At 51.4% G+C, this 57,671-nt stretch carries 51 protein-coding genes (2 of these 51 cut by a window edge); 22 read left to right on the top strand and 29 right to left on the bottom strand.

Features of this window, described 5'->3' with window-relative positions; translation table 11 throughout:
* The 5 genes from serS to G5B42_RS06725 all read right to left on the bottom strand — a co-directional run.
* Positions 1-88, bottom strand: partial view of a serine--tRNA ligase gene (serS, locus tag G5B42_RS06745; protein ID WP_181339687.1) — the start only. The gene continues 1,184 nt to the left of window position 1, outside the view; only the first 88 of its 1,272 coding nucleotides appear in the window; its start codon is at positions 86-88; its stop codon lies off the left edge, out of view.
* A gap of 318 nt (positions 89-406) precedes the next feature.
* Entirely contained in the window at positions 407-3,925 is a 3,519-nt protein-coding gene (gene nifJ, locus G5B42_RS06740; protein WP_181339686.1) for a pyruvate:ferredoxin (flavodoxin) oxidoreductase, read from the bottom strand.
* A 361-nt stretch (positions 3,926-4,286) separates the two neighbouring features.
* Positions 4,287-6,569: a hypothetical protein gene (locus G5B42_RS06735; protein WP_181339685.1), complete on the bottom strand. Its 2,283-nt coding sequence runs from the start codon at positions 6,567-6,569 to the stop codon at positions 4,287-4,289.
* A gap of 21 nt (positions 6,570-6,590) precedes the next feature.
* Complete coding sequence (gene pepV, locus G5B42_RS06730; RefSeq protein WP_181339684.1) at positions 6,591-7,991, bottom strand: dipeptidase PepV; 1,401 nt, start codon at positions 7,989-7,991, stop codon at positions 6,591-6,593.
* Between the two features lie 95 nt (positions 7,992-8,086).
* Positions 8,087-9,091, bottom strand: a complete 1,005-nt coding sequence (locus G5B42_RS06725; RefSeq protein ID WP_181339683.1) for a hypothetical protein — start codon at positions 9,089-9,091, stop codon at positions 8,087-8,089.
* 200 nt (positions 9,092-9,291) lie between these two features.
* On the opposite strand from G5B42_RS06725, the gene G5B42_RS06720 reads away from it, so the two are divergent.
* Genes G5B42_RS06720 through gcvPB form a run of 4 tightly spaced genes read left to right on the top strand, consistent with a single transcriptional unit; the run spans position 9,292 to position 14,288 of the window.
* Entirely contained in the window at positions 9,292-10,347 is a 1,056-nt protein-coding gene (locus G5B42_RS06720; protein WP_181339682.1) for a CapA family protein, read from the top strand.
* 38 nt (positions 10,348-10,385) lie between these two features.
* Complete coding sequence (gene gcvT / locus G5B42_RS06715; protein ID WP_181339681.1) at positions 10,386-11,483, top strand: glycine cleavage system aminomethyltransferase GcvT; 1,098 nt, start codon at positions 10,386-10,388, stop codon at positions 11,481-11,483.
* 4 nt (positions 11,484-11,487) lie between these two features.
* Positions 11,488-12,840, top strand: a complete 1,353-nt coding sequence (gene gcvPA, locus G5B42_RS06710; protein WP_181339680.1) for an aminomethyl-transferring glycine dehydrogenase subunit GcvPA — start codon at positions 11,488-11,490, stop codon at positions 12,838-12,840.
* A complete protein-coding gene (gene gcvPB, locus G5B42_RS06705; protein ID WP_181339679.1) occupies positions 12,837-14,288 on the top strand; it encodes an aminomethyl-transferring glycine dehydrogenase subunit GcvPB in 1,452 nt (483 codons plus the stop codon). The genes gcvPA and gcvPB overlap by 4 nt, the downstream gene beginning before the upstream one ends.
* Positions 14,289-14,300: 12 nt before the next feature.
* Here gcvPB and G5B42_RS06700 read toward each other — a convergent pair whose 3' ends face one another.
* The 17 genes from G5B42_RS06700 to rpmH form a co-directional block, all read right to left on the bottom strand.
* Positions 14,301-14,732 (bottom strand): endonuclease domain-containing protein, encoded by a 432-nt coding sequence (locus G5B42_RS06700; protein ID WP_181339678.1) that lies wholly within the window; start codon positions 14,730-14,732, stop codon positions 14,301-14,303.
* A 163-nt stretch (positions 14,733-14,895) separates the two neighbouring features.
* Positions 14,896-15,228 (bottom strand): bactofilin family protein, encoded by a 333-nt coding sequence (locus tag G5B42_RS06695; protein ID WP_181339677.1) that lies wholly within the window; start codon positions 15,226-15,228, stop codon positions 14,896-14,898.
* Between the two features lie 17 nt (positions 15,229-15,245).
* Positions 15,246-16,142 carry a M23 family metallopeptidase gene (locus G5B42_RS06690; protein WP_181339676.1) on the bottom strand — a complete coding sequence of 299 codons (897 nt, stop codon included), beginning with the start codon at positions 16,140-16,142 and terminating at the stop codon, positions 15,246-15,248.
* Positions 16,143-16,317: 175 nt separating this feature from the next.
* Complete coding sequence (locus tag G5B42_RS06685) at positions 16,318-16,764, bottom strand: bactofilin family protein (RefSeq protein WP_181339675.1); 447 nt, start codon at positions 16,762-16,764, stop codon at positions 16,318-16,320.
* A 21-nt stretch (positions 16,765-16,785) separates the two neighbouring features.
* Positions 16,786-17,766, bottom strand: a complete 981-nt coding sequence (locus G5B42_RS06680) for a M23 family metallopeptidase (protein ID WP_231133299.1) — start codon at positions 17,764-17,766, stop codon at positions 16,786-16,788.
* A 14-nt stretch (positions 17,767-17,780) separates the two neighbouring features.
* Positions 17,781-18,182: a hypothetical protein gene (locus tag G5B42_RS06675; RefSeq protein ID WP_181339674.1), complete on the bottom strand. Its 402-nt coding sequence runs from the start codon at positions 18,180-18,182 to the stop codon at positions 17,781-17,783.
* Between the two features lie 239 nt (positions 18,183-18,421).
* Entirely contained in the window at positions 18,422-18,931 is a 510-nt protein-coding gene (locus G5B42_RS06670) for a DUF4446 family protein (protein WP_181339673.1), read from the bottom strand.
* A gap of 458 nt (positions 18,932-19,389) precedes the next feature.
* Positions 19,390-20,268, bottom strand: a complete 879-nt coding sequence (locus G5B42_RS06665) for a ParB/RepB/Spo0J family partition protein (protein WP_181339672.1) — start codon at positions 20,266-20,268, stop codon at positions 19,390-19,392.
* On the bottom strand, positions 20,261-21,022 hold the full coding sequence (locus tag G5B42_RS06660; RefSeq protein ID WP_181339671.1) for a ParA family protein: 762 nt from the start codon (positions 21,020-21,022) through the stop codon (positions 20,261-20,263). The genes G5B42_RS06665 and G5B42_RS06660 overlap by 8 nt, the downstream gene beginning before the upstream one ends.
* A 159-nt stretch (positions 21,023-21,181) precedes the next feature.
* The gene (gene rsmG / locus G5B42_RS06655) at positions 21,182-21,898 is read right to left on the bottom strand and encodes a 16S rRNA (guanine(527)-N(7))-methyltransferase RsmG (protein WP_181339670.1); all 717 of its coding nucleotides are present in this window, start codon (positions 21,896-21,898) and stop codon (positions 21,182-21,184) included.
* On the bottom strand, positions 21,874-23,754 hold the full coding sequence (gene mnmG / locus G5B42_RS06650) for a tRNA uridine-5-carboxymethylaminomethyl(34) synthesis enzyme MnmG (protein WP_181339669.1): 1,881 nt from the start codon (positions 23,752-23,754) through the stop codon (positions 21,874-21,876). The genes rsmG and mnmG overlap by 25 nt, the downstream gene beginning before the upstream one ends.
* Positions 23,755-23,765: 11 nt before the next feature.
* Complete coding sequence (gene mnmE, locus G5B42_RS06645) at positions 23,766-25,148, bottom strand: tRNA uridine-5-carboxymethylaminomethyl(34) synthesis GTPase MnmE (protein WP_181339668.1); 1,383 nt, start codon at positions 25,146-25,148, stop codon at positions 23,766-23,768.
* A gap of 103 nt (positions 25,149-25,251) precedes the next feature.
* On the bottom strand, positions 25,252-25,881 hold the full coding sequence (gene jag / locus G5B42_RS06640) for an RNA-binding cell elongation regulator Jag/EloR (RefSeq protein WP_181339667.1): 630 nt from the start codon (positions 25,879-25,881) through the stop codon (positions 25,252-25,254).
* A gap of 37 nt (positions 25,882-25,918) precedes the next feature.
* Positions 25,919-26,545 carry a YidC/Oxa1 family membrane protein insertase gene (locus tag G5B42_RS06635; protein ID WP_231133298.1) on the bottom strand — a complete coding sequence of 209 codons (627 nt, stop codon included), beginning with the start codon at positions 26,543-26,545 and terminating at the stop codon, positions 25,919-25,921.
* Between the two features lie 193 nt (positions 26,546-26,738).
* A complete protein-coding gene (yidD, locus tag G5B42_RS06630; RefSeq protein WP_181339665.1) occupies positions 26,739-27,002 on the bottom strand; it encodes a membrane protein insertion efficiency factor YidD in 264 nt (87 codons plus the stop codon).
* A complete protein-coding gene (gene rnpA / locus G5B42_RS06625) occupies positions 27,002-27,352 on the bottom strand; it encodes a ribonuclease P protein component (protein ID WP_181339664.1) in 351 nt (116 codons plus the stop codon). Before rnpA ends, yidD begins: the two co-directional genes overlap by 1 nt.
* A gap of 1 nt (position 27,353) precedes the next feature.
* The gene (gene rpmH, locus G5B42_RS06620) at positions 27,354-27,488 is read right to left on the bottom strand and encodes a 50S ribosomal protein L34 (protein WP_181339663.1); all 135 of its coding nucleotides are present in this window, start codon (positions 27,486-27,488) and stop codon (positions 27,354-27,356) included.
* Between the two features lie 454 nt (positions 27,489-27,942).
* On the opposite strand from rpmH, the gene dnaA reads away from it, so the two are divergent.
* The 13 genes from dnaA (at position 27,943) to G5B42_RS06555 (ending at position 44,374) form a co-directional block, all read left to right on the top strand.
* Positions 27,943-29,274: a chromosomal replication initiator protein DnaA gene (gene dnaA, locus G5B42_RS06615; RefSeq protein WP_181339697.1), complete on the top strand. Its 1,332-nt coding sequence runs from the start codon at positions 27,943-27,945 to the stop codon at positions 29,272-29,274.
* Between the two features lie 295 nt (positions 29,275-29,569).
* Positions 29,570-30,706, top strand: coding sequence for a DNA polymerase III subunit beta (gene dnaN / locus G5B42_RS06610; RefSeq protein ID WP_181339662.1), 1,137 nt, complete (start codon positions 29,570-29,572; stop codon positions 30,704-30,706).
* Positions 30,707-30,727: 21 nt separating this feature from the next.
* Positions 30,728-30,970: an RNA-binding S4 domain-containing protein gene (locus tag G5B42_RS06605; protein ID WP_181339661.1), complete on the top strand. Its 243-nt coding sequence runs from the start codon at positions 30,728-30,730 to the stop codon at positions 30,968-30,970.
* Positions 30,951-32,060 carry a DNA replication/repair protein RecF gene (gene recF / locus G5B42_RS06600; protein WP_181339660.1) on the top strand — a complete coding sequence of 370 codons (1,110 nt, stop codon included), beginning with the start codon at positions 30,951-30,953 and terminating at the stop codon, positions 32,058-32,060. The genes G5B42_RS06605 and recF overlap by 20 nt, the downstream gene beginning before the upstream one ends.
* Positions 32,061-32,085: 25 nt before the next feature.
* Positions 32,086-32,505: a DUF721 domain-containing protein gene (locus G5B42_RS06595; protein WP_181339659.1), complete on the top strand. Its 420-nt coding sequence runs from the start codon at positions 32,086-32,088 to the stop codon at positions 32,503-32,505.
* A 37-nt stretch (positions 32,506-32,542) separates the two neighbouring features.
* Complete coding sequence (gene remB, locus G5B42_RS06590; protein WP_181339658.1) at positions 32,543-32,788, top strand: extracellular matrix regulator RemB; 246 nt, start codon at positions 32,543-32,545, stop codon at positions 32,786-32,788.
* Positions 32,789-32,924: 136 nt separating this feature from the next.
* Positions 32,925-34,838 carry a DNA topoisomerase (ATP-hydrolyzing) subunit B gene (gyrB, locus tag G5B42_RS06585; RefSeq protein ID WP_181339657.1) on the top strand — a complete coding sequence of 638 codons (1,914 nt, stop codon included), beginning with the start codon at positions 32,925-32,927 and terminating at the stop codon, positions 34,836-34,838.
* A 62-nt stretch (positions 34,839-34,900) separates the two neighbouring features.
* Positions 34,901-37,351 (top strand): DNA gyrase subunit A, encoded by a 2,451-nt coding sequence (gyrA, locus tag G5B42_RS06580; RefSeq protein WP_181339656.1) that lies wholly within the window; start codon positions 34,901-34,903, stop codon positions 37,349-37,351.
* A gap of 12 nt (positions 37,352-37,363) precedes the next feature.
* Positions 37,364-39,151, top strand: a complete 1,788-nt coding sequence (locus G5B42_RS06575) for a hypothetical protein (RefSeq protein WP_181339655.1) — start codon at positions 37,364-37,366, stop codon at positions 39,149-39,151.
* Between the two features lie 59 nt (positions 39,152-39,210).
* Positions 39,211-40,362: a S1C family serine protease gene (locus G5B42_RS06570; RefSeq protein ID WP_231133296.1), complete on the top strand. Its 1,152-nt coding sequence runs from the start codon at positions 39,211-39,213 to the stop codon at positions 40,360-40,362.
* Positions 40,363-40,365: 3 nt separating this feature from the next.
* Positions 40,366-40,830 (top strand): 23S rRNA (pseudouridine(1915)-N(3))-methyltransferase RlmH, encoded by a 465-nt coding sequence (locus G5B42_RS06565; protein ID WP_181339654.1) that lies wholly within the window; start codon positions 40,366-40,368, stop codon positions 40,828-40,830.
* A gap of 216 nt (positions 40,831-41,046) precedes the next feature.
* Positions 41,047-43,785 (top strand): carbohydrate binding domain-containing protein, encoded by a 2,739-nt coding sequence (locus G5B42_RS06560; RefSeq protein ID WP_181339653.1) that lies wholly within the window; start codon positions 41,047-41,049, stop codon positions 43,783-43,785.
* Positions 43,786-43,900: 115 nt separating this feature from the next.
* On the top strand, positions 43,901-44,374 hold the full coding sequence (locus tag G5B42_RS06555; RefSeq protein ID WP_181339652.1) for a glycoside hydrolase family 73 protein: 474 nt from the start codon (positions 43,901-43,903) through the stop codon (positions 44,372-44,374).
* On the opposite strand, the gene G5B42_RS06550 is transcribed toward G5B42_RS06555, so the two are convergent.
* Positions 44,371-45,237, bottom strand: a complete 867-nt coding sequence (locus G5B42_RS06550) for a DegV family protein (protein WP_181339651.1) — start codon at positions 45,235-45,237, stop codon at positions 44,371-44,373. The genes G5B42_RS06555 and G5B42_RS06550 overlap by 4 nt on opposite strands.
* Positions 45,238-45,567: 330 nt before the next feature.
* On the opposite strand from G5B42_RS06550, the gene G5B42_RS06545 reads away from it, so the two are divergent.
* The 3 genes from G5B42_RS06545 to G5B42_RS06535 all read left to right on the top strand — a co-directional run bounded on the left by G5B42_RS06545 (position 45,568) and on the right by G5B42_RS06535 (position 48,069).
* Positions 45,568-46,614 carry a methionine ABC transporter ATP-binding protein gene (locus G5B42_RS06545; RefSeq protein ID WP_181339694.1) on the top strand — a complete coding sequence of 349 codons (1,047 nt, stop codon included), beginning with the start codon at positions 45,568-45,570 and terminating at the stop codon, positions 46,612-46,614.
* Between the two features lie 22 nt (positions 46,615-46,636).
* Positions 46,637-47,236 (top strand): methionine ABC transporter permease, encoded by a 600-nt coding sequence (locus G5B42_RS06540; RefSeq protein WP_181339695.1) that lies wholly within the window; start codon positions 46,637-46,639, stop codon positions 47,234-47,236.
* An 86-nt stretch (positions 47,237-47,322) separates the two neighbouring features.
* Positions 47,323-48,069, top strand: a complete 747-nt coding sequence (locus tag G5B42_RS06535) for a MetQ/NlpA family ABC transporter substrate-binding protein (RefSeq protein ID WP_231133311.1) — start codon at positions 47,323-47,325, stop codon at positions 48,067-48,069.
* Positions 48,070-48,150: 81 nt separating this feature from the next.
* Here the strand turns inward: G5B42_RS06535 and G5B42_RS06530 are convergent, their stop codons facing one another.
* On the bottom strand, positions 48,151-48,870 hold the full coding sequence (locus G5B42_RS06530) for an HAD family hydrolase (RefSeq protein WP_331274063.1): 720 nt from the start codon (positions 48,868-48,870) through the stop codon (positions 48,151-48,153).
* 187 nt (positions 48,871-49,057) lie between these two features.
* Between G5B42_RS06530 and G5B42_RS06525 the strand changes: the two genes are divergently transcribed.
* Together G5B42_RS06525 and G5B42_RS06520 are read left to right on the top strand one after the other, a co-directional pair.
* Entirely contained in the window at positions 49,058-50,164 is a 1,107-nt protein-coding gene (locus G5B42_RS06525) for a DUF819 family protein (protein WP_181339649.1), read from the top strand.
* A 15-nt stretch (positions 50,165-50,179) separates the two neighbouring features.
* Positions 50,180-51,298, top strand: a complete 1,119-nt coding sequence (locus tag G5B42_RS06520) for an N-acetyltransferase (RefSeq protein ID WP_181339648.1) — start codon at positions 50,180-50,182, stop codon at positions 51,296-51,298.
* 154 nt (positions 51,299-51,452) lie between these two features.
* Here G5B42_RS06520 and uvrA read toward each other — a convergent pair whose 3' ends face one another.
* The 5 genes from uvrA to G5B42_RS06495 all read right to left on the bottom strand — a co-directional run.
* Entirely contained in the window at positions 51,453-54,299 is a 2,847-nt protein-coding gene (uvrA, locus tag G5B42_RS06515; RefSeq protein ID WP_181339647.1) for an excinuclease ABC subunit UvrA, read from the bottom strand.
* Between the two features lie 6 nt (positions 54,300-54,305).
* A complete protein-coding gene (gene uvrB / locus G5B42_RS06510) occupies positions 54,306-56,279 on the bottom strand; it encodes an excinuclease ABC subunit UvrB (RefSeq protein ID WP_181339646.1) in 1,974 nt (657 codons plus the stop codon).
* A gap of 141 nt (positions 56,280-56,420) precedes the next feature.
* Positions 56,421-57,368, bottom strand: a complete 948-nt coding sequence (locus G5B42_RS06505; protein ID WP_181339645.1) for a divergent polysaccharide deacetylase family protein — start codon at positions 57,366-57,368, stop codon at positions 56,421-56,423.
* A gap of 39 nt (positions 57,369-57,407) precedes the next feature.
* Positions 57,408-57,548, bottom strand: coding sequence for a hypothetical protein (locus G5B42_RS06500; RefSeq protein WP_181339644.1), 141 nt, complete (start codon positions 57,546-57,548; stop codon positions 57,408-57,410).
* A protein-coding gene (locus G5B42_RS06495) for a S41 family peptidase (protein WP_181339643.1) crosses the window boundary here: on the bottom strand, positions 57,505-57,671 show its end. 985 nt of this gene lie beyond the right edge of the window; the window shows 167 of its 1,152 coding nt (coding positions 986-1,152); its start codon lies beyond the right edge, outside the window — the gene reads right to left on this strand; the stop codon is at positions 57,505-57,507. The genes G5B42_RS06500 and G5B42_RS06495 overlap by 44 nt, the downstream gene beginning before the upstream one ends.

Raw genomic sequence — 57,671 nt, 5'->3', positions numbered from 1 at the left:
GTTCATCGACCAGTGCGGCGGCACCCCGTTTGTTCAAGCCCGCTCTTACTTGGTCGGGGTTATTGCGGATTAACTTCAGATCAAGCATCTTGCGTGTTCTCCCTTCCCCTATTGCGATTTAAGCTTTTCCCGTTGCCTCCAGGTCGTAAAAACTGAAAAACCGGGTAATCAACGGCCGTAAAAGTGTTAAAATATTAAACCTTCATGATGAAGCACCGGACAACGCAAAAAGCCTATCTTTTCAATATATATAATATATCCTTTTTCGCCATGGCAAACAATACCTTTGCCTAAACTTGTCGCTTTTGTTTCTTTTCTTCTAACCCCGGCCGTCCCATTCCATACGAAAAGAAACTCACCCGTTCAGGGTGAGTTTCTTTTTAACCATACATAAAGGTTATTTGTTTTAGTTTTGAGCCATCCGTTTGTACATCTCGTAACGGAGTTTTGCCTCTTTTTCCGCTTGGGTGAAAAGGTCTTCCGCTTTGTCCGGGTACAGCTTTTGCAGAGATGCATAACGGACTTGACCCATGAGGAAATCACGGAAGCTGGCGGTCGGTTCTTTCGAATCAAGGATGAAGGGGTTCTTCCCTTCCAAAGCCAGTTCCGGATTGTACCGGTATAATGGCCAGTAACCCGCTTCAACCGCCATTTGCCCTTCCCGCTGGCTCTTACTCATGTTAATCCCATGGTTAATGCAAGGGGCGTAGGCAATGATCAAGGAGGGGCCTTGATACCGTTCCGCTTCCACGATGGCCTTCAGGGTTTGGTTCTTGTTGGCACCCATCGAAATCGAGGCCACATAGACATAACCGTAGGACATGGCCATCAGGCCCAGATCCTTCTTCTTCACCTGCTTCCCGGCCGCCGCAAATTTCGCAATCGCACCGGTCATGGTCGCTTTCGACGACTGACCACCAGTATTGGAGTATACTTCAGTGTCAAGGACCAGGATATTAACATCTTCACCGGAGGCTAAGACGTGATCCAATCCACCGTAACCAATGTCATAGGCCCAACCGTCACCACCAATGATCCAAATAGATTTCTTGGTGTAGAGGTCCTTCATCCCGGCAATCGCCGTCAGTACCTCTTTCATCTCGCCACCCGCTTGGGCGACGGCGGAATCGATCAAGGCCTTAATCTTGTCGCCGGCTTTCCGGGAAGCCTCCGCATTGTCCTTCCCTTCCAGCCACTCGGTAAACGCCGTCTTCAGCTCACCCTCCAAGCCTAAAGCTAAGGCTTGGTTCATCAGATCGGCCAGTTTTTCCCGGCGTTGCCGTACGGCCAAGCTCATCCCATAGCCATACTCGGCGTTATCCTCGAACAGTGAGTTCGCCCAGGCCGGTCCATGCCCTTTTTCATTGACGGTATAAGGACAAGTCGGTGCGCTCCCACCATAGATCGAAGAACACCCGGTAGCATTGGCAATCAACATCCGGTCCCCAAAGAGTTGGGTTACCAGTTTAACATAGGGCGTCTCGCCGCAACCGGCACAAGCGCCGGAGAACTCAAAGAGTGGTTGCAGGAACTGGCTTCCTTTCACCGTCTCGCGGTTAATCTCCACCTCCGGCTTGGGCAGAGACTCGGCAAACTTATAGTTGGCCACTTCAACATCGACAACCTCTTCCAAGGGCACCATCTTAATGGGCGTCCCTTTCGCCGGACAAATATCCACGCAGTTACCGCAGCCGGTGCAATCCAAGGGCGATACCTGCATCCGGAACTGGTAACCGTCCAGTTCTTTGCCGATTGCTTTCTTCGTCGCAAAGGTTGCCGGAGCGTTCGCCAGGTCTTCCTCTTTCGCTAGATAAGGACGGATACAGGCGTGCGGACAGACAAAGGCGCACTGGTTGCATTGGATACAATCATCCGGGTTCCATTGCGGGATGGTAACGGCAATACCGCGTTTCTCATACTTGGTGGTCCCCACCGGCACCGTACCGTCGGCCGCAAAAGCACTGACCGGAAGCTTGTCGCCCTCAAGGCGGAGAATGGGCCGGATAACGTTCTGGACATATTCGGGAACTTCTTCTTCAACAATTTGGGCCCCGGTGGTATCAGTTGCCCAGGATTCGGGATATTTGATCTCTTCCAAAGCCTCAAGGGCCCGGTCGACCGCCTGAATGTTCATGTTAACGACCTTATCGCCTTTCCGGCCGTAAGTTTTCTTAATGGCTGCTTTAATATAGGCCACCGCGTCTTCGACCGGAATAACCTTGGCGATCTTGAAGAAAGCGGCTTGCATGACCATGTTAATCCGCCCGCCGAGACCGACTTCCCTGGCGATCTTGACCGCGTCGATATTATAGAATTTCAGCTTCTTCTTGGCAATGGTCTGCTTCATCGCCGCCGGAAGTTTTTCGTTCATCTCTTCCGCAGTCCACGGCGAGTTCAGCAAGAAGCTGCCGCCTTCTTTAATCCCGTCCAAGATATCGTACCTGGTCACATAGGAAGGATTATGGCAGGCGATAAAGTCGGCCTGGTCGATCAAGTACGGGGACTTAATCGGCGATTTTCCAAACCTTAAGTGGGAAATGGTGATCCCGCCGGATTTTTTGGAGTCATACACAAAATATCCTTGGGCGTACATATCGGTGTTGTCACCGATAATCTTAATCGAGTTCTTATTGGCACCAACCGTTCCGTCGGAGCCCAAGCCGAAGAATTTACAACGGTGCAAACCTTCCGGTGACGTATCGATATATTCTTTAACCTCCAATGATGTATGGGTTACATCATCGGTAATCCCGACGGTAAAGAAGTTCTTCGGTTCAGCCGCCGCCAAATTGTCGAAGACCGCTTTCACCATCGAGGGTGTAAATTCTTTCGAACCTAAACCGTACCGGCCACCAACGATCACCGGGGTCATCCGTTTTTCCATGAAAGCGGCACAGACATCAAGGTATAAAGGTTCGCCTTTTGCGCCAGGCTCTTTCGTCCGGTCAAGTACGGCGATCCGCTGGACCGTCTTCGGCAGGACCGCAAAGAAATGCTCCGCCGAGAAGGGACGGTAGAGCCGGACTTTGATTAAACCGACCTTCTCGCCTTTCTTCACCAGATAATCAACGGTTTCTTCAACGGTCTCCGCCCCCGAACCCATGCAAACAATAACCCGTTCGGCATCGGGAGCCCCGACATAGTCAAAGGGTTTATAATAACGGCCGGTTAGTTTTCCTACTCTCTCCATAACCTCCGCCACAATATTCGGCGTAGCTAGATAGTAGGGATTGGCCGCTTCGCGGTTTTGGAAGTAAATATCCGGGTTTTGGGCCGTTCCTCTTTGCACCGGATGTTCCGGATTCAAAGCGCGTTTCCGGAAAGCTTCAACTTTATCCCAGTTAACCAAGGGTCTAATCTCATCGTAAGAAATCTCTTCGATCTTTTGGACTTCATGGGACGTCCGGAAACCGTCAAAGAAGTGTACAAAAGGAACTTGGGCTTCCAAAGTCGCAAGGTGCGCGACCAGCGCCATGTCCATTGCTTCCTGTACCGAATTGGAAGCAAGGAAAGCAAAACCGGTTTGCCTTGCCGCATTAATGTCACTGTGGTCGCCAAAGATCGAAAGGGCATGGGCTGCTAACGCCCGGGCCGAAACATGAAACACCGCCGGGAGTAACTCGCCGGAGATCTTGTACATGTTCGGAATCATCAGGAGTAGTCCCTGCGAAGCGGTGAAGGTACTGGTGAACGCGCCCGCCGCTAAGGAACCATGAACAGCACCCGCGGCACCCCCCTCGGATTGCATTTCGACCACCCGCACCCTCTGGCCAAACAGATTCTTACGTCCAGCGGCGCTCCACTCGTCGATCGCCTCCGCCATCGGCGAAGAGGGGGTAATAGGATAGATCGCAGCAACATCGCTAAATGCATATGCGATATGCGCCGCAGCGGTATTACCGTCAATTGTAACTTTTTTACCCACTGCCAAGCCTCCTTAAAATTTGTAATGTAAATTGCTGTTACATAGAGACAGATATTGAGGTGTGTAACGTGAAAGAGGACCAGAAAATTCCGGTCCCAAGTTAAGATCCCTTCCCTGGAATCAACTTGTCACACTAAAAGAATAACTTATTTTATAGGTGGGGGAAAGATGTTTAACGAAACGTTAACACTTAATTTTCCCGTCTTTAGCTGGTTATCCTTCCAATATTAATCTCTATCTAGCCGTTTTCGGCCACGAAAAAACCCTTTCTTGCCTGCCATTCCGGTAAACTTTCGTAAAAGTAAGCGCAACCTCAAAACAAAACACAAAAACTAATTGTAACAATCCATCTCGCAAACGACTACTTTTTATTACTCCGGAGGCGTGCTCCGTTGAAAAAAGTAAAAACGTTCCGGTAATACAGGGCCACATCTTTCGGTTCCTGCACCGCCAATTGATCCGCTAAAACCCGGATTTGTCGCTCATTGACAAGATAGTATTTCTCCTCCCCTGTTTCCCGGTAGAGCAGATCCAAGGCACTGGTGAAAAGGAGCCCTCCGGCGTTTTGGATCAACCCCAACTCCTCATCCCAGAAATGATCAAGGCTATAATCAACCGCCGCCCGGATCCCGGCCAGAACTTTCGGGTCGCCGGTAACCCGGTAGTAAGCGACCAAACTGTCGGTAACCAACCCCGTTTTATAAATAAAGTCCGCCGGCAAAGCCCCTTCCTGCTGTTGTTGCCAGTTTAAAACCAGATTAACCAGTTCCGCGGCGCTATCCAGGTAACGTTGTTGACCCGTCGCCTGGTAGGCCGTAAGCAACGCCGCGATCCCCGCACTGACGGTCCGGAGATCGGTAAATGTAACCCCGGGTTGCAGCGTTATGCGGTCGGCCATCCGCAGAGCCAGTTCATATCCGAACTGGTTATCCAGAAGATAATAGCCCAGGATCAACCCGGCATTGGCATAGTGGCGAAAATCTTCGACCGCGCCCACCTCTCCGGAACGGGGATCTTTCAGGTGTTCCAACCCCGGAAATGGACGGGGTTTGGCCGTTGGATTGACCAAATCCACGTCCTGTAAATGGGTCAAAGCCGCTTCCCCCAAGGCAAGGAAGGCCGGTTCCTCCGTTTGGAGGTAGGCACAAAGGAGTTGGTACGGTAGATCGTAGGCGTTATTGTTCCAATACTGACCCGCTTGCGCCCACGGGACGGCAAAGGCCACCGGTAGATCGCCATAGTTAAAGAAGCCCCAGTATTCCGGGTTAATTTCTTGTCCTTCGCTCAACGGCCCGAACAAGTTTAACAACTCCGCCCAGTTTTTTTCCTTAAGGAGTAAAGCCGTGGACTGGTGATCCGGTCCGAGCTCGGCAATCATCGCTTTATCGATTAACGGTTGGGCCAGGACCCCGGTCTGGTTCAACCAAGCGGCGGCCACGGTCGCCACCGGTGGCTTATTGGTAATGGCCGCAAGCTCCGGCAAGCGTTCGCGGTCGCGTGCTCCATAGAAAGACAAGGTCAAGTGGTGGGTTTTGGCGACCCCCGCCTCCCAAACCTGCCCTGCCGCAGCCAGCAGTTGGATCTTCATCTCCCCGGTGCCGCTCACCTGGAGCCCGTTTGGGTACTGCTGCCGGAAGGCTTTCACACCAATGGCCACTCCATTTTCCGCCCCGGTTAAGGCAATCCATCCGGCCGGCGCCTCCCCAAGGTTTGCCGGAAAGACACCGCCCCACCGGTTCCGGGTCGCCGACGCAACCTGAACCTCAGCCCAGTTATTACCGCGCAAGGCCGCCGTTTTGGGGGATTTTCCGTCAAGCCCTGCACTCGCCTCCAGCCGCTCTCCTTTTAAATTAAAGGTGGACCCGACCCAAGCCTCCTCCACGGTCACCGGTTGCCCGGTGGTGTTGATTAATCTTACCGCCAACCGGAGATAGGAGGTCTCGGCATAAACCACCAACCGGCAGTCGTATGTAAACACGCCGTCCTGCTCGGGAAGCGACAACGGCCCGGTTATCCGAAAAACCGCCCGCAGCGGCCCTTCTTCTTCCAGGGTAATCCGGGCCTCCGGAAGGTTGCTTATTGTATAGTCACCGGTGGTTGTCCTTAAACCCAATTGCCACGGGACACTCATCAACGGAGCATCCGGAAAGGATCCCTTCCCATTTGTGTCAAACCAGGCCTTTGCCACCAAAGGCTGGGCTGTACTCAGTTCCAGTTTCAAATAGTTGTTTTCCACCAAGTAGCCGGTGGTGGTTTTTTCCACCCGGACGGCGGACCGGGGTTGTACTCTTTTTTCTTCACCCGGCACCACCCGGTAAACAAGGGAATCATGGCGATTAATGGTCCCGAGAAACGTAATCCGCCACCACCTGGGAACCGTGGTTGCCGTTGGAGACGACAACAAAATTGCCTGACTGGGAACCTCCCGCCCCCATTGGTCTAAAACCCGTGGCGGGTTCAGAAAATTCTTATCGGCGGCCGGCACCGGTACCCCTACCGTGAGCGGGGTGTTTTTCCAATCGAGGCCCGCCCGTTCTTTGATGACCACCGGTATTTCCGCCGCTCCTTTATTGGCCTGTACCAACAGGCTACCGCCTAAACAGAGGAGGGCGATGAAGAAAAGCATCGTTCCCCGTTTACCCATTGCCCGATTCTCCTTATTTCCTCATTCTTCCTTCGCTAACGCGTAAAGGGCTTTTGCGTAGATCCGTGTGCATTTCATGAGGTCAGCTACGGCAATATATTCGTCTTTTTGGTGGGCCGTCTCCGGTTGCCCCGGAAAGCCGGGCCCGAAGGCCACCCCGTTGCCCAGCGCCACCGCATAGGTGCGCCCGCCGGTGGCCACCGGTTTTGACCAGTCGCCCGTCTCTTCCCGGTAGACCTGGAGTAACACCTGCACCAGGTGGTGATCAACGGGGAGATAATGGGGCGGCATGGTACTATACTCCGCAATCTTCAGTCCATAAGGGCGTAAGTGGTCAGCAATTTTCTCTTTCAAGGTTTCATGGTCGGCACTTTGGGGTGAACGGATGTCAACTTCCATCCGGATCTTTCCGGCCTCCGTACGCACCACGCCCAGATTAATCGTTAACGCGCCCGATACCTCATCCTGACAATTAATCCCCAAACCGCGGCCATCGGTCTGCCGCCCGATGCGTTCCCGGATAAATCGCACCGCCGCCCAGGCGGATCCTTCTCCTTCCAGCGGGGCCAAAGCTTGCGCCAGTTTCGTAACGGCATTATCCCCCAGTTCCGGGGTGCTGCCGTGGGCCGGGACTCCCTGCGCCCTGACCTTCAGGTGGTTTTGTTCCGGGAGGGCAAGCACTTCGATCCCGTCGATGCCTTGGGCTAAAAGCGCCGCTTTACCTTTTTCCAATCCTTCCTGGTCCGGAAAGGCCAAAACCGCCTCGGCCTCCTCGGGAACCACATTACGTCTGGTCCCGCCGGTAAAGGTCTTCAGAATAACCCCGGTACCGTCGGACGCGACTTCACTCTCGAACTTCAAGGCCATTTGGCCTTTTTCACTGTTAATCAAGGGGAAATAGGCATCCGGGGTGAACCCGTAATCCGGCTTTCTTTCGTGTTTAAAGTAATGTTCCATACAGCGCCAACCGCTCTCTTCATCACAACCGAAGATAATCCGGATCTTTTTCCCCAACTTGACGCCGCTCTCTTTTAAGGCCTTGAGTGCATACATGACGGCAACCGCCGGACCTTTGTCGTCAATCGCCCCGCGGCCGTAGATCTTTCCGTCGGCAACCGTTCCGGAAAAAGGGGAATAGCGCCAGCCTTCTCCGGCCGGGACCACATCCAAATGGACTAAAACGCCAACGGTCTTTTCGCCCGTACCGTACTCCAGATGCCCGGCGTAACCTGACAGGTTCTTTGCGGTAAACCCTTGTCTTTCCCCCCAGGCCAGCACATACTCCAGGGCACGCGCGATCTCCCGGCCAAAGGGGGCGTCCGCCCCGGCCGGTTCCGCTTTCACACTGGGAATTGCGATCAACTCTTGTAACGTTGAGATTATTTCCGGTTGTGCTTTTTCAATATGGTTTAAAAAATCCACGATCATTACCTCCTAATTTTACTCCTCGCCTTTCTTCTTTTTCCGCTTCGGATCCTTTACCTTTCCTAAATATATGTAAGATTATTATACCACCTTTAGCGCGCCGTTCCGGCCGTAATGTTTTCGAGATACCACCGTAAAAACCGGTAACCATTCTCGCGAATAAAACTTTCTTCCGTCGCCCACCCTTTATGCGCGACACTATATTGCCAAAACCATTTTTTGGCCTCTGTCTCCAGCGCGGCCACCATTGGTTCTTCCAGCGCGGTCAAAAAGATGACCGGCCGCCAAAACCCGTCTTTTCCCGGCGAATGGGGCATAATCCGTCCCATCATGAAACTGTCGGGTGGCGCAATAATCCCACCCAGGGCCACCGGAACCTCATCCCCTCGGAATAAATCATTAAACCGCACCTGACCGTCCTTCTCCGCGAAGGTCACCTGAAAGATCCCGAACCGGCTGGCGGCCAGACACTCAAGGAAAGTTCGTTCTTCTCCTCCCAAATCACGGTTTCTCTCCAAGTAAAGGGTGATAATACTTTTCCCTTCCGGTAAGACCCGGTCACAAGTGGTAAAGAGCAACAGCTCAAGTAACAAATCAAATGATAGCGCCGCCTTCTCCCAAAGAATGAACTCTTCGAAAACCGTGGCCACATAATTCATCCATTCTTCAGAGTGTTGGGTGAAGACAATCAATTCATGAAAGGCTTTGGCGGCCTTTTCCGAAGGGAAAAAACGATGCAACTTCACCAGATTGTCCCCCTGGCGCGCTGTCCCCGCCAAGGTGCGGAGGATCTCTACTCCCCGGTTATGGATACTGGTGGGGGAAACACCAAAAGCCGCCGCCAACCGCGGCCCCGTTAATGATTCATACCCACCCTGCAACCCCAGCGTGTAAAGGACCGCCGCCGCCCACAGGCGCGTATTGGCAAAGGACGGCTGGGTCCTGGATTCAATCCGTTTAAGATAGCGTAACCAGATTGCTTTGGCCTGTTGATATTTATCTTCTGAAAAATCGTGCTCCCGTAACCAAGAAAGGATTAACTTTAAAACCCTTCCCTGTGGAGCCGTCAATTGTTCTTCCTGGTTGGCCTCCTTCACCTGTTTCCCTCCGATCCATCCACGGTCTCTAGTCTATTTCCCCCTTTTGGGACTCTACTCCTGCCGAAAACAAAATTTCGCCACCCGCTTTTTCTTCCAGCGAACAATGGAAAAGGGATAATCTGCTGTCATCTTAGTAGGCTTAATGATATAATAATGGAAGATATTATTTATTATTATTGTCAAAGGGAGGTCCAGCGGTGCGCGCCAACTTAACCTTTGTTTGTCGTCCTTACGCGGTCCTTTTTACCCTTTTGTTATGTTTAATCCTGGTCGTCTCGGTCTTCGGACAAAACCCCGAAACAGAGGTGGTTCTTACTTTAGCCGGCGATCTTTATCTGGGGGGCCCGCTGGAAAAAATCCTTTTCTCCGATCCCGTTTATCCATTTCGTTATTTGCAAACCTTCTGTCAGGAAAGTGATCTTTTCTTTGCCAATCTGGAAACACCCATTTCCACCCGGGGTGAAGTTTACGTGGAAAAAACCTTCACCTTCCGCTGTGCGCCCCCGGTGGTAAAAACCCTTAAAGCGGGTAACCTAAACGTGGTTTCCCTGGCCAACAACCACATTATGGATTATGGCCCGGAAGCGCTGGCCGAAACCATTGCCCTCTTGGAACAACATAATATTGCCCATACCGGCGCCGGCCCCAACCTGGCCGCTGCCCGCACCCCCGCCATCCTTGAAAAAAACGGGATCAGAATAGCCTTTCTTGCTTATAACAATACTTTGCCTTTAGAGTTTAACGCCACCGCCACCCGGGCGGGAACCGCCCCCGGTGATTCCCGCTATCTTACCGTGGACGTCAAAAAAGCCCGTGAACTCGCCGATATTGTGGTTGTCTCTTTCCACTGGAGCGCCGAACTGCTAAAAGAACGTAAAGCTTATCAAGCCGATTTGGCCAAAGTTGCCATTAACGCCGGCGCCCACCTGGTGGTAGGGCATCATCCCCACGTCATTCAAGGGGTCGAAGTTTACAAACACGGTTTGATTGCCTATAGTCTTGGTAATTTTATCTTTGCCTCCTACAGCAGAAAGGTGCAGGACGGTTTAATTCTCCAAGTCCGTTTGACGCCTTCCGGCATAAAAGAGGCCGCTTTTTATCCGATTAACATCAATAATTATCAGGTCCATTTTCAACCGCAGCCTTATACCGGGGCCGACGCGGAACGCGTTTTGCAGGAATTACAGGCTCTCTCCGCTCCGTTTAATACGACCTTTCAGATCCTATCAGACCGTGCCGTGCTGCACTTTTAACTCGATATCTCCAAAATTAAATAAAGGAGCGATTTACTTTGGCACCAAGCCCAGAAAAGAAAACCCCGCTTTACGAAAGCTGTTTACAAGCGGGTGCCCGCTTTACCGAGTTTGCGGGCTGGCAGATGCCTCTGCAGTTCGCCGGGATCCTGCAAGAAGTCCACGCCGTCCGCAACCACGCCGGGTTGTTTGACGTCTCCCATATGGGCGAATTATTGGTTGCCGGTCCGGAAGCCCTGTCTTTTTTAGACCGGATGCTAACCAATAATGTGGCTACGGTCGACAGCGGTCAAGTCATCTATACCTTTCTTTGCAACCCGGAAGGCGGGACCATCGACGACCTTTTAGTCTACCGCATCGGACAACAAGAGTTTTTGCTGGTGGTCAACGCCATTAATACCGAAACGGTCTTTTCCTTCCTGCAATCCCAGGCCACCGGTTATGAAATAGAACTCCGGGACTACTCCCCACTCTTTGCGCTCCTGGCCCTCCAAGGCCCCGCCGCAGCCGCTATCCTCACCCGGCTTTTTCCGGATGTCCTTCCTTTAAAAACTTACCGGTTCAAGAAGCTTTTGTGGCAAAACGAAGAACTGATCATCTCCCGCACCGGCTATACCGGTGAGGATGGCTTTGAGATATTTATCCCGCCGACCCTGGCCGCGACCCTTTGGGCGGATCTCCTCCGTGCCGGTGAGAAGGACGGTTTAGTCCCGGCCGGTCTAGGCGCCCGGGATTTGCTCAGACTGGAGGCGGGTTTACCGCTTTACGGCCATGAACTTTCCACCACAATCTCCCCGGTCCAAGCCGGGTTGGAACGGTTTATCGCCTGGGAGAAGCCGGATTTTTGTGGCCGTTCACCTTTGCTGCGGGAAAAGAACGATCCCAACACTCCGCGGCGGATTGGCCTCATCGCCGACCGCTCTGCCATCCCCCGTCCGGGGATGACTGTCTACTGGGATCAACAGCCGATCGGGCAGATTACTTCCGGGTCCTATTCGCCAACCCTGGAGAAAGCGCTGGGGATGGCTTTGGTGCATCCGGTTCCACCGCCCGGTACCCCGTTGTCACTGGCGATGCGTGGTACTTTCCGTCCCGCCGAATGCGTTCAACTACCGTTTTATAAGAGAAAGAGGTGAAAAGATGGGCCATCCATATTTACCCCTGACCGACCAGGAACGGCGTCAAATGGCCAAAGTCATTGGCATTCAAGACGAGTCCGAACTCTTCGCCACCATTCCGGTGACAATACGCGCCAAAGCTGCCTTTGACCTTTCCGCCCGGAATGAGTGGGAGGTTAAGCGGCTCTTTACCCGGTGGGCGGCAGAAAACACCCCCGTCTCGCAGCTCATTTCCTTTCTGGGGGCCGGGGCCTATGAACACGCAATCCCGTCGGCACTACCCTTTTTGGTCAACCGTTCCGAGTTTCTGACCGCCTATACCCCTTACCAGCCGGAGTTCAGCCAGGGACTGCTCCAGGCCTTTTTTGAATACCAATCCTTAGTTGCCGATCTGACCGGAATGGACGTGGCCAATGCTTCAATGTACGATGGACCCACCGCCCTGGCCGAGGCCGTCCTCCTGGCTCATAACGTCAGCAACCGGAAGGAGTTTATCGTGCTTTCCGGACTGAACCCCGAAGCCCAACAGGTTCTCCGGACTTACACCGCCCATTTACCGGTGAAAATGCATTTTATGGCACCGCAAGAACAGGAACCAGAAGTCAAATCACAACTCGCCACCTTGCTTTCCGACCAAACCGCCGCGGTCGTCCTCCAGTATCCGGATTTTTTTGGCCGCCTGCGGCTGACCAGAGATTTGCTCTCCTTAATTAAAGAAAGTGGCGCTTTGTCCATCGTTTATCTTAACGACCCAATCTGCCTCGGCCTGTTGGAACCACCCGGGACGATGGGTGCGGATCTCGTGGTCGGTGAAGCCCAGTCTTTCGGGTTACCCCTCTCCTTTGGCGGACCTTACCTTGGTTTTTTCGCCGCCAAAAAGGATTTTCTCCGGAACATGCCCGGCCGGTTGGTCGGAAAGACCACCGATCTAGACGGAAAAGAAGGGTTTGTCTTAACGCTACAAACCAGAGAACAACATATCCGGCGTGAAAAAGCCACTTCCAACATCTGCACCAATCAGGCCCTCTGTGCCATCACCGCCACCATCTACCTGTCCCTACTGGGCCCAACCGGCTTAAAAGAAGTCGCGCTGTCCACGGTACGGAACAGTCATTACCTCTATTCCCAACTAACCAGGATTCCGGCGGTGCAAGGACTATCGCTCGAACCCTTTTTCCATGAATTTGTGATTGGCCTGCCTACCACCGATGAATCCTTTATCCCAAAAATGAAGGAGAAAGGCTTTCTCCCCGGCTATAGGTTGCCTTCCGGTCAACCGTTTTCAACCAACGCCTATCTCTTATATACTTCCGAATTACGAACCAAAGCCGAGATGGACCGGTTCTGTGAAGAAATTGAGAGGTGTGTACAATGAAAAAGAAAGCCGGACCCGTTTTATTAAACCAGGCTTCCGTCCCGGGAAGACGAGGCTATCTACCCCCCGTTTCGGATCTGACGACACCGGAAGAAGAACTGATCCCGTCTGCTTTTCGCCGCACGGCGCCACTGAACTTACCGGAACTGAGTGAAATGGATGTGACCCGCCATTTTACCCAGTTGTCCCAGCGGAGCTTCGGTGTGGACCAAGGCTTTTATCCACTGGGCTCCTGCACAATGAAATACAACCCCAAACTCCTGGAAGATTTGGCCTCCCTTCCCGGTTTTCGGGACCTCCATCCTTTGCAGGATGAATCCAACGTGCAAGGGGCCCTCCGGTTGATCTACGAAGCAGAAAGAATCTTCGCGACCATCACCGGGATGGACGCCTTTACGTTGCAACCAGCCGCCGGTGCCCACGGCGAACTAACCGGTCTCTTGATTATGAAAGCAGCCCTTCGGGATCGGGGTGAATTGGAACGGGAGATCATTCTTATTCCCGACTCCGCCCACGGCACCAACCCCGCCAGTGCGGCGTTGGCCGGCTTTAGAGTCCAAAAGATCCCGTCTTCGGCGGCCGGAATTATTGAACCTGAGGACCTTAAACCTTATCTGTCACCGCAGGTTGCCGGGTTGATGTTAACAAACCCCAATACCTTGGGCCTTTTTGAAGAAAAGATTCTAACCATCACCCAGATGATCCACGACATCGGCGGCCAGGTCTATTACGACGGTGCCAACCTCAATGCCATTATGGGCTGGGCCCGTCCCGGTGATATGGGCTTTGACCTTGTCCATCTTAATCTCCATAAGACCTTTGCCACCCCTCATGGCGGCGGCGGTCCCGGTTCCGGGCCACTGGGTGTTAAAGCCCACTTGGCACCGTATTTGCCTGTTCCCCGGGTCGTTTCGACGCCGGCCGGTTTTAAGTGGAGTTACGATGCACCCCGTACCATTGGTAAAGTGAAGGGTTTTTGGGGTCATTTTGCGGTAATCATCAAAGCCCTCGCCTATATTTACAGCCTCGGCTTTGACGGGTTGAAGCAAGCCTCATCCGATGCAGTCTTAGCGGCCAATTATCTGCAAACCTTATTAAAGGAAGACTATAATCTTCCTTACGACCGGCACTGTATGCACGAGTTCGTCCTCAGCGGGTTGAAGGAAAACCCGGCCGGAGTCCGGACCATGGATCTGGCGAAAAGCCTTCTCGATTACGGGATCCATCCGCCGACCGTCTACTTTCCCTTGATCGTGGCCGAAGCCTTAATGATTGAACCAACAGAATCCGTCACCCTGGACTTACTGGATTCATTTGTGGCGGTCATGAAAGAACTGGCGGAGCAAGCCAAGACCACGCCGGAGAAACTAAAAGAAGCGCCCTATACGACACCCGTACGGCGCTTAAACGAAGCAGAAGCAGCCCGCCATCCGGTCCTAAAGTGGTAAAAGCAGCCTACTCTATTCTTCAGTCTTTTCTTCTTCTTGGTTCAGCCTTTTTTTATAGGCAGCCAACTGACTTTGCCAAGGGGCTTGCTCCTCATCCGGGCAAGCCCCTTTTTTTAGCTGGAGATCATGACCGTCAATAAACACTTTGATCTGCCGCAGGCACTCTTTAATGTCCTGGTAGACCTGGGAGTTTGTAAAACGCAATACATGATAACCGGCGGCTTGTAACCGCTGGTCTTTTTGGAGATCCCTTGCTTGCTGTCCCGCACTTAAATGATAAAAACCATCAATCTCGATGACCAGATAATACTCGGGTAGGAAGATGTCCACTTCCATCCCTTCCAGCCACTGGTTTTCCAGAAAGCTGATCTTCTCATCCCGTAGTTTTTCCGCGAGTATTCTCTGTGCTCCTGTTTTGGAAGGTTGAAACCGCAAAATCCTCACCTTTTTCCGCTAACCATACGGCGTTTTCTTTTCCCGCTCTATTTCTATGTCTGGGAGCGAAAGGATTGTTCCAAACAAGCCCTATATGTATGAAAAAGCCCCTTATTCAGGGGCTTAATAATCATTCGCAACTCTGCTTTTGAGAACAAGCTGCTTTTCGCCTCTATTTTTTGTTTTGCCGGCACTCGCCCTGGAAGCGGGCGCCTTCTTCCACTACGAAGATGGACATTTCCGCCTCGCCTTGGAATTTTCCGGTTGCTAAAATCTCCATCTTTCCATTTACTTTTGTCTCTCCATGAAGAACACCGGCGAGCAGAAGATTGTCGGCCTGGACTTTGCCTTCCACTTCCCCCGACTCCGAGATATAGAGGTTTCCTTTCGTAACAATCTCCCCTTGGTGCTTTCCATCAATCTGAATATTTTCCGTCGAACCAATCGTCCCCCGAAAAGTGGTAGCCTTCCCGATGATCGTCTGAATTTGATTTTTCCCTTCCATAACAGCTATCGACCCCTTCAATTAAGATATGGTGTTGGGTCTACCGGAACATTGTTAAGTCGTACCTCATAGTGAACGTGGGGTCCGGTACTGGTCCCGGTATTACCGACGTACGCAATGATCTGTCCTTTTTTCACTTTTTGTCCAACCCGGACCGCCAGTCGACTGTTATGCCCGTATCGCGTCCGGTATCCGTTGCCGTGGTTAATTTCAACCAAAAGGCCATAGCCGCCCCGGGGTCCCGCAATCGTCACCGTTCCCTCGGCGGTCGCCCGCACCGGCGTTCCGATCCGGGACGGGATGTCTATTCCGTGGTGGAATATGACCTGTTTATGAACCGGGTGCCGTCGGTAACCAAAACCGGAGGAGATCCGCCGGTCACGGGCCAGCGGCCAGATGGTCGGGATGAAGTCGAGTTGACGGTCGTATGTTTTATACTTGGTTAATAGATCATCCAGTGCGGAACTGGTGAAGGCAAGCTCTTCTTCAAGATAGCTTAAGTTACTGTTTAAGAGTTCTAATTTAGAGTAATCCTGGTCGGCACTGGACAGCCGGTAACCGGGTAAATATACTTCCCGGTACGTCAGGGCTTTTTCCCCGGTTTTTTTGTTGTTGCGCAGGCGGTCATATTCCAACTCCATATCAACAAAGAAACGGTTGGAGGCGTTTAACTTGCCCGCCATCTCCTGGGTTGCTTTCAGACAAGGATCAAGCCGCCGCAGTTCTTTGTCCTGCTTGGCGATGATCTGGCGTAAATCATAAATATGCCGTTCCAGCTCCCAGATCTCCGAAATGCGGAAAGGATAACGGACAAGATAATAAATGTTGACCGCCATAATGATAAAGAAAGAGATAAAAACAAAGTAAGGGATGTTTATCGAGTTGACCTTCCCCTTGTTATTGGGGACGATCATTAAGCAATACCCTTTTTCTCTCTTCCTTCTTCTTTTTCTCCACAAAAAAACAAAAGCCCGGTTATCCACTTCTCTCATCTTTGCCACCATTAATGATTTAATCCTTTACCCCAAGAAGAGCAGTGTGTTGAATGTAAAACTGTGGACCCATCCCGTCAGCCTGGCACGTCTTGCCTTAGCGTTGGGTCTGACCGCTGTTCGCTTGGCCTTTTTGTTCCGCCGGGGTTCCAATCGGTAGAAACTTCCCTTTTTCCTTACTATCCTTGCTGAATTGTTGACAGTTCCCTTGGAAGACCGCGCCTTCTTCCACCACCAACAAGGCCATTTTGGCTTCCCCTTGCAAGTTCCCGGTCGGAACCAATTCCAACTTGCCGGCGGCCTCTACTTCACCCTGGACTTTACCGGCAATAGTGATGTTTTCGGCTTTAATCTTCCCTTGTACTACTCCACTTTCCCCAATCACCAAATCCCCTTTGGTGATGATTTCGCCGTCAAACTTACCGTCAATCCGGATTGTCCCCGTGGATTCTATATTACCTGTAAAGGCGGAATCCTTTCCGATCAGAGTGTCAATTTTCCTGCTTCCACCTTTGTTGTTTGCTTCATGCTTGTCTTTTCTCATCAGTATCCTCCTCAATAATGATTACGGCAGGTAGTTTCGTGGATTAACCGGTTTACCGTTATAGAGAACTTCGTAATGAAGGTGGGGACCGGTACTTTTACCCGTACTCCCAACCAGGGCAATGATATCGCCCTTTTTCACCTGCTGCCCTTCTCTAACCAATATTTTACTATTATGGGCATACCTTGTACGGTACCCATAGGAGCCATGTTTAATCTCGATAAACAACCCGTATGTACCATAGGAAGAAGCGCGTACCACCGTTCCGTCGGCGGTCGCCCGCACTGGCGTCCCCGCCCGTACCGCAATATCGATCCCTTCATGGAAAGCACCGACCCGGCCGGTGACCGGATCCCGCCGGTATCCATAATAAGAAGTGATATAGCCTTTTTGCACTAACGGGTAAATGGTGGGGGTATAATCCAGCTCCCGGTCATAGGCACTAAAACGGGAATACAGATCTTGCAGTTGAGCACTGGTCTTGCTTAGCTCTTCATCCAGAAAGTCCAGGTTACTGTTGAGAATATATAGTTTGGTCAGCTCCGAATCGGCGCTGGACAACTTGTACTGGGGCAATTGGAAGGGACGATAACTACTGCCCCGACTGACCCGCGTCCGTGAAGAGATGTTCCGAACTTCATTGTACTTGTTCTCCAGCTCCATGGCCAGTCGATTATGGACATTAATCATCTCCCCGACCTCATGGGTTGATCGAATCGCCGGATCGATCATTTTCAATTCTTTTTCTTGACGGGCAATGATCTGCTTGCAATTGATAATCTCCTGTTCAAGTCGGAAGATCTCGGCAATCCGCAAAGGATAACGACATAGAAAATAGAAGTTTACGCCCATTAAACAAAAGAATATTACAATAAGGACAAAAGGAAGATAGATGCTCCTCACCTTTTCCGGTTTGTTCGGGAGCACCATCAACGTATAGCCTCGATCTTTTTTCCGGCGCCGGGAGGAAAACCTCAGCGGCGATTTCATTACCCGTTCCATAATTGACTCCTTTATCAAAACTTACCAGCTTTTTTATCCAAAATTGAACGGTGTAATGCTTCGATCTGTTTTATGATCTCACTATGTTGCGCTACAATTGCTTCGAACTCTTCCGTCTTTTTGATTGATGGATCAATCAATTTCAAATCGTTGTCGTTTCGGGCAATCACGTCATTAAGCTGGTATACTTTACGATCTAAATTATCGATCTCCGAAAGACGCAAAGGATAACGGACCAAGAAGTAAATATTAGCCGCGAACAAAAGGAAAAAAAGGACAATGATGAAAAAAGGGATATTAATACTTTTAGTTACTCCTGAACCACGCGGAACCAACATAAAAGTATAACGTACTTCCCTTTTTTTTCGCCAATATTTTTTTATTCTACTGACCAGCGTCGCACGACCATCGATCAATTTCTATCACCGCTTACCCGAATCTATTATGCCACGTTCCCTCCGTAATTATCTTCAAAAATAACTCAATTTGTCCATCCACCAACCGGAAACGGGCGAGCACGACTAATCCCCGCGTAAACAACTAAGACAAAGGCCGCCGGGCTTACCACCATCTGGCTTTGAATATTCATTTATTAACAGTACGTAACTTATTCTCCTTTTTCCTGAAAAATCCTTCCTGCTTTTTTCTTTTCCTTTTATTTTCTTCCTTCAAGAGCTGCAGCTAAAACCTGTTCTTCTTCGTCGGACAGGGGGTAATTCGCCTTTCCGCCGCTGATCGATTTGGCATATACCCTTGATTCATCCCGCCCGTAGATGCTGCTGAGCATTACGCCGTTGCCTTTGCGGTCCAGAAGAACAAGCGAAAAGCTCTGGTCCCCGCCCACGTTGGCAAAGGCTTTATACCGCTGAAGCGCCCACCTCTGGAGATAAGCGGTGGCCTCCCGCTCGAGCTGATCAATCCTTGCTTCTCCGCTTAAAAGTCTTTCCTCCGCATTCTTCATTCTTTCGCCCAAATCAAGCAAGATTTCCTCTAAATTGGCACCTTTGTTTCCAGTAAGGAGTAACCTATAGCGGTTCATCAGTTTATGCAGCTGAAAACCGGTGATTAGAAGTCCGAGGAGGACAAGCCCCTGTATGACTAGGAGGACCCAAAAAAATCGCTCCTGTGGTGACAAACTGCTGAAGAATTCGATTATTTCCGCCACGATGAACGCTCCTTCTTGTCCAATCTTTGTCAATATAATTATTCTTGCTGATCTTGCCACATCCTTTATAAAAATAGAATTTCTTTATGATCTCATCATAATCTTTTTTACAGGTCTTCGCCTGTCCATGATTCAATCAGCCACCCCATCCCTCTATATCTGTTCAATAAGATCATCGGCAACATTTTCCCAGTTATAAAGACGAATGGTTAATCGAACGGATGTTCGTCTATACAATTTCTTGCCGTTGTCCCTGATCCATATTCTATAAAAAATCGCCCAAGCCAATATATTAACTTAGGCGATACTCTGGTATCCTTTTATGACTCTATTTGGAGTTTATACTTTTTTACCACTCGGTGTTTATCCCTCATGTATATGTGCCTTGACTACGCCTTTACCTAAACCGGGGCCGGAATAGTATCCACTGTCTTGCGTTTCCTGGTCCTGCCTTTTGTCTATAAACTCAACAAAATTTCCGTGATTCTTTCAAATTCTTCCGGTGAGTAATATTCAATCTCGATCTTCCCCCGGTCACCACTGCTTTTAATATTAACTTTAGTGCCAAAGATCCGGGTCATATCATCAATGATTGCTTGGAGGTTTGGATCAATTTTTTGCCTAACCTTTGGCTTCTTGTTCTCTTCCCCCGTCAATGTTTCACGTGAAACACCAGAGAGATGGATCTGGCGCACCAATTCTTCCGTCTCGCGAACCGATAGTTTTTCCTGGAGAATCTTTTCGCTGATATAAAGCTGTTGCTCTGGCTGTTCAAGGCTAAGGAGCGCACGGGCATGTCCCATTGTCAGTTGGCCTTCAGCAACCATCTGCTGAATTGGTTCCGGCAAATTAAGCAAACGTAAGGTATTGGCGATGGCCGACCGGCTCTTCCCTACGGCCTTGGCTACTTCTTCTTGGGTCAGATTAAACTCCGCCATTAGCCGTTGGTACGCTTCGGCTTCTTCCATAGGGTTTAAATCTTCCCGCTGCAAATTTTCGACCAACGCAATCTCCATAATCGTGCGGTCGTCCAATTCTTTGACCACGACGGGAACCGTGGTCAGACCGACCTGTCTCGCCGCCCGCAAACGGCGCTCGCCCGCGATGAGCTGGTAGCCGTCGCCTTTTCTCCGCACCAGTAAGGGTTGGAGAACTCCATGCTCTTTGATGGAGGCAGCTAATTCTTGTAGACTTTCCGGGTCAAAGTGTCGTCGGGGTTGATAAGGGTTTGGCTCGATACTTTCCACCGGGATTTCTTGTGTGTTCTGGAGGTCCTCTTCTTCCAGCTGTGGAATGAGCGCCCCTAACCCTTTACCCAAAGCGCGTGTTTTATTCACGGGCAATCACTTCCTTAGCCAATTCAAAGTAGGCCTCGGCACCCTTAGAACGATTATCATACAGATTAATCGGTAAACCGTGACTCGGTGCTTCGCTGAGCCTGATGTTCCTGGGAATTACCGAATTATAAACGCGGTCTTGGAAATAGTTCCGGACTTCCTCCGCCACCTGTTGGGAAAGGTTAGTCCGGTGGTCATACATGGTTAAAACGACCCCTTCCACTTCCAGTGATGGATTAGAATACTTCTGGACCAACTGTAAAGTCTTCATCAGTTGGCTGAGGCCTTCCAAAGCGTAATATTCACATTGAATCGGTACGATCACCGCATCCGCCGCCGCTAGGGCATTAAGGGTTAAATTCCCAAGGGAAGGGGGGCAATCGATTAAAATATAGTCATATGCTTGTCTGACCGGTTCAATGGAACGGCGGAGACGCTGGTCGCGCGCCATCATACCAACCAATTCCGCCTCGGCCCCGGCCAAGCGAATAGTAGCCGGTGCGGCCCATAAGTTTGGGACTTGGGTGGGAAGGATCACTTCTTCAATGGGGATTTCGCTCACTAAAACATCATAAATGCATTTTTTAATCTCACTTTTCCGCAGCCCTAAGCCACTGGTCGCATTCCCTTGGGGGTCGTTATCTAGTACTAAAACTTTTTTCCCTAAAACTGCTAAGTAAGCACCGAGATTAACTGCGGTCGTTGTCTTGCCAACGCCACCCTTCTGGTTAGTGATGGCAAAAACTTTTCCCATCCTCCTTACCTCCTCGCCTCTTGGACCACCAATATTGGGTTCATTCTTTCTTTTAGTTCGCGAAGACCGATCAATCTTCCTGCAAAAAACCGGAAGGAAATAAAAAAGAGCGGCTCCCCTTGGGTAGGGGCCGCTGCAAAAATGTTTCACGTGAAACATTTATAGAGGCCGTTTTGCTGGAACACCGGGCCGCCGCGGGTATTTGTCCAAAGTGGGTCCTGTTTTTTGAAACAAAAGGAGCGTGCGCTCGCCCATCGCCAACGGTAATTGGTAGGATAACTCTTGCTTAAGCTCAACCTTCAGGAGGTCTTGTGCAGTTTTGGCTTTTTCGATTTCGGTCTGGTAGTTTGGGCCTTTATAAGCCAAAACAAACCCTCCGGTTACACAGAAGGGAATGGTTAGTTCCAAAAGGGCGGCCGTCTCGGCCACCGCGCGGGCAGTGACCATCGGGTATTGTTCCCGAAATTCCTTCTGGTGGGCGAGATTTTCCGCCCGGTCGTTATAGATAAAAATGTTTTCTAATTGTAATTGCGCTTTAACGCGGTGTAAAAAGTCGGCCTTTTTGCGACTGGCCTCCACCAAGTGGTATGATTGCTGGGGGTAGGTAATAGAGAGGGGAACGGCGGGAAGCCCGGCGCCTGATCCCAGGTCAAGAATCTTCGGCCACTCGGCCCAGGCGGTTAAGCGGATTACGACTAAAGAATCATAAAGATGCTTAACAACCGCCTCTTCCCAACTGGTAATGGCAGTAAGGTTGGTGGTGCGGTTTGTTTCCAAAACCAGCTGTAGATAGGTAAAAAGCTTCTCCCGTTTTTCGGCGTCCAGTTCGGGAAAGGGTTGAAATAGATCATTCATAAATGTTTGGGCGCTGTACATTGCCGGTTACTCCTGGTGATCCAGATTAAAAGGGTACTTAGATCGGCCGGGCTGACACCGCTAATCCGTCCCGCTTGACCCAGGGTGGCCGGCCGAAATTTCTGTAGCTTTTCCCGGGCTTCGGAAGACAGATTCGGTACCGCGGTATAATCAAAGTCAGGCGGAATCTTCTTCTCCTCCATTTTTGCCAAACGGGCTGCCATCTTTTCTTCCCTTTCCAAATAGCCTTCGTATTTAATGAAGTTTTCGACCACTTCGTCGGTGAGGGGCTGCTTTTGGTCGGGGTCGATCAGGTCCCAGAGGTCGGTAATCTTGATCTGCGGCATCCGCAACAACTGTTTAAGGCTGCTTTTCTGTTTCACTTCAACGCCGGTTAATTCTTTGAGGCGGAGCGCTTGCTCTGACCCGGGAGTAATATGGGTCTCAGTAAAGAAGGCCAACGTCTCCTCAATCCGCTCCCGTTTCCTTTGGAAACAGTCATACTCTTCCAACGAGATTAGGTTAAACCGGTAACCGTACTCGGTCAACCTGAGGTCGGCATTTTCTTGACGGAGAGAAAGGCGAAATTCAGCCCGCGAGGTCATAATCCGGTAGGGCTCGTTGTTCTCTTTGGTTACCAAATCATCGATGAGAACCCCTATGTAAGCCTCATTCCGCCCTAAGGTAAAGGGTTCTTCCCCTTTTAAATACAAACCGGCATTGATCCCCGCAATAATACCTTGCGCCGCGGCTTCTTCATAACCGGAAGTACCATTGATCTGTCCGGCACTAAAGACCCCCGGCCACCCTCGAATTTGCAAGCTGTTCTGCAACTGTTCGGGAGCGATCACATCGTATTCAATGGCGTAACCGGGACGAACAATCTCTACTGCTTCCAGCCCCGGAACGGTGCGGATAAACTGATCTTGGATTTCCTCCGGTAAACTGCTGGAAAGCCCGGCAATATACATTTCATCGGTATTTAAACCTTCCGGCTCGATGAAAACCTGGTGCCTTTCCCGTTGGGGGAAATTAACCACTTTATTCTCAATGGCCGGGCAATACCTGGTGCCGATTCCTTTGATCGCCCCGCAATACATGGGAGCCAGATGGAGATTATTACGGATGATCGCATGGGTTTTTTCATTAGTGTAGGTCAGCCAACAAGAAACGGGTTCGCGCGGGCTCCAAGGCAACCAGTAGGAAAACCCGTGGTCCAAACGGTCACCGGGTTGTTCAATCATGGCGTCAAAATTGATGGACCGTTTTCGCACCCGTGCGGGTGTTCCGGTTTTGAAGCGTTTGAATTTAAGGCCTTGTGCCTCCAGATACTCGGCCAGGGCGTTCGCCGGATGCTGTCCCTGCGGACCGGAGGGAAAGGATAAACTCCCAATATGGACGCGCCCCCGCAAAAAGGTCCCGGTCGCGATGACAACCGCCGGAACCTCAAAGGTAATTCCGGTACTAAGGGTTAATCGCCAGAGATCTTTGTAACGCTCAAGGGCGACAACCTCGCCCTGACGGATGGTGATTAATGGTTGTTTTTCCAAATATTCCTGCATAAACTGCTGGTAAAGCCGTTTATCCGTCTGTGCCCGTAAAGCGCGGACGGCCGGACCTTTCTGGGTGTTTAAAGCCCGGATTTGAATATGGGCGCGGTCGGTATTCCGTCCAATTAAGCCGCCGAGGGCATCAACCTCGCGGACCAGGTTACTTTTCCCCGGCCCCCCGACCGAAGGATTGCAAGGCATAAAGGCAATATTATTAAAATTTATCGTTAAGAGGAGGGTGGTAAAACCCATTTTGGCAGTGGCATTGGCCGCTTCACACCCGGCATGGCCCGCCCCGATTACAGCCACATCGTATTTTTGTCTCATCGTCCCGCTCCCTATTTCCCTATACAAAACTGGGCAAATATTTCGTTGATAATCTCTTCCGAAACCGCACGGCCGGAGATTTGTCCCAAGGCGTCAAGAGCCGCCCGCAGGTTTACCGCCAAAAGGTCTTCGCTCCACTCTTCAGCGATCCCTTGCACAACCAGGGTTAAAAGTTCAATCGCCTCCTCAATGGCTTCTTTATGGCGTACCCTTGTCACCAAAGCCGGTTGTTCGGCGAGGCCTTCGCTCCCGATCAACTCATCACGGATCAACGTTTTCAGCTCGTTAATCCCCGCTCCGGTCAGCGCCGAGATCGAGAGGAACTTGGCCTGAGGAAAGGCGCTCTGTAAGGATTCGACTGTAACTTGCACAGGCAAATCGGTTTTGTTCAAGATGATCAGCGCCGGTTTCGCGCTCAGAAAATCGATTAATGCATGGTCTTCCGGTGTTAACGGCGTAGCCGCGTCAAAGATGGCTAAAACCAGATCGGCTTCGGTCATTAATTGCCGGGCTTTTTCGACCCCGGCTTTTTCCACCGGATCGTCACTCTGGCGTACACCTGCGGTGTCAATGAGCCGGACCGGAACACCCTCCAAATCAATTATCTCCGAAACAAAATCGCGAGTCGTCCCCGGAATCGGGGTAACGATCGCCCGTTCTTCACCCAGGAGTTGGTTCAGTAAGCTGGACTTGCCCACATTGGGGCGGCCGGCAATTACGACCGTCGCCGCATCCCTCAAGATAATTCCCCGGTCGGCAGAGTCTAACAATTGTTTCAGGCGCTGCCGGACGTTATTAACTTCGTTTAGCGCTTCATTCCTCTGAAGTTCCGGGATCTCATCCTCGGGAAAATCAAGGGCCGCTTCGATCGGTACCAGGAGCGCCATCAGCTTTTCTTCTTGTTCCTTTATGACCTGTGCCAACCGGCCCCGTAACTGATTCAAAGCAACCCTTTGCGCCAAATCGGTGCGGGCCCGAATCAGATCGATCACCGCTTCCGCCTGGGTTAAATCAAGGCGACCGTTTAAAAAGGCGCGTTTGGTAAATTCCCCTGGTTCGGCGGGCCGTGCTCCAGCTTGGAAAACTGTTGTTAGTATTTTTTTAAGATTCTGGTATCCACCGTGCCCTTGAATCTCTAATAAATCCTCCCCGGTGTAACTCCTCCGCTCCTTAAAATAAAAATAGATCACTTCATCAATGGGTTCATTGTCCTGGTCAACAACATAACCTAACCGGACCACTCTTTCCGGCCAAGACTTGATCTGCTTTCCGGACGGGTGACGCAGAATTTTGGCCCCGATGGATAACGCCTCGGCCCCGCTGATGCGGATGATCCCGATTCCTCCTTCCCCGGGCGGGGTGGAGATTGCTGCTATGGTCTGGCTTTCCTTCATTTCCGATCCCTTGTCCTTCGCGAAAAATCGCCTTTACCATCTTACTTGTGGAAAAATAATAAAAATAATACGTGCCCCGGAAGGCACGTGTTCGTTTGCTAGGCTAGCGTGTCGTTTTTGGGGAGATAACCACGCGCCGGTAGGGTTCCTCTCCTTCGCTATGCGTAACGACTTCTTTATTATTTTGTAAGGCCAGGTGAATAATTCGCCGTTCTTGAGGGGTCATGGGGCTTAAAACCTCGCGCCGTCCCTTTCTTCTCACCCGTTCCGCCGCTGTTTGCGCCAAACGTTTTAAGTTTTCTTCCCGGCGTTTCCGATAACCACCGACATCAATGATGACCCGGTCCTTATCATCACTGTCTTTATGGACGGCCAAATTTACGATATACTGAAGAGCATTGAGAGTTTGGCCGTGACGACCAATCAATCGCCCCAGATCATCCCCATTTATATTAAGCACCACGTAACCGGGGCGTTTAAACATTTCGACTTGAGCAAAGATCCCCATATTGACCAATAGTTCCCGTAAAAAACGAACCGCCTTTTGGGCCAGCTCTTCTTTGACCGTGGCCCTAATTTTTACCCGGTTGACATTTAATAAACCCAAGAAACTCTTGCTTGAGGTCTCTTCCAAAACTTCCACTTTGACTCTGCTCTCATCGACGTTTAGCTCTTTCAGTGCTAATTCCAACGCTTCCTCTTTTGTTTTCGCGACAATTTCCACTGATTTCATCGAGATAAACCTCCTTAGGAGACCAGAAATTGTTTACTTATTTTATCTCAGGTTGCTCCTCATGAATAAAAAATTTGGTTATAATCCACTGCTGAACAATCCCAATCACTGTACTGGCCACCCAGTAAACACCAATCCCGGCTTTAAGCGTATAAGTGACATACCCCATAAAGACTGGCATTACGTACATTAAGGTACTTTGGGATGGATCGGTCGTCGATACGGTCGTCATCTTCTGTTGTAAATAGGAGGTCAATCCGGAGATTGCCGCCAACAACCAATAACTGTGGCTTTTCGTCAAATCCATCGTCAAAAAATAGGCGTTGGTAAAATCGAGATTATAATTTTCCGGAACCCTTAAAACATTGAATAATGCAAACAAAATCGGCAGTTGCAAAAGCAGGGGCAGACACCCGCCAAAAGGATTAACTTTATGTTTCTGGTAAAGTTCCATCACTTTCCGCTGTTGTTCTTCCGGATTGTGCTTGTATTTCTCCTGGATCTTTTTCATCTCGGGTTGAATTTTTTTGAGTCCTTCCATGGAACGGATCTGACTAAGCGTAAAAGGAAATAAAACCACTTTCACCAAAAGGGTTAAAAGGATAATCGCCATTCCCCAGCCTACCCCAAGGGTATCGTGGAAAAATGTTAATATGTTGGCCATGATCGTGGATATCATAAGCGTAAACTCCACACCTTTCTCTTATTTAAGGTCGTTTTTTATCCGCCACTGCAACTTATTCTCTCTCCGCCAATGAATTCCTCTTCCATATTTTTTCACACCAGTCGCAAATTATTACCCGGAGCCCGGGCCGGCAAGCCGCCAATCTTCCTTTTCCGTACCAAAAATAAAAGGGCTATAAGCCCCTTTTGCGACGGAATATGCCTTTCCAACCCGGCCATGTTTCGGGAACTTGATCCACCGCACCCTGCGACCAGGGGTGACAGGAAAGAAGACGAACAATCCCAAGGACAACACCGCGACCCACTCCAAAACGGGTTAGCGCTTCGATGGTATACTGGGAACAACTGGGATAATACCGGCACCGGTAAGCCGGTGGTTTTAACGGTGATAAAAAGCGCTGGTAAAACCGGATTAACAGAATGATCGTCTTCCGCATCATTTCTCCGGAGGGAATAAATTCGCCTTGATGAGGAGATCTTGCAAGGCATTGGCAAGTGCGGCGTAATCCGCTTGTCCCGCTCTTTCACGGGCAATGATCACTACGGAAAATCCCCTCGCCACCCGGGCTTGCAGTGTAAAAAAAGCGTTTTTTAACTGTCTTTTGATCCGGTTACGCCGGACTGCAGAACCAAGTTTCTTCCCAGCACAAAAAGCTACCTTCAATATATCCTCATTTTCGGAATTCGGACGAACATATAGAACCAAAAAGGAGTTGGAATAGGAACGGCCATTTTTAAAGGTCTCTTGAAATTCCCAGTTTTTTTTTAGGGTTTGGAAAGATTTCATTTTAAGCCGATAAAACCTTTCTCCCTTTTGCCCGCCGCCGTTTAATTACTTGTCGCCCACCGCGGGTAGACATTCTAACCAAAAAACCGATTCTTCTTTTCCGTTTCAGATTGTTCGGCTGAAATGTTCTTTTCACCAATCTCACCTCGCTTTGGGCTTAATTTTCCGTGTTTATTATAATTAGGACTTATCCGGTTGTCAATATTTCTTCTGGAAAGTTATCCACAATTCCTTCCCTGGGGGCGTTTTTGTCAGTAAGTTTTCCCCAGAAAGGCTTTTTCCGCTTTTTTTGCATCATTGTTGGGTTTGTCAAAGCCGCAAGAATTTGGTATTATAATCATCGCGTCTTACTTTATCCACAATTGCCCCTTTTTTTCTGGGGATAATGTTGATAACTCTCTCAGTCGTTTGTGTTTCAAAGGAATTCTCTCGGCTTTGACTTCTTTTTTTTTCGCCTTTTCTCCCCGCGGGCAAAGCTTTATCGTTTTTAATTTTGCCGTCCTTATCCTCATTTTATTCACAGGTTATACACAGATTGTGGATAAGTATCTGACTTTGAAACTAATTGAAAGGTGGGTGTGCCGGTGAACATAGAAGAATTAGAATCAATTTGGAGCAAGGTCCAGGAAGAGATGGAACCCCTGATGACCAAGCCAAGTTTTGAAACTTGGTTAAAACCAACAAAACCTTGGAAAATTGAAGAGGGCATTTTATACATAGAAGTCCCTAACGAATTTGCCCGCGATTTGTTGGAAAGCAGATACGCACCGTCGATTACTGCCTCCCTCCGAAAATATCTCCCCGAAGATATACAACTCAAATTCATGATCTTGAAAAACACGACAAGTGCAGCCGAGTTCAGTTCGACAATCCCCAGCAATTTTACGGGTGAAGATAATCTCCTGAATCTTAACCCCAAGTATACGTTCGAGTCTTTTGTGGTCGGGGACAGTAATCGTTTCGCCCACGCCGCTTCGTTGGCCGTCGCGGAAGCTCCGGCCCGTGCCTACAACCCCTTATTTATCTACGGCGGTGTCGGTTTGGGGAAAACCCATCTTATGCAGGCAATTGGGCATTTTGTGATGGAAAACAACCCCTATTACAAAGTGGTTTACGTTTCGTCGGAAAAATTCACCAACGAGTTGATTAATGCCATTCAAAAAAACAAGACCGTTGGTTTTCGGGCCAAATACCGGACCGTCGATTTATTACTGGTGGACGATATCCAGTTTCTCGCCGGCAAAGAGAGTACACAGGAGGAGTTCTTCCATACTTTTAATGCCCTATACGAAGCCAGTAAACAGATTGTCATCTCCAGCGACCGTCCGCCGAAAGAGATTCCAACGCTGGAAGATCGTCTCCGTTCCCGTTTCGAATGGGGATTGATCACCGATATTCAAGCACCGGATCTGGAAACGAGAATTGCGATTTTACAAAAAAAAGCGGCGGCCGAAGGATGGAAGCTCCCGAGTGATGTGATTGTTTATATTGCCAATCTAATCAATTCCAATATTCGCGAACTGGAAGGCGCGCTTATTCGTGTTATTGCCTATTCTTCTTTAACGAAGCGGGAAATCACCATCGACCTGGCGGAAGAAGTACTCCGTGATATTATCTCCACCCAACAAACGACCAGAATAACGATCCCCCTGATTCAACAGGCGGTGGCGGAATACTTTAATCTGTCCGTTGAAGATTTAAAATCGAAACGGCGCACCCAGAACATAGCTTTACCGCGGCAGATTGCCATGTATCTTGCCCGTGAATTAACCGACTCTTCCTTACCGAAGATTGGTGAGGAGTTTGGCGGCCGCGATCACACCACCGTGATGCACGGTTGTGAACGGATCAAAGAGTCGATGGGGATTGACCCCCTTGTTAATCAAGCAATTAAAGATTTAACCCAGCAACTAAAGAAATAATCAACCTAAAATGAAGATAACCTGTGGTTAAGTTGTTGACTGGTGTGGGGAAAAACTGTTTACTAGTTTATCCACAATCCACTTTTTCTTGTGGATAAGTTAAAATTGTTGATAAATGAACTTTTCTTCCACAGGTTGTTTCGGTGATAAATTCCTCTCTGAACAGGGGATTTAGGAATTATCCACATATTCTGTTATACTATTACTACGGCTATCTTGATCTTTGTAACCCCTTATTTTTTCTCCTTGTAATCGTTCCTGTTGATAACCCAATCCCATTAAGGAGGTCGAGGAGATGAAACTTTTTTGTTCGCGCGACGAGTTGGTACGCTCGTTACAGATTGCCACACGGGTTTTACCGGCGAAGACCAGTATTCCCATTCTTAACGGTATCGTCTTGGAAACCAGGGATGATCAGCTGTTTTGTTTTGCCAGTGACTTGGAGAATGGGATTGAGGTTAAAGTTCCAGAAGTGACCATTATCACCCCGGGACGGGTCGTTCTCGGTGGGCGAACCTTTTATGATGTGATCCGGCACTTACCATCAGGCCGTATCGAAATGGGGGTCGAGGGTAATTCCTTTACCATCAAAACAGCCAGTACTTTTTTTAACTTAAATATCTTACCAGCCGAAGAGTACCCGGCAGTACCCGACGGTTTAAAAAAGATCCACCTTTACATGGAGGAACAAACCGGGCTCCGCGGGGAAGAAATTCTTTTTTCCTTGGAAGCCCCTGTTTTTGAAGAAGCCGTCCGTCAGAGTGTCTATGCTACTGCCCCCAATGATTCCCGTCCTTTTCTCTCCAGTATCCTTTGGGAATACAAACCGGACCGTTTAAGGCTGGTGGCGACGGATATTAACCGGTTAGTGGTGAAGGATCTATCCGTCAACGGAAACAGCGAAGACAGTTTCCTGGTTCCGGTAAAATCACTGCGGGAAATGGCGGCGGTTTTTGGGAGTTACCCCGATGAAGAAATTACCTTTTTCCTGATTAACCGGCAGTTATATGCGGTGGCGAAAGGGATACTTTATTATACGCGGCTGATCAACGCCCAATTCCCCCGTTATGAGCAGGTGATTCCGGAAAGTTTTGATGGCGAAGCCCGTTTTCAACGCACCTCTCTGCTTAATTCGCTGAGTAGAAGTTTACTGATCGACAAAGCAGTTAAACTTAGTTTTGAACCCGACCGCCTTACCATCTTTGCGATGGAGCCGGAGCTTGGACAGTTTAACGAAGAAGTAAGCTGTTCCTACCAGGGTGAATCCTTTGCGATCGGTTTTAATGCCCAATTTATCATTGATTTTCTGAAAGCGGTGGATGATGAGGAGATTGTTTTTAAACTTTCCGCCGGGATGAAAGCATCGGTCTTACAGGTAAAAGAGTTAACGACCTACACTTATGTGTTGATGCCCTTACGCCTCAACTATTAAGGAGGAGAAGGAAACATAAGGATGGAAGCCATCGTTGTGCAAGGGGAATCGATCCGCCTTGAACAATTCCTAAAATTCGCCGGCGCGGTAATGACCGGCGGGGAAGCAAAACAGTTAATCCAGTCGGGAATGGTAAAGGTGAACGGCGAGACGGAACGGAGAAGGGGCCGTCAATTACGCGACCAAGATGTGGTCACGCTGCCCGACGGTTCGCAACTTTTGGTTCGGATTAAGGAAGAGGAAAGTGCACCTAAAAAAGATTAAGATCAATAACTTTCGTAATTATGACAGCGCCGAGGTGGAATTGTCGCCCGGTCTTAATATTTTGTGTGGAAAGAATGGTCAGGGGAAAACTAACTTTTTAGAAGCAGTTGCTTTTTTAACTTTGGGCCGTTCCTTCCGGACCAGTCGGGATGAGGATCTGATTAAAGAGGATAAAAAAGGTTTTTATCTAAAAGGAGAATTCCAAAGTAATGAAGAAAACCTCATCCTTGAGGTTGGTAACGCACTGGACCGTGTGGTAGTCAAAGTTAACCGCGTGGTTCAAAAAAGTAAACGGGAACTGTTTGGACGGGTCCGGACGGTAATTTTTACCCCGGAAGATCTGCAAATTATTAAAGGCGGTCCGGAAAAACGCCGGGAATTTCTCGATCTGTACCTGGCACAGGCTTACCCTGACTACCGCCAGGTTTTTCTCCGTTTTTACCGGACGTTATACCAGCGGAATGCCCTGTTAAAAAATTTTAAGGAAGGGTTCCGCGATTATAACCAGTTGGAAGTCTGGACCAACCGCCTGGTGGAGGAAGGGAGCCGGGTTGTGCTCTATCGCCAGCAAGCGCTGGTTGAGATTAACCCCTGGCTTAATCATTACCACCAAGCCATGAGCAATGACCGGGAAACCCTGGGTTGTGCCTATAAATTTGGCCGTGACGTTGTTCAGGAACTTGATTTGGACAAGATCAGGGAGCGGTTCCGGCAAATGCTCCAGACCCGCAGTGAAGAGGAGTTCCGGCGTGGGTACACCCTGGCCGGGCCCCACCGGGACGATTTGCAAATAATGATGAACGACCGCCTTGAACTTCGGGTTTACGGATCACAAGGCCAACAGCGGACGGCCGCTTTGGCGCTGAAGCTGGCAATGGTGGATCTCATCAAAAAAAGACAGGGGGCAGCTCCTCTCTTATTGCTGGATGACGTTTTTTCTGAATTTGATAATGAACGGAAGCGGGAATTGTTAAATCTGCTCACGACCGGAACCCAAACCATCCTTAGCACTACGGAACTAAAAACAACCTCTGCTTTTTCCGGGCCATTAAAGCTATTTACGGTGGAAAGTGGAGTGATTAAAGATTAATCAGGTAACATCGCTTGCCGAGATCGTGCGGGGATTTATCCAGAACTGGTCCCCCAAAGCCCACGTCCAAACAGGACTGGCCTATTATTACTGGCCGCAAGTCATTGGTGATTCCTTAAAGGACAAAATAGAGGTGAGTCAGGTAAAAAACGGGATCCTGTGGGTGAAAACCCCCGATCCGGCCCTCGCCCATAATTTAACCTTCTTTAAAAAAGAGATTATGACGAAATATCAACGTCTTTTAGGTGAAAATTTCATCCGTAACGTCCGGATTACCGTTGGTGCGGTAACTTCGGGTTTTGATCATAAAACGACCGCGCAAACGAGGAAGGAGCCGGTCCGGGCGCATGATCTTCCCTTACCCGCAGCAATTGAAGGGATCGAAGATCCCGCTTTGAAGCAGGCTTTTAGCCGTTTTTACTGCGCGCACCAGGCACGGAAATGAGGGTTAGACCGTGAAAGGCCGGTAAAGGGGGAGGCAGATGTTTTTACATTTGGGTGGAAATCAGATTATCAGTATCAATGAGATTGTCATCGTGGAAAATCTAGAAAAAATGACGTTCACCTCACTCCAAGAATGGCTGCAGCAGAGGAAGAAAACAGGCCGGGAGATCGTGGATATTGGAGAGGGAAAACCAAAATCGGCGGTTTACACTGACCAAAAAATTATCTTGTCGCCCATCTCCGCTTACACCCTGAAGAAGCGGTCAGAACAAATCCCCAATTAAAAACAGATTCACCCGCGTGAGCGAGGCACGTGCAAGAAAGAAAAGCGGGTATGCGTTACCTGCTCTGGGGGGCGATTCAGCGCATACCGTTAACCAATAACGAGAGGATTTTCTTTAGCGGGTAGCTTTAGGAGGTATGTTGGTGAGCAAGCAGAAAGCAAACGGTTACAACGCAGAACAGATTCAAATTCTGGAGGGATTAGAGGCTGTAAGAAGACGGCCTAGTATGTATATTGGGAGTACCGGCCCCCGGGGCCTTCATCACCTGGTGTACGAAGTGGTGGACAATAGTATCGATGAAGCTTTGGCCGGTTATTGTGATCAGATCGACGTTGTGATCCGGCGGGATGGTGCCATTTCTGTTGCCGATAATGGTACGGGGATCCCGGTGGACATCCACCCGAAGGAGAAAATTTCCGCTTTGGAAGTGGTTATGACCAAACTTCACGCCGGCGGTAAATTCGAGGGCGGCCATTATCAAGTCTCCGGCGGGCTCCACGGTGTTGGGGTTTCGGTGGTGAATGCGCTTTCCCTTTGGTTGGAAGCGGAAGTCCAGCGGGACGGGAAGATCTATTATCAGAGGTACGAACGGGGTAAGCCCCAGACCGAAGTCAAGGTGATCGGAGAAACCTCCTCCACCGGAACCAAGGTGACCTTCAAACCAGACCCCGAGATCTTTGAGAGTTGTGAATTTGATTTAGATACCTTGGTTCACCGCCTCCGGGAATTGGCCTTTCTCACCCGGGGATTAAAGATCACCATTAAAGATGAGCGGGTTGACAAAGAGCTTACTTTCCACTACGACGGGGGGATCGTCTCCTTTGTCCAAGCCTTAAACCGGACGAAAACCCCGCTTTTTGACGAAGTGATCTACGTTGAAAAACAGGTCGACAACAGCATAGTCGAAGTGGCGCTCCAGTATAACGACGGCTATGTTGAGAATGTCTATACTTTCGCCAATAACATAAATACCGTGGAAGGGGGAACCCATCTTTCCGGTTTCCGTTCGGCCTTGACCAGATCGATCAATGATTATGGACGGAAGTACAATCTGATCAAAGAAAACGAGAATAACTTATCCGGTGAAGACGTACGCGAAGGCTTAACGGCCGTGATCAGTGTCAAACTGCGTTTCCCCCAGTTTGAAGGCCAAACCAAGACGAAACTGGGCAACAGTGAAATGAAGGGTATTGTGGAGTCGGTCGTCTACGAAGGGATCTCTGAGTTTTTAGAACAGAACCCGGCGGTTGCCCGTAAGATTGTGGAAAAATGTCTGATGGCAAGCCGGGCGCGGGAGGCGGCCCGGAAAGCCCGCGAGTTGACCCGGCGCAAAAGTGCCCTCGAGATCTCTTCCCTCCCCGGGAAACTGGCGGATTGCAGTTTTAAAGAGGCGGAGTTGTGCGAGTTGTATCTGGTGGAAGGTGATTCGGCGGGCGGTTCGGCCAAACAAGCCCGGGATCGCAGATTTCAGGCTATTCTGCCTTTGCGGGGCAAGATCTTGAATGTGGAGAAAGCGCGGATCGACCGGATTTTAAACAACGAAGAGATTAAGGCGATGATTACCGCCATCGGCGGGGGGGTCGGCGATGATTTCGATCTTTCGAAGATTCGTTACCATAAAATTATTACCATGACGGATGCCGACGTTGACGGTGCTCATATCCGGACTTTGCTGTTAACTTTCTTTTACCGCTATATGACGCCCTTGATTGAAAACGGCCATGTCTATATTGGGATGCCTCCCTTATATTTGGTGAAGAAAGGAAAAAAACAGCAATACTGCTACTCCGAACAGGAACTGGAGGCTTTCTTGGAGGCCAACGGCCGGCAGGGCGTCACGATTCAACGGTATAAGGGACTGGGCGAGATGAACGCCGAACAGTTGGCGGAGACCACCATGAATCCGGAGAGCCGCACGCTGTTGCGGGTAACTTTAGAAGATGCAATGGCGGCTGATGAGATCTTCTCCACCTTGATGGGGGATAAGGTCGAACCCAGACGGGATTTTATCCAAGCCCACGCCCGTGAAGTGGTGGATTTAGACATCTAAACCCCAATGGTCTCCGGGTGAAGCAAAACGGGTAGAAGGCGGGAGCCAATGGAGGGATAATTTTGGCAGAAGTTAGGGATGGGAAGATTGTTCCGATCAAAATTGAGCAAGAGATGAAACGCTCCTATTTGAGTTATGCGATGAGCGTGATTGTCGGCCGGGCGCTGCCGGATGTCCGTGATGGACTAAAACCGGTTCACCGGCGGATTCTTTACGGGATGTACGAATCGGGGACTACGCCCGATAAACCGTATAAAAAATCCGCGCGTATTGTCGGTGATGTGATGGGGCGCTACCATCCCCACGGCGACGCGGCGATCTATGATTCCATCGTCCGGATGGCGCAGGACTTTTCGTACCGGATTCCTTTGGTGGACGGCCACGGGAACTTTGGTTCGGTCGACGGCGATCCCCCGGCGGCCATGCGTTACACCGAGATTCGCCTGTCACCGCTGGCCGTTGAGATGTTGACGGATATTGAAAAGAAGACGGTCGATTTTGTCCCCAATTTTGACGGGAGCTTGGAAGAACCGGTGGTGCTGCCCAGCCGTTTCCCGAACCTACTGGTGAACGGGGCGGCCGGGATCGCGGTTGGGATGGCAACCAATATTCCCCCTCATAATTTGGGTGAAGTGATCGACGGGGCGGTTATGTTGATCGATGATCCGGAAGCGGATACGGAAGCCCTGATGAAAGTGGTTAAAGGGCCGGATTTTCCGACCGGTGGTATAATTCTGGGCCGGGATGGGATTCGCGAGGCCTACCTCACCGGACGGGGCAGTATTAAGGTACGGGCGAAAACCGGAATCGAAACCCTGAGTAATGGGAAGAGCCAAATTGTCGTTACCGAACTCCCCTATCAGGTGAATAAAGCCCGGTTAATCGAGCGGATTGCCGAATTGGTGCGGAACAAGGAGATCGAAGGGATTACCGATCTCCGGGATGAGTCCGATCGTTCCGGGATGCGCATCGTCATTGAACTGAAGCGGGATACCAATCCCAATGTCCTCTTGAACCAGCTGTATAAGCACACCCAGCTCCAAGATACCTTCGGTGTCATCATGCTGGTTTTGGTCGATAACGAGCCGCGGGTTTTGGGACTACGGGATTTACTCCGTTACTACCTTGAACACCAGAAAGAGATTATTACCCGCCGGACCCGGTTTGATCTGGAAAAGGCCGAAGCGCGGGCTCACATTGTTGAAGGACTAAGGATTGCCTTAGACCACATTGATGCCGTAATTCAGGTGATCCGTTCTTCCCGGACGGTTGAGATCGCCCGGGAAAGGTTAATGGCCAATTTTGGGTTGTCGGAACGACAGGCCCAGGCTATTTTGGACATGCGTCTCCAGAGTTTAACCGGCCTGCAACGGGAAAAACTGGAAGAAGAATACGCCGAACTCCAGAAGACCATCGCCTACTACCGGGAACTGCTGGCGGATCCGGCCAAGATCATGGGGGTTGTTAAAGAGGAACTCTTGGCCATCAAAGAGAAATATGCCGATCCGCGGCGGACCGAGATTGCCGCGAGTGAAGAGGATATCTCAATTGAGGATCTGATCGCCGATGAAGATATCGTGGTGACGATCACCCACAGCGGCTACATCAAACGGCTCCCGGTGTCCACGTACAAGAGTCAACGGCGTGGCGGAAAAGGGATCACCGCGATCAACACCAAAGAAGAGGATTTTGTCGAACATCTCTTTATTACTTCCACCCACGACCATGTGTTGTTCTTCACGAACCAAGGACGGGTCTACCAGCTCCGTGGTTTTGATATTCCGGAGGCTTCGCGCCAGGCCCGGGGAATTGCCGTTGTGAACCTGATTCCGCTAAACCCAGGGGAAAAGATCAATACCTATATCCCGGTGCAAGACTTCCGCGAGGATCTTTTCCTGCTGATGTGTACGCGGAATGGGGTTGTCAAGAAGACAGCCCTCTCCCAGTATGCCAATAACCGGCGGAGCGGCCTAATCGGGATCACCCTGGATGAAGGGGATGAACTGATCGGGGTGCGGCGGACCGACGGGGAACGGGAAATTGTTATTTTCACCCGGCACGGGCAAGCCCTCTGCTTTTCCGAAACCGAAATTAGACCGATGGGCCGGATTGCCCGTGGCGTGAAGGGGATTAACCTGCGGCCGGGTGATCAAGTGGTCGGTATGGATGTGATCCGGGAGAACGCGGAACTTTTGGTTATTACCGAGCATGGTTACGGCAAAAGGACACCCTTCGGTCAATACCGGATCCAAGCCCGGGGCGGAATCGGCATCAAAACGCTGAACCGGACGGCGAAAACGGGCGATGTGATCGGGGGCGGCGTGGTCTATCCGGAACATGAATTAATGTTGATTAACGCCAGCGGGTTGGTGATCCGGGTTAACGTCAGCGATATCTCCTCCATGGGCCGGAATACGCAAGGAGTTAAACTTATGCAACTAGAGGGGGACGACCGGATTGTTGCCGTGGCCCGGGTCGTCAGTAGACAGGAAGAGGGCGAGGACGGTGAATAGCGGGGTGACGCAGTGCGCATCAAAAGATTGATGATTAAAGCTTTGGGCCCCCTGCGCGACTGGGAACATACTTTTGCTCCCTCCTGGGCGGAGGTTCCTTATACGGAACAGGAGACGGAGGAAACCGTCATCGAAGCAATCCGGGCGGTGCTGTATGGTTTTCCCCCGCACCAAAACGTCCGAAAACAACAACTGATCCCGCCAACGGGCAAGGAAGACTGTAGCGCGGCCATGTGGATTGAGACCAAGAGTGGTACTTTTCTCCTTGGACGCAATTTTACCCGCGAATCCCTGGAAGTTTTTAAACTGGAGACCAAAGGGTTATTCCCCCTGTCGTCAATGGCTTTGATGGATCTTCTCCTGCAGGAGCTAAAGGTCCTGAATCCTTTGGACTTTGCGGTCATCGGCGTTTTTCAAAACACCGACTTTACGCTAGACCAAAACGCCCCTTTGGTCCGGGAACATATTCGGAAAGTCCAATCACACGAACGGCTGCCGGTTTTACTGAGCCAGGCGGGGAACGAAACGCGGACGCACGGTCAGGAAATAGATTTGGCGACCATTAATGAGCTCCTCGTCAAGCTGGACCGGTTGGAAAAAGAAAAACAGCGGTTGATCGAGGAGGAGCAAAATTATGCCGCCTACGAAAAGTTTCTTTCACCCACCGGTGAGGACTTATTGGCTTTAACAACGCGGGAATATACGGCGGCTACTTTGGAAACCAGTTTCTATGAAGAACAAATCCGGAAGGAGATGGAAACCCGGGCGATCCTGAAAAAGGAAGAGGAAACCCTCCGGCAGAAAATCGCCGCCTTTGACCCGACCATCTATACACCGGAGACGGAACGAAGAGTAAACCGCCTTTTAGCACAAAGAGCGGAGTTAAATAGACTTTTGCAAGCCATGGAGGAATTACTGGAACAGAACAGCCGAAAAGGAGTGTGGTCCCGTTTCGGCGGAAAAGAACGGGAAGAGGAGATTAAACGGCGGATTAGTGAACTCCTGCAAAAGCTGGGGCGGATCCGTGAGGAACTAAAAGTCCTCCTGAAGAACAAGAATCCGGAAGATTTTCTAAGAGAAATGGCCCTCTTAGAACAATACCGGAAGGATTTGGCCTGTTTGCAACGGCCGACCATCCTTGAGGATCAGAATCTGGATTTATGGTGGGAAGAGCTGGAGCGGGCGCGGCAAAAGGAGGAAAGACTCCGTCAGAAAAGGGAACAACTGCTGGCGTTGGCCGGACGGGAAGACTTGGCGGCGGTCCAGGTGAAAGTCCAGAAGCTCAGTGTGATTAAACACCAGCGGCAACAGGTTGAAGAAGAATTGGCTGCGTTCCTGGCGGAGCTGGATCAGGCTACGCCGGCGGAGGCACGTGCCTATTTGGTAGAGCTGAAACAGAAACGGGAGGCCGAGGCGGTCATGAAAAAAAATGCCGACCTTGGCGAGGGCGAACTGACGGCTTTATATACTATATACCGTGATGCCGGACGGTTCCTTTCCGGCTTGACCGAGGGCAAGGGACAAGGATTAAAACCCCGGTTGGAAGGGAACCTTTTACGGTTTTCTGTCCGGACGGCCGATGGTGATTGGTGTCCGGCGGAAGAGGTCTCCTTCAGTCGGCCCGATCTGCCGGATCTGGCTTTCCGGCTGGCCTTGGCGAAAGCGGTCTGGGCGGATACCCAGCCCTTATTACTATTTGACGCGTTGGCACCATGGTTAACACCAAAGGCCGCGGCAGCCTTTTGTGATCTGTTGCACGAGGGGTTTCGCGGCGGACAAATTATTATCCGGGTTCGATAAACTTTTCTTCCCTGGGGAAGAATAGGAAAACTGGGTAAGAAGTTTTCGGAGGTAAAAAGATGTCAACGCATTACCGAAGAGGAGGTCCTTCCTCCCGCACCAGTCTGTTTACCTTGTTTTTGATCGCTTCTTTTATGGGCGGTTTCCTGGTTCTGCTTGCCGTCCGCTTTACCGGATTGGGTCAGGCGTTGGTTGCCCAACCGCCGGTCCAACAAGAGGCAACGCCCGCGAAAGAGAGTCCTCCGGTCCAGCTCACCGACTATGAAAAAGCCACCATTGACGTGGTGGATAAGGTCGGCCCCAGTGTGGTGATGATCACCACCACCAGCCTGGTGGAGGTGAAAGATTTCTTCTTTGGCTTGGTCGGTTACCAGCCGGTTCAGGGCTTAGGTTCCGGGGTGATCTTCCGCAAGGATGGGCATATTCTGACGAATTATCATGTTATTGCGAAGGCCGAGGAGATTTTGGTTGTTTTGAATGACGGGCGCGAATTTCCGGCCAAACTCGTCGGGGCTGATCCCGATAATGATCTGGCGGTGCTCAAGATCGAAGGGGACAACTACCCGGTGGCCAAATTTGGCCGCTCGGCCGATCTCCGCGTCGGCCAAATGGCGATTGCCATCGGCAACCCCATCGGTGAAGGGTTGAAGAATACAGTGACGGTCGGCGTGATTAGTGCGGTGAACCGGAGTATTGCCACCGGGGAAAAAACCGCTTTGCGTGATTTAATCCAGACGGACGCTTCCATTAACCCTGGGAACTCGGGCGGCCCGTTGCTGAACAGTAAAGGCGAGGTCATCGGGATCAACACCGCCATTATCGAAGAGGCCCAGGGGATTGGCTTTGCGATTCCCATCGATAAAGCCCGGGAGATTGCTGATCTAATCATCAAGGGCGAACTGCGTCGTCCCGGAGCGATTGGTATCAGCTATGTGCCGTTCGATGAGAACAACAAGCGCTTTCTTGAACAGCGCCTGCGGGTCAAGCTTCCCGTGGACCAAGGCTTCCTGATTACGCGGGTCTACCCCGGTCCGGCGGCAAAAGCGGGATTGAAAGCCGGCGATGTCATCGTGGCCATCAACGGCGAAGCCATTAAGGAAGGTGCGAACTTTGCCGGTTTGGATCTGAAAGTTGGGGACCGGGTTACCATGGAGCTTTACCGGGGCAACCGCCGGTTTAAAGTAGAGATTACGGCGGAACCGTTGGAGTAGAAGATGTTACATCTGACGATTGTGGCGGTGGGCAAAATCAAAGAAGATTATCTGCGGCAAGGGATTGCCGAATACCAAAAAAGGCTTACCGCTTACACCAAACTGAAGATCGTCGAGGTTCCCGATTCCCCGTTGGGCCGCGCCCCGGGTGAGGCCCAAAAGGAAGAAGGAAAAAGGATCCAGGCCGTCTTGAAACCCCGTTCCTTTGTGGCCGTTTGTGATCCGCGGGGAAGGAAATTAACTTCCGAAGGGTTTGCCCGGTGGTTGGCGGCCCGGGAAAGCGGCGGCCAGGAAGTATACCTGGTGATTGGGGGCGCCTCGGGACTGGCGCCGGAGGTGACGGCCCTGGCCGATGACCGCCTTTCCTTCTCCGATCTGACCTTTCCCCATCAGCTTTTCCGGTTGGTTTTGTTGGAACAGATCTACCGCGGATTTAAGATCCTGCGGGGCGAACCTTATCATTTGTAAAGAAGAGCTAACAACGACATAAAGAACAAGGTTTAACGCGGTACAGGACAAGACCATTAATGCGCCAAGCTACCCTAGAACTGCAGGGTAGTTTTTTTTTTTGGCGCAATTAAAAAAAATTTACAATCTAGGCGGGCAGAATTCTTCGAAAACGTTTGTGATTTTTCCCAAATAATAATAATAAAATATCTATAAACAAGTAAGGGAGGGAAGATCATGAAATTAAGAATGATGAAGAAAACATGTTTTCCTGTGCTCATGTTTTTTCTCTTCATGATCTTGATCTTGGCCGGCAGTAGTTGGGCAGCGCTCCCCACCTGTACGGTAGATTGGCAGGATGAAAAACAGGAGATCGAAGGTTTTGGGGGATCCGGTGCTTTTCATCAAGCCGCCAATTTATGGTCCTATCCGGAAAGGGACCGGGAGCTCATTCTGGATCTGCTTTTTTCGCAGGAGAAAGGGATTGGCCTCAGCATTGTGCGGAACATCATCGGTGACGGGGGTGATTGGGGTGAGGAGATTGATGGCCCGACCCCAAGTATCCAGCCGGTGGAAGGGGTCTGGAACTGGTCCGGGGATGAGGACCAAATCTGGCTGATGAGAGAGGCGGCGCGGCGCGGATGCACCAGATTTGTCAGTACGGCCTGGAGCCCGCCCGCTTGGATGAAAACGAATAACAGTGTTATTCAAGGCGGCGAGTTGCGACCGGATAAATATCAAGCTTTTGCCGAATACTTAGCCCATTACGTCCGGGGATATCAGGAGCATCATCAGATCGAAATTTATGCCATTTCCCCCGCCAATGAGCCGGATTTAACCACGGACTACTCTTCTTGCCGCTGGACTGGTCTGCAACTGAGAGACTTCATCAAGAATCATCTAACTCCCACCTTAAAGCGGGAAGGGATCAATGTTAAAGTGATGATCCCGGAGACCATGAATTTTACGGAAAGCTACGCCTTGGCCACGCTGGACGATCCCGAAGCTTGTAAAGGAGTGGATATCATTGCCGCCCACGCCTATGATTTTATGGCCCTTCCTTTTCCGGTAGCCAAAAGCCACCAGAAGGCTATCTGGCAGACAGAAGTCTCGAATATCGGGTATAATGATGGTTCAATTGATGATGGACTAAAGTACGCGAAGTTGCTCCACGATCATCTTACCATAACGGAAGTCAATGCCTGGTTGTTTTGGTGGTTGGCGGCGTATAAACCGGGGGAAGCATTAATTCACCTGGATCCGGCCTTTCAAACCTTTACCACCTTTAAACGGCTTTATACCATAGGCAACTACAGCCGTTTTGTCCGGCCCGGTGATGTACGGCTCGGTACAGATAGTAATCCGGCACCCAATATCTTTGTGACTGCATTTAAAGATAAAGAAAGCGACCGGTTCGCCCTGGTTGCGATCAACAATGGGGAACGGGAGCGGACGGTTCAGTTTGTTTTAAAAGGCTTCCCCGCGACCAAAGGAGTGATCCCCTACCGGACTTCGGAGACGGAAGATCTGACAAAACTCACACCGCTCCCTGTCGCCAATGGCGTCTTTACAGCGGCGTTAAAAGCGAAAAGCGTCACCACTTTTATTCCAGACACCCATGAGTTGCCGGGTGTGTTAAGCATCCGGGAGATTTTCTCCCCGATTGCGGCGGGAACCTTTAGCGACCAGGCCGGAATAAAGCTGGAGACAACTCCCGCTGGCGAAAACATTATTGTTCTAAACGACCCGAAGGCTTATGTGGCTTATCAGAATTTCAACTTTGGCCTGGGGACGGCCACTTGCGAACTGAAGGTGGCGTTCACTGGCCGGGGTAAGTTGGAGTTAAAGTTACACAGCCCGGATTTGGGCTTGCCGCTGGCCAGGTACTCGGTGTTGGATGAAGCCACCGCCAGTCAAAGTGCTTGGCAAATCATCTCCCTCCCGACCGAACAGGTGCGCGGGGTAAATGATTTTTATTTGGTGTTTACCCCCTGGGATGAAGGGGCCGCTTGTCGGGTGGCCTGGTTGGAGTTTAAAGCTCCGGCAAAGCTACCGTCTGGTCAAATCAAGGTACAAATGGAGAATGAACTCGAAAATTTGAATACGAACCAGATAAAGACGCGTTTCACAATCGTAAACAACGGCCGCGTCCCTGTAAATCTGGCTACGGTTCAGGTCCGTTATTATTACACCCGGGATACCGCTGGACCACAGGAATTCAGCTACACCGGCGGTTCCCTCCCCGCTGCGGTGGTGAAGGGTCGCTTGGTCCCGATGCCGGCGATAACACCGGATGCCGATTATTACTTGGAAATAGGCTTTACGGAGGAAGCCGGAAGCCTGGAGCCGGAGGCGCAAATCGAACTCGGGGTTGTAATCTCCTGTCAGGATGGGGTCTACCGGCAAGAAAATGATTATTCGTTCCAGCCGAATCCGGAGGGGATGGTTGACTGGCCAGCGGTTACGGGATACGTTAATGAACGCCTTTGCTGGGGAGGCGAACCTTCCCTCCTGGTTAACCCGGGATTTGAAACCGGAACACTGGAGGGGTGGTTTAATTTCGGCGGGCCAAGTAAGATAACCGTTACCGCTGAGACCGCCCATACCGGAACCTACTGCGCCCTGATTACCAACCGGACGGATAGTTGGCAGGGAATCGCCCAAGACCTAAGCGCCATTATGAAGCCGGGCCGGACCTATGAGATTAACGCCTGGATCAAACTGAAGAACAAGATGCACGACGCGGGACGGGTCAGCATCAAACGGACCGATGACCGTGGTGATAACTATACATGGGTCGGTTCGGAGACGGTGAATGATGAGGAGTGGACCTTGGTTAGTGGCCAGTACGAACTGCAAGTTGACGGGATCTTAAAAACCCTTGAGTTATACACGGAAGGGCCCGGGTCCGGCGTCGAATATTATGTGGATAATGTGGTGATCAGGGAAGTAAGGGCTAACGCTGAGGATGAATAAGGGAGATCATACCACGCCGCCCATTTTGTGCCTTTACCCTTTATGAAAATAAAGACGGGGGGACATATAATACAGCAAATGGTTTAGGCCAACGCATCACAAGGGAGGAAAGGGTATGACTCCGGAAGAATTTGTTGCGACGTTAAAACCTTACGCGAAAACGATCCATGCGGTTTTCGGCATCCACTGGCGGGTGATCCTTGCCCAGGCGGCCCTGGAGACCGGGTGGCTAAGAAAACCCGTGACCGACCTGGAAACCGGCCGGAACTCTTTCAACCTTTTTAACATTAAAGGAGAAGGTCCGGCCGGGACCGTCAAGGCCTACGACATACAGTATATCAACGGACGACCGGTCAGAAGGGTCTTTAATTTCCGGGCTTACCACAATTACGAAGAATCTTTCGAAGATTATGCCCGGTTAATAACGGAGAATCCCCGTTACCAACAGGCAATGGCCGTGGCGGAAGATCCGGAGGCTTTTGCCTGGCGGATCCAACAGGCCGGCTATGCGGAAGATCCGCGTTACGCCCAGAAGTTAATCCAAATCATGCGGAAATATATTCCCGATGAGGAGGAACCCATCGACTAGGTTGGACTGAAGACCTTATTGGCAAAGAAAACGCCAACTCCGCCGATGCCAATGTGAACGCCGAGGACACCGCCGATTAAATCAATAATAAATTGGTCAAAGCCGAATTTTCCTTCAATCATGGTTTTAAGTTGGAAGGCGGTTTCCAAATCATCGGCATGGCAGATCCCAATGATCTGGGATTTATCCTTTGCACAACGTGCTTCCATTACCGCTATAATTTTTTCCAGGGCCCGTTTTTTGCCCCGGACTAACTGCAGAAGTCCGATCCGCCCGTTCTCCACGTGGAGGACGGGTTTTATATTAAGAATGTTCCCCATTAAACGGCCAGTCCGGCTGAGTCGTCCCCCACGGTAGAGGGCATCCAGATTATCCACGGTAAAGATGTGTTCCATGTGGGCGGTTTGGTTCTGTACAAACCGCACAATCTCTTCTTTATTTTTACCTTTTTGTGCCATTTCGGCCGCCCGCAGAACGACCAGGCCGGTGGCGAGGGCTCCGCCTTTGCTGTCGATAATATCCAGGTCAAAATCGGGGTAGAGCTGTTTAACCTCTTCTGCCACCATGAGGCTGGTCTGGTAAGTACCGGACATGGCACCGGAAAAAGCAATATAAAGGCAACGGTTGCCTTTCCGCGCGTGGTTGAGGAAGGTTTCTTTCATGATCATCGGGTTGACCTGTGCCGTGGTGGGTGTTTGTCCGTCCCGCATTGCTTGGTAAATTTGTTGGGTGGTGATGGTGACGCCATCCAAGTAACTGGCCTCATTGAGCAGGATGGAAAAGGGGAAGACCTCTATCTCGTATTCCTCAATGTAGTTTGCCGGCAAATGACATCCGCTGTCCGTAATGATAATTGTCTTCATCTACTTAACTCCTTTACTTCAATTATTCTAAAGCTATCATAAATTTCATGATTATTCAACGTTTGTTTTGTTCAGGCCGGTCCGAAAAGGAGAGGGCTTTTTTCCTGTACTTGTATTCGGGGTAGTCAGGAAATAGCCGGCCAGGGGAAGAGTTGGTTTTAAGCCTGATTTTATTGACAGTGTTAACCTAATAAGGTAAAATAAACTCTAACTTCGATGTATAGTTATTCTTCTTTTCTCCTTTCTTCGTTACCCCCTAGTCCAGGGGGCTATTTTAAAAATGGAAAAAGGTGGCCGCACCCGAAGAGGAGGTCCCAGATGTCATCAGTAATGATCGAACTTGAAAAAGTAACGAAAATTTACGGACAGGGCGAAAAACGTGTTGTTGCCTTGGCAGATGTCAGTTTACAGATTAAAAAGGGAGAGATCTTTGGGATTATCGGGTTGAGCGGAGCGGGGAAGAGTACCTTGATCCGCTGTATTAATAAGTTGGAAGAACCACAATCCGGAACCATCCGGTTGGCCGGGCAGGAGATCACTAACTTAAAGGGGAAAGAACTGCGGGAGGCCCGGCGGAAAATCGGCATGATCTTTCAACACTTTAATCTCCTTTCTTCCCGGACGGTCTACCGAAACGTCGCTTTTCCCTTGGAGATCAGCGGAGTTAAACCGAAAGAGCGGGATGAAAGGGTCCGTTCCTTGCTTGACCTTGTCGGGCTCTCCGATAAAATAAACGCCTACCCTTCAGAGCTTAGTGGTGGCCAAAAACAGCGGGTGGGGATCGCACGGGCCTTGGCCAGCAACCCGGAAGTTCTCCTCTGTGATGAGGCAACCTCCGCTTTGGATCCGGACACGACCAAATCCATTTTACGGTTGCTGCAGGATGTAAACCGCCGTTTTGGCTTGACGATTGTCCTCATTACCCACCAGATGGAAGTCATCAAGGAGATCTGCGATACGGTTGCCGTCATTGATGACGGGCGCATCGTGGAACAGGGTTCAGTAGTTGAACTGTTTGCCCGCCCCCGATCGGCGGCGGCCCGGCGGTTTATGAAGGGAGTTTTGCATACTGAGATTCCGCCGGAGATTCAGGAGCGGATGACCGCCGAAGGTTCGCGGGAGCGGCCCGGCAAAACCGTCCGGATCTCTTTCATCGGCGGTGTGGCGGGTAAGCCGATCATCTCGTCGGTGATCCGCCAGTTCCAGGTGGATGTCAATATCCTCTATGCGAATCTGGATTTTATTAAAAACATGCCCTTTGGTTCGCTTATTGTGGAAATAACCGGCGACGAGGCCAAAGTAGAAAGGGCACTTGAGTATCTGACCGCGCAGGGGTTAAAATTGGAGGTGCTTGCTGGTGTGGGCCCAGATTCTTAATGCAACCATCGAGACCGTATATATGGTAGGGGTGGCTTTAGTCCTCTCCGCCCTCTTCGGCATTCCCCTTGGGATTTTGCTGGTGATCACCGGACCGCGGCACATTAAACCGCTGCCCCTCGTCCACCGGACGCTTTCGGTCGTAATCAACGTGGGCCGGTCTTTGCCCTTTATCATTTTGTTGGTGGCGATTATCCCCTTTACCCGCTGGCTGGTGGGGACCTCAATCGGCACCACCGGTGCGATTGTTCCGCTGACGGTCAGCGCGATCCCGTTCATGGCCCGGGTCGTCGAGACGGCCCTTTTGGAGGTGGACTGGGGTGTGATCGAGGCGGCCCAAGCCATGGGGGCTTCCACGCGGCAGATCATTACCAAGGTGCTTATTCCGGAGGCCATTCCCGGGCTGGTTTTAGGGGTGACGATGGTGGCGGTCAGTTTAATCAGTTATTCGGCAATGGCCGGGGCGGTAGGCGGTGGTGGCCTGGGCGACTTGGCGATTCGTTATGGTTACCAGCGTTTCCGGGGCGATATCATGATCATCACCGTCTTGGTCCTGGTGGCGATGGTGCAGAGCATTCAGTCTTTCGGCGGATGGTTGGCCAGCCGGTTAAACCACCGTTGATCAGTTGATAAAAAAATTAAATGGAGGTGGATTTTCTGATGGGCAAAAAACATTTTCTGGTTGGGCTATTACTCCTACTTGTGATCATGGTCAGTCAAGCGTTCGCGGCGGAAACAGTCGAATTGAAAGTGGGTGCTTCTCCCACGCCCCATGCGGAGATTCTGGAGGTCGTGAAACCGATGTTGGCGGCGGAAGGAATTCAACTCCGGATCATCGAGTTTCAAGACTACGTCCAACCCAATCTGGCCCTGGCCGAAGGGGAGCTCGACGCCAACTTTTTCCAGCACATTCCCTATCTTGAACAGTTTGCCAAGGATCACCGGTTGGACTTGACTTATATTGCGAAGGTGCACATCGAACCGATGGGCGTCTACTCCAAAAAAATAACCAAGCTGGAACAGTTGCGGAACCGCGCAGTGGTGGCGGTGCCGAATGATCCGACCAACTGCGGACGGGCATTGATGTTACTGCAACAAGCGAACTTGATTGAACTCAAGGCCGGCGTTGGTCTGCTTGCCACCGAGTTTGACATTGTGAAGAATCCGAAAAACATACAGGTCAGGGCCTTGGAAGCCGCTCAGTTGCCACGGGTTCTTCCCGAGGTTGATCTGGCGGTGATCAATACCAACTATGCGCTGCCGGCCGGCCTGGTTCCGACCCGGGATGCCTTGTTTATCGAAGGTGCGGAATCGCCTTATGCGAATGTGCTGGCGGTGCGGACCGCGGACCGGAATAATCAGGCCCTGCAAAAGCTGGCCCAGGCTTTGAACAGCCCGGAGGTAAAGGCCTATCTTCTGGAGAATTACAGCGGAGATATTGTCCCCGCTTTCTAAACAGGCAAATGTATCGCGGTCTATTGTTATGAAAGACAGAAACCCCTTGCTCCACAAGGGGTTTTTGTTTTTGATTCAATTTTAGGTGCGCGGTGGCCTTAACGCCATGATGATTGAGGGAAGCTCGGCCAGGCGGCAAGTGTAGTCGGGCTTAATTTCGGTCTTTTCCCTTCTGATCAGCCGGTCGGTGACTAAACAGGTCTTGATTCCCAGGCGGGCCGCGATCATATCTTCTTCCTCATCATTCCCGATCATCAGACACTCCCCGGCTTTGGCCCCGAGGAGGTCCAAAATTTCCCGGTAGTAATTGGGATTGGGCTTACAGAAATGCATCTGCTCCATGGACGTCACCAACCGATAAGGGAGATCGTGGCAGTTGATCCAGGATAAACGTTCGATAAGCGCATAGCGGGGAAAGATTGGGTTGGTGGCGATGGTAATGCTAAAACCTTGCATCAAAGCGGAGGTCAAAAGGTTTCGGACCGGGCCGGCCGGTGGCAGGTTGTTGCCCAGGGCGCGGTACTCCTGCGCATAAAAGTCACGGAAGATTGGTTCCAAAAAGGAGCGGGACAAGCCGATCCGGGCCGGGAAGTCCTGCCAAAAGACTTCTTCATTGGTCAGACGCGGATCATTGTTTTGGATCATTGCCATGGTACTGGCCAACAATTTTTCTTGAAAGGCCCGTGGTTCAACGGTGGCGGCAAACCGGGCGCTGAGGGCTGAAAGATAATCCCGGAAGAAAAAATCCAGGTCAATAGGGAGTAGTGTTCCGTCCAAATCAAAAAGGAGGTGTTTGATCACGATTATCCTTCCTTTCTTGGCCGGGCAGGGCTGAATAGATTATACCTAATTGAGATCGGGAAGTAAAGGCGGGTGCTTTTTGTTGCCATGTTTATCCCCTTCGGTTACCTTGACAAACAAAGAACGGTAATTGTAAAATCTAGTTACTGGCCTTGGACTCAGGAAAAGAGAGAAAAGAGGCGATGTTGTGAAAGTTATCGAAATTATCTTTTACTTTATTACACCGCTTTTAATCACCAAAGGGGTGCGAAGCTCAAAAAAACTGGAGTTTCTCAGTCCGATTCTCCTTTGTTATCTGGTGGGGATGGTTCTTGGTAACCAAAGTTTAGTACCGATCGACAAACAATTGGCGTTGTCCTTGGCCGAGGTCGCAGTGCCAATCGCTATTCCGCTAATCCTTTTTTCGACCGATATTAAACGTTGGTTAAAGCTGGCGCGGAAGACAGTACTCTCCTTCGTCCTGGTGGCGATTAGTGCGATTGTCAGTGCTGTTCTTGCCGCCCTCTTATTTTCTTGGGTTCCGGAATACTGGAAAATTTCAGGGATGCTGGTAGGTGTGTACACGGGCGGAACCCCTAATTTGATGGCCATTGGCCTGGGATTACGGGTGCGGGAAGAGACTTTGATCTTAACCAACACCGCCGATGCAATCATGGGCGGACTCTATTTCTTATTTTTAATAACCGGGGCCAAATGGTTAATCAGTAAGGTGCTACAACCATTTTCTTCCCCGTTTGCAGAACCGGCTTTAGCGGCGACGGCGGAAGAAGGATCCAAAGTCGAATTGGGCTTTGCCGTGCTGCTATCCTTGATCTGTGTGGGGATTAGCGTTGGCCTCTCCCTCCTGCTCACCGGCGGGTTTGATGTCAGCATTATCATGTTAATCCTCACTACCCTCGGTGTAGCCGCCTCCTTTCACCGGCGGATCCGGGAAATTAAGGGTACTTACGAAGCAGGGCAGTATTTTATCCTTGTCTTTTCGTTGACCCTGGGGACTAACATCAATTTCCAGGAGATCTTAAGATCTTCTTCGGGAATCTTTCTGTACACCGCCTTTGTCATGACGACCGCCATTATGATCCATTTAATTCTCGCGTGGATCTTCCGGATTGATACGGATACCATGATTATTACCTCCACCGCGGGGATCTTTGGACCGGCCTTTATCGGTCCGGTCGCCGAACGTCTACAGAACCGTGAGGTGATCGTACCGGGATTAACCTGTGGTTTGGTGGGATATGCCATCGGTAATTACTTGGGCTTTGCGGTTGCTTGGTTGCTGATGCCACGATAAGATGGGAGAAGAAAAATGCTGCAAATTAAAGAAGTGCATGACGTTAAGGGATTGAAAAAATTTATTGCGCTGCCGTGGACGATCTATAAAAACGATCCCAACTGGGTACCGCCCCTCCGCGGGCAACAGCTCCGTACCTTGCAAGGGAAGAACAACCCCCTCCTGGCGAACGGGGAACATACTTTCTTTCTGGCCCAGGACGGGGAGAAAGTGGTTGGGCGGATCTTGGTCGGTGTTAACCGAAAACTGAACGCGGAGAAGAAAAAAGCCGAAGGTTATCTGAGCCTTTTTGAAGCGGTCGATGACCAGGAAGTGGCCTTCGCCTTATTTGACGCGGCCAGCCGGTGGTTGCGCGCGCGGGGCCTGACCAGTATCGTCGGGCCGGTCTCCCCGACCAACGGCGATGATAACCGGGGAATTTTAATCCAGGGGTTTGACGGACCGCCGGTGTTGATGAATTCTTATAATCCCCCCTATTACGAGAGTTTTTTTGAAGCCTATGGGTTCAGCAAGGATATGGATCTCTTCGCCTTTTATCTGGATGTGGCGAGTTTGGATACCGAACGGTTCGACCGGGTGGTCTCTTACGCGATGCGCAAATACAAGTTCCGGATCGACCGTTTTGACCGGAAACAACTGGAGCGGGAAATCCGGGATATTAAAACAATCCTTGACTTGGCCATGCCCGCCACCTGGGAGCATTTAACCCCGCCCTCGCTGGAAGAGATCCGCTCTGAATTCCAGGCCTTGGTCCAGTTTATGGATGCGGATCTGGTCTACATCGCCCGCGCCGGGACGGAACCCATTGGTTTTGTTGTTGGTTTACCCGACTATAACCAGGTCTTGAAACGGCTGAACGGCCGGTTGTTCCCCTTTGGTTGGGCAAAATATCTCTGGTATAAGCGGCGGATCACCGGGGCCCGGGTCTTTATCCAGTTTGTCGTCCCGAAGTTCCGGAACAAGGCGGTGAACAGTGCAATCTACCACCGCTTAATGGTGGCCGCGCGCAAGAAAGGCTATACCTATGGCGAAGGGTCGGCCATTGCCGAGATGAACAAGGAATCCATCCGGTCGGTGGAGGGAGCGGGCGGCCGGCTCTACCGGACCTACCGGATCTACCGGAAAGAAATATAGGTCAAACCGGTGGGCGGTTGATTGGCCTTACCTAAAAAAGAAAAAGAAAAAACGTATCACAAAAAACGCACCACGTAGCTTTTAAGAGGGCTTGCTGGTGCGTTCATTTTTCTTTTCATAATGGTTTTAAGGTATTGTTCGGGACTCCGGCGGTTTAAGCCTCTTTTCCCACCGGTACCAGGCCCAGCACCGGCCGGAGGACTTCGCCGGTGTATGAGGCGGGGTTGTTGGCCACTTCTTCCGGAGTACCGAGAGCGATGACCTGACCGCCCTGGTCGCCACCCTCCGGACCAAGATCGATCAGGTAATCGGCGGTCTTAATCACCTCGAGGTTGTGCTCGATCACCAGGACGGTGTTGCCACTGTCGACCAAGCGTTGCAAGATCTCCAGGAGCTTTTCCACATCGGCAAAGTGCAGACCGGTGGTGGGTTCGTCCAGAATATAAAAGGTCCGGCCGTTACTGCGCTTCGCCAATTCAGTGGCCAGTTTGACCCGTTGGGCTTCGCCCCCCGAGAGAGTGGTGGCCGGTTGTCCCAGCTTCATATAGCCTAACCCCACATCGTACAAGGTCTGGAGGCGCCGCTGGATCCGGGGGTGGTTGGCAAAAAACTCCAGCGCTTCCTCAACGGGCATTTCCAGAATATCGGCGATAGTTTTGCCCCGGTATTTAACCTCAAGGGTCTCCCGGTTGTACCGTTTCCCCTTACAAACTTCACAGGGTACGTAGACATCGGGCAGGAAGTGCATCTCGATGCGGATGATCCCGTCGCCGGAGCAGGCTTCGCAACGGCCGCCTTTGACATTAAAAGAAAAACGCCCGGGTTTATACCCGCGTAATTTGGCCTCGGGGGTTTCGGCAAAGACGGCCCGGATCTCATCGAAGACCCCGGTATAGGTGGCCGGATTCGAGCGGGGTGTGCGGCCGATCGGCGACTGGTCAATGTTGATCACCTTGTCGAGGTGTTCAAGGCCTTCAACCCGGTCGTGGGCACCGGGATGGATGATGGTCGCCCGGTTCAGTTCGCGGGCGAGGACCGGATAAAGGATATCATTGATCAAAGTGCTTTTGCCGGAGCCCGAAACCCCGGTCACGGCAACGAAACAACCTAAGGGGATGGCCACATCGATATTCTTCAAATTATGCTCCCGGGCCCCTTTGATCGTTAAATACTTGCCGTTACCAGGACGGCGTAAGGCCGGAACGGGGATCTGGCGCCGGCCCGATAGGTAAGCACCGGTCACCGAGCGGGAGCAACTGGTGATGGCCTGCAGATCACCGGCGGCGACCACTTCGCCGCCGTGGGCCCCGGCTCCGGGGCCGATGTCGATCAGGTAATCGGCGGCCCGCATCATCTCTTCGTCATGTTCGACCACGATCAAAGTGTTGCCCAAGTCGCGTAGATTCAAGAGGGCATTAATCAGGCGGCGGTTATCCCGCTGGTGCAGACCAATGCTGGGTTCATCCAGAATGTACAAAACCCCCACCAGGGAAGAGCCGATCTGGGTGGCCAGCCGGATCCGTTGGGCTTCGCCGCCCGAAAGGGAGCCGGCGGCCCGGTCAAGAGTCAGATAGTCGAGGCCGACATCGACCAGGAACCCAAGGCGTTTATCGATTTCTTTCAAAATCTGCCTGGCGATGAGTTGCTCCTTCTCGGAGAGTTGAAGCGAGGCAAAAAACTGCCGGGCTTTGGCGATCGAAAAGGCCGTTACCTGGCTGATGTTATATGAACCGATCTTGACGGCCAGACTTTCCGGCCGGAGACGGGCACCTTGGCAGCTGCTGCAGGGGCGCATGGTCATGAAACGTTCCTCAAATTCTTGCCGGATCGCCTCCGACTCAGTCGTCCGGTAGCGGCGGCTTAGGTTGTTAATAATCCCTTCGAACCGGATCTGTTGCCGCCACTGACGGCCGTTGTTACTTTGATAAACAACGGGGATCTTTTCCCGGCCGGAGCCGTAAAGGATGGCCTTGATCTGGCTTGGCGTGGCTTCTTTCAAGGGCTGATCCGGGTCCAGGCCGTAATAGCGGGCGACACTGAGCAGATACTGGAGGGACCAGGAACTCTCATTGGCGCTCCAGGGCAGAACCGCCCCTTCTCTGATGGAACGGTTTTTATCCAGAATTTTTTCGGGGTCAATCTCCTGTTTAAAACCCAACCCGTCACAGTCGGGACAGGCCCCGTAGGGCGAGTTAAAGGAGAACATCCGCGGGGTAATCTCCTCAAAACTGAACCCGCATTGGGGACAGGCAAAATTGGCGCTGTAAAGTGTTTCTTCGCCTGCCAGGGGAGCAATAATCACCAGGCCTTTGGCCATATTGAGGGCCAGTTCGATCGAATCGGCCAGCCGCTGTTCGATCCCGGGCCGGAGAATGAGCCGGTCCACGACCACTTCGATCCAGTGTTGTTGGTACCGGCTAAGGGTGATCTCGTCGTCCAGGTTATAAATCTCGCCGTCCACCCGGACCCGGACAAACCCCTCTTTTTTCAAGTCGGAAAAAACCTTGGTGTACTCGCCCTTCCGCCCCCGGACGATCGGGGCCAGGACATGAAATCTGGTTTCGGCCGGCAGGGTCATGACTTGGTCGACGATCTGCTCCACGGTCTGCTTGGTAATGGGACAGCCGCACGTGGGGCAGAAGGGCTGCCCAATCCGGGCAAACAACAAGCGGAGATAGTCGTAGATTTCGGTGACCGTGCCCACGGTGGAACGGGGGTTCCGTGAGGTTGTCTTCTGGTCGATGGAGATCGCCGGGGAAAGGCCTTCGATGTAGTCCACATCGGGCTTTTCCATTTGCCCAAGGAACTGCCGGGCGTAGGCGGAGAGCGATTCCACGTAACGCCGTTGGCCTTCCGCGTAAATGGTGTCAAAGGCCAAGGAAGATTTGCCCGAACCGGAGATCCCGGTCATTACCACCAGCTGGTTCCGGGGAATCTCGAGATCGATATTTTTCAGGTTGTGGACACGCGCGCCGCGAATGGTGATCCAGTCTTTTTTCATCGTGGTTCATTCCTCCAGTAATTTCTGCCATTCCTTCAGTTCGTCCCGTAATTGGGCCGCGGTCTCAAATTCCAGCCGCTCGGCCGCCGCCAACATCTCCGTTTCTAACCGGTTAATGATCTCCTCCACTTCGGCCCGGGTCATTTTCTGTTGTTTGGTCCGGTAGGCCACTTTCTCTTCAGCCACCTGTTCCAGGTTGATCAGATCGCGCACCGCTTTCTGGACCGATGCGGGCGTGATGTTGTGCTCTTCGTTATAACGGATCTGTTTGGTGCGGCGCCGGTTGGTTTCCTGGATGGCCCGGGCCATCGAGTCGGTTATCTGGTCGGCATACATGATCACCTTCCCGGCCACATGACGGGCGGCCCGGCCGATGATCTGGATCAAAGTGGTCTCCGAACGGAGAAAACCTTCCTTGTCCGCGTCCAGGATGGCCACCAGCGTCACTTCGGGAAGATCAAGTCCCTCCCGTAATAGGTTGATCCCGACGAGGACATCGAATTTCCCCAGCCGGAGATCGCGCAGGATCTGAACCCGGTCGATGGTGTGGATTTCGGAGTGGAGATATTTCACGCGAAAACCGGCCTCTTCCAAGTATTCGGTTAAATCTTCGGCCATCCGTTTGGTTAAAGTGATGACCAAAACCCGCTCCTGGCGGTCCACCCGCTGGCGGATCTCTTCCATCAGGTCATCGATCTGTCCTTTCACCGGGCGGACTTCCACCTCCGGATCCAAGAGTCCGGTGGGGCGAATGACCTGTTCAACTACTTGGGAAGCTTTTTCCAGTTCGTAGGCGGCCGGGGTGGCCGACACGTAGATTACTTGGTTAACGGCTTGTTCAAACTCTTCAAAACGGAGCGGGCGGTTATCCAGGGCGGAAGGCAGGCGAAAACCGTATTGCACCAAGGTTTCTTTGCGTGAACGGTCCCCGGCGTACATCGCCCGCAGTTGGGGGATGGTCACGTGGGACTCGTCAATAAAGAGCAAAAAGTCGTCGGGGAAATAATCCAGAAGGGTGGCCGGGGGTTCGCCCGGTTGCCGTCCGGTTAAATGGCGGGAATAGTTCTCAATCCCCTGGCAGTAACCGACTTCTTGCAGCATCTCCAGGTCAAAGCGGGTCCGTTGCTCCAACCTTTGGGCTTCCAAAAGTTTGCCGGCCGCCCGCAGCCGGGTAAGCTCCGTTTCGAGTTCGGCTTCGATCGAGCGGATCGCCGCTTTCAGCTTTTCTTCACTGGTCACGTAGTGGGTGCCCGGGTAGATGGTGATCTGTTCTTTCTCGCCCAAAATTTCCCCAGTTAAAGGATCGACTTCGAAGATCCGGTCGATTTCATCCCCGAAGAGTTCGATCCGGACAACGGTTTCACCATAGACCGGGAAAATTTCGATCACATCCCCGCGCACCCGGAAGGTGCCACGGGTGAAGCCCACGTCGTTGCGGGTGTATTGGATCCCCACCAGGCGGCGGAGGATCTTGTCACGGTTCCGGGTGTCCCCGTGTTTTAAGGAGAGGGTCATGCCCTGGTAGTCCTCGGGGGAGCCCAGGCCGTAGATGCAGGAGACGCTGGCCACAATTAAAACATCCCGCCGTTCAAAGAGGGCGGAGGTGGAAGCATGGCGCAGCCGGTCGATCTCCTGGTTGATGCTGGCATCTTTTTCAATATAGGTATCGGACTGGGGGATGTAGGCTTCCGGTTGGTAGTAGTCGTAATAACTGACGAAGTAATGGACGGCGTTCTCCGGGAAAAACTCCTTGAACTCGCTGTATAACTGGGCGGCCAGGGTTTTGTTATGGGCAATGACCAAGGTGGGCCGGTTGACCCGGGCGATCACATTGGCCATGGTAAACGTCTTTCCGGATCCGGTCACGCCCAGCAAAACCTGGTGGCGCATCCCGGCTTCGAGCCCCGCGGTCAACTGTTCGACCGCCTGCGGTTGGTCGCCGCGGAGCTGGAAAGGGGAGACGAGCTTGAATCCGGACATCGAATCAACTCCATACATCAGCGTTTACATAAAAGCTAGTATAACAAAGGGCAAGCCAAATGGCAAGGGTAAAAAAAGAAATGTCGAACATACATTCGTGTTCGACACAAAAGGAGGAAATCCTCTTCCGGGAGGTTAAACTTACTTAACAAGCACGGAGACATGGACCAACTCAATCCCGGCGGCCTCAAAGCGGGGAATCGCCTCTTTCAGGGCGGCGGCCACGCCGGGGCGGGTGTGGGCGATCCCGATGGCCGCTCCCTGGGCGAGGGCTTTTTCGATCAAAAGGTCGATCTGAACCGGGAAGGTTTCTAAACCGGACCCGTCCAGAAAAACATCGCGGACGGCGGTGGGCACGCCGTATTCGCGGGCAACGGTGGCGGCGACGGAGGTGTGAATGGTCCGGCTGTCTACAAAGAATAAACCCGCCTTTTTCAACTCCGCCATTAAAATCTGCATTAACCGCCGGTCTTGTGTCCCTTTCGAACCCATGTGGTTATTTACCCCGGTAATCCCCGGGACGGCGGCCAAGTTGGCCCGGATCTGCCGGCGTAATTGTTCGGGCGTAAAATCGGTCCGCAGTACCCCCGGGCCCGGGTCGGTTTGGGGATCGAGGGGTTCCAGTGGTAAATGAAGGATGACCTCCTGCTTCCGCCTGATTGCTTCCCGGGCATGGGGCTCCGAATAGCGGCCCCAGGGCAAAACGGCAAAGGTCAAGGGGATCTCCAGTTCCCAAAAAGCTTCCGTTGCTTCCTGGACAAAGCCGAGATCATCGATGATGATCGCGACGCGTGCCCGGGGCTGGACCGGCGTTTCCGGCCGGGGCGCCGGTGGTTCCGGGCGGCGGGGGATGAAGGGCTCCGGCCGCCCCATGGACAGTAACCACTGGACGGTGGGGGTGAAGCCGGGCTTTAGTCCGGCCAACCCGGAGTCGGGCTGGGAAGACCGAGGGGCAACAACGGGTGGGATCACGGCCGACCAGAGCAGGTACTGACCGGCCAGGGCTGCGATCAGCAGAAGCGGCAAAAGGCGGTGGCGGAAAGACCGCCGCGGTGACAACGGAAGGTTGGTTTGGAGTTGCGGGGTCATGCGGAACACTCCCTCTCGCGAGTGTCAACTTGTTTCCAACTAGGCGGCCGGTCGGCGGCGGGCGATGATCAACTGCTTCAGAATCTGCAGCGCGGTATCGGTCTGGAGGCGATCGACCGTTTGCAACAGGGCAAGGTCATTTTCTTCTGTGGCCGCCCGGGGGGTGGACGGGAGAGTCACGCGGACGTCGGGTTCCACGCCGGTCCGGTGGATGGAATAGCCGCCGGCCGTTAAGTAACGGGCCACCGTCAGGTAGAGGGCACCACCCCCCCCGGAGGGGGATCACATCCTGGACCAGACCTT

This window comes from Capillibacterium thermochitinicola (genome assembly GCF_013664685.1).
GTDB classification, from domain to species: domain Bacteria; phylum Bacillota; class UBA4882; order UBA10575; family UBA10575; genus Capillibacterium; species Capillibacterium thermochitinicola.
The sequence above is the reverse complement of the archived record's forward strand: the minus strand, read 5'-3'. Positions and strand labels throughout refer to the sequence as shown.

Bases quoted from the DNA above. Each gene is read 5' to 3' on its own strand.
- G5B42_RS06685 (WP_181339675.1), bottom strand. From the start codon at position 16,764: ATGAGAAAAGACAAGCATGAAGCAAACAACAAAGGTGGAAGCAGGAAA.
- dnaN (WP_181339662.1), top strand. From the start codon at position 29,570: ATGAAACTTTTTTGTTCGCGCGACGAGTTGGTACGCTCGTTACAGATT.
- G5B42_RS06545 (WP_181339694.1), top strand. From the start codon at position 45,568: ATGATCGAACTTGAAAAAGTAACGAAAATTTACGGACAGGGCGAAAAA.
- G5B42_RS06695 (WP_181339677.1), bottom strand. From the start codon at position 15,228: ATGGAAGGGAAAAATCAAATTCAGACGATCATCGGGAAGGCTACCACT.
- G5B42_RS06540 (WP_181339695.1), top strand. From the start codon at position 46,637: ATGGTAGGGGTGGCTTTAGTCCTCTCCGCCCTCTTCGGCATTCCCCTT.
- gcvPA (WP_181339680.1), top strand. From the start codon at position 11,488: ATGGGCCATCCATATTTACCCCTGACCGACCAGGAACGGCGTCAAATG.
- G5B42_RS06690 (WP_181339676.1), bottom strand. From the start codon at position 16,142: ATGATCGTCCCCAATAACAAGGGGAAGGTCAACTCGATAAACATCCCT.
- G5B42_RS06660 (WP_181339671.1), bottom strand. From the start codon at position 21,022: ATGGGAAAAGTTTTTGCCATCACTAACCAGAAGGGTGGCGTTGGCAAG.
- uvrA (WP_181339647.1), bottom strand. From the start codon at position 54,299: ATGAAAAAAGACTGGATCACCATTCGCGGCGCGCGTGTCCACAACCTG.
- jag (WP_181339667.1), bottom strand. From the start codon at position 25,881: ATGAAATCAGTGGAAATTGTCGCGAAAACAAAAGAGGAAGCGTTGGAA.
- G5B42_RS06535 (WP_231133311.1), top strand. From the start codon at position 47,323: ATGGTCAGTCAAGCGTTCGCGGCGGAAACAGTCGAATTGAAAGTGGGT.
- G5B42_RS06605 (WP_181339661.1), top strand. From the start codon at position 30,728: ATGGAAGCCATCGTTGTGCAAGGGGAATCGATCCGCCTTGAACAATTC.
- yidD (WP_181339665.1), bottom strand. From the start codon at position 27,002: ATGCGGAAGACGATCATTCTGTTAATCCGGTTTTACCAGCGCTTTTTA.
- G5B42_RS06635 (WP_231133298.1), bottom strand. From the start codon at position 26,545: ATGGCCAACATATTAACATTTTTCCACGATACCCTTGGGGTAGGCTGG.
- gcvPB (WP_181339679.1), top strand. From the start codon at position 12,837: ATGAAAAAGAAAGCCGGACCCGTTTTATTAAACCAGGCTTCCGTCCCG.
- G5B42_RS06520 (WP_181339648.1), top strand. From the start codon at position 50,180: ATGCTGCAAATTAAAGAAGTGCATGACGTTAAGGGATTGAAAAAATTT.
- G5B42_RS06565 (WP_181339654.1), top strand. From the start codon at position 40,366: ATGTTACATCTGACGATTGTGGCGGTGGGCAAAATCAAAGAAGATTAT.
- mnmE (WP_181339668.1), bottom strand. From the start codon at position 25,148: ATGAAGGAAAGCCAGACCATAGCAGCAATCTCCACCCCGCCCGGGGAA.
- rsmG (WP_181339670.1), bottom strand. From the start codon at position 21,898: ATGTACAGCGCCCAAACATTTATGAATGATCTATTTCAACCCTTTCCC.
- G5B42_RS06560 (WP_181339653.1), top strand. From the start codon at position 41,047: ATGAAATTAAGAATGATGAAGAAAACATGTTTTCCTGTGCTCATGTTT.
- mnmG (WP_181339669.1), bottom strand. From the start codon at position 23,754: ATGAGACAAAAATACGATGTGGCTGTAATCGGGGCGGGCCATGCCGGG.
- G5B42_RS06735 (WP_181339685.1), bottom strand. From the start codon at position 6,569: ATGGGTAAACGGGGAACGATGCTTTTCTTCATCGCCCTCCTCTGTTTA.
- rnpA (WP_181339664.1), bottom strand. From the start codon at position 27,352: ATGAAATCTTTCCAAACCCTAAAAAAAAACTGGGAATTTCAAGAGACC.
- G5B42_RS06555 (WP_181339652.1), top strand. From the start codon at position 43,901: ATGACTCCGGAAGAATTTGTTGCGACGTTAAAACCTTACGCGAAAACG.
- G5B42_RS06550 (WP_181339651.1), bottom strand. From the start codon at position 45,237: ATGAAGACAATTATCATTACGGACAGCGGATGTCATTTGCCGGCAAAC.
- G5B42_RS06680 (WP_231133299.1), bottom strand. From the start codon at position 17,766: ATGGAACGGGTAATGAAATCGCCGCTGAGGTTTTCCTCCCGGCGCCGG.
- gyrB (WP_181339657.1), top strand. From the start codon at position 32,925: ATGTTGGTGAGCAAGCAGAAAGCAAACGGTTACAACGCAGAACAGATT.
- remB (WP_181339658.1), top strand. From the start codon at position 32,543: ATGTTTTTACATTTGGGTGGAAATCAGATTATCAGTATCAATGAGATT.
- G5B42_RS06505 (WP_181339645.1), bottom strand. From the start codon at position 57,368: ATGACCCCGCAACTCCAAACCAACCTTCCGTTGTCACCGCGGCGGTCT.
- G5B42_RS06570 (WP_231133296.1), top strand. From the start codon at position 39,211: ATGTCAACGCATTACCGAAGAGGAGGTCCTTCCTCCCGCACCAGTCTG.
- uvrB (WP_181339646.1), bottom strand. From the start codon at position 56,279: ATGTCCGGATTCAAGCTCGTCTCCCCTTTCCAGCTCCGCGGCGACCAA.